Source organism: Arthrobacter sp. SW1, assembly GCF_001766675.1.
In the GTDB taxonomy this organism is placed as follows: domain Bacteria; phylum Actinomycetota; class Actinomycetes; order Actinomycetales; family Micrococcaceae; genus Arthrobacter.
In genome coordinates, this window is record NZ_MJLT01000069.1 from 57,672 (window position 1) to 114,864 (window position 57,193).

Consider the following 57,193-nt stretch of genomic DNA (forward strand, 5'->3'; position numbering starts at 1 on the left):
CATTTATTTGCCATAAGGTCCGCTGTTTTCTTTGAATTCAAGGGCCTTAATCGTCATGCCCAATTCCAGGCAATCCAACCCTGTAGAAAGGAGGTGAACCATGGGCAAGCGCCTCAAAGACCTGCTGGTCTTCAACGCCAAGCCTGCCGCCAAGGACAGGACCCTCTTCAACGGGCAACTCCTCGACCAGCGCCGCGAAGACGTCTTCGTCGTCCTGCACCAGATGGGAGTCATCCGCTGAGTGCCCGTCATGGACCCGCCAAGTTACCACCAGGAGGGACTGATGGCACACATCTTTCCGTTCGCCCCGGAAGCCCACGCGGCTACGCGTGGGCTTCCGCCTTTTAAGGCGTGGAACCCGTAGCGCCGGACCTCGCGCTCAGGCGCCGCCGGTATGCTCGAAGCCATGCAGGAAACCCAGCCGCACCGCCAAGCGAAGCGTGCGCGCTTTGTGATTCCCAGCCGCAGCGATTCCTTCCTGGCGAAGTTCACGGACGTCGCCGGCGGGCCGTTGGGCAGCCACAGTGCACCGGGCGCGGTCTCCCCCGGCTTCTTCACCGTTGAACGTGTGCTGATCATCTTCACGATCATCGCGGCCCTGCTCGGCGTCCTGATCAAGGGCTACTGCCGGGCCAACGGCTGGGAGACCCCAACGCACTTCTATGCCACCTGCTATTCGGACTTCCCCGAGCTCTTCCGCAGCCGCGGGCTCGGCGAAGGCGTGGTCCCCTTCTTCGACCGCGAGGGCCTCTTCGAATACCCCGTGATCATGGGACTGATCGCCGGCGTCACAGCCCTGATGGTTCCTGGGAGCGGGCTGGACCTGGAACGGACCCGCGGCTACTTCGACCTCAACGCCACCTTGGTGGTGGCCGCCTGGATCGTCACCGTCATCGCTACCGCGCGGATCAACCGGCGCCGGCCCTGGGACGCGGCCATGGTGGCGTTGGCCCCGGGCATCGTGCTCTCCGGATTCATCAACTGGGACATGTGGGCCGTGGCCCTGCTCGCCGTGGGCATGTACTTCTTTGCCCGGGAAAAGCCGGCGCTGGCCGGGGTGTTCATCGGCCTGGGAACCGCCACCAAGCTGTACCCGGTGCTGATCCTGGGGGCCGTGCTGGTCCTGGCCCTCCGCAGCGGCAAGCTCCGCGCTTTCTTCGTCACGGCCGGTGCTGCCGCGGCGTCCTGGCTTGTGGTCAACGTGCCGATCGCCCTGATGAACTTTGAAGGCTGGCGCTACTTCTTTGAGTTCACCCAGGACCGGCCGGCCGGCTTCAGCTCGCCGTGGTTCGCCTACAACCTGGTGGCGGAGCGGCTGCGCTGGGTCCAGTTGGGCCCCGAAACCATCAACTCCCTGGCCCTGTACCTGTTTGTGGCGGTCTGCGCGCTGATCGCTCTCCTGGGGATCTCCGCGCCGCGGCGGCCCCGGATGGCCCAGCTGGTGTTCCTGATCGTGGCCGCGTTCATCCTCACCAACAAGGTCTATTCCCCGCAGTTCGTGCTGTGGCTGGTGCCGCTGCTCGCCCTGGCCCGGCCGCGCTGGCGGGACTTCCTGCTGTGGCAGGCGGCCGAGGCCCTGCACTGGGGTGCCGTGTGGATGTTCCTTGGCCAGTACACCAGCGGCGGTTCCGCGCAGAACAACCTGGACATGCCGTACTACGTCCTGGCCGTCTTCCTGCATATGGCCGCAACGGCATATTTGATGGCCCGGGTGGCCATCGACATCTGGGACCCGCGGCAGGATCCGGTCCGCACCGGACGGATCGATGACCCGCACGGCGGCGTTTTCGACGGCGCCCGCGACTGGCTGCGCCTCGATCTTGCCCGGCCGTCGGAGTCCCTGCTGCCCTGGCGTTCCGCCCCCAAGGTGACCGCAACTCTGCCGGACGGCAGCGAAGGCGCGGACGGCCGCGATGGCTGACGTCGCCGTCGTCGGCTCCGGACCGAACGGCCTGGCCGCGGCGGTGGTGATGGCGCGCGCCGGGCTGTCCGTGCGCGTGTACGAGGCGGCGGAGGCGCTGGGCGGCGGCGCCCGGACCGCGGAACTGCTGGAGCCGGGGCACCTCTACGATGTGTGCTCGGCGGTGCATCCGATGGCGCTGGCCTCGCCCTTCTTCCGTGCTTTCGGCCTGGAACAACGCGTGGAACTGCGGCTGCCGGAGGTGCAGTACGGCACACCGCTCGACGGCGGCCGGGCGGCCCTCGCTTACCGCTCGCTGGAGCGGACGGTCGCGGAGCTCGGGGCTGACGGCCCGGCGTTCGGGCGGCTGATGCGGCCCCTCGTGGAGCGGGTTGAAGGCATGCTGGACGTCACCCAGAACCAACTGCTGCGGGTGCCGCGTGATCCCTTGGCCGCGCTGCGCCTGGGCCTCGCCACCCTCTCCCAGGGCGGGCCGTGGTGGAACCGGCGCTTCGCCGGCGAGGAGGCCCCGGCGCTCCTGACCGGGGCCGCGGCCCATGCTGTCGGCGCCCTGCCGTCCTTGGTTCCCGCCGGTGCCGGGCTGATGCTGAGCACCCTGGCGCATGTGGGCGGCTGGCCGGTTCCCGTGGGCGGTTCCGGGGCGATCGTGGACGCCATGGTGCGCGACATCGAGGCACACGGCGGCGTCTTCGAAACCGGGGTGCGGGTGCGTTCACTCGACGAGCTCCGGCCGGCCCGGGCCGTGCTGCTGGATGTGGCGCCGCCGGAACTGCTCGGCATTGCCGGGGACGCCCTCGAGGGGGCTACCGGCGCGCGCTACCGGCGCGCGTTGGAAGCATTCCGCTTCGGGAATGCAGCCTGCAAGGTGGATTTGATCCTCTCCGGCCCGGTGCCGTGGGCCGCTCCGGGACTCGCTGCAGCGGGCACTGTCCATGTGGGCGGAACCCGGGCGGAGATGGCCGCCGCGGAGAACGAGGTTGCCGCTGGGCGGCACCCGGCCAAGCCCTATGTGCTGGTGGCGCAGCCGTCCGTGGTGGACCCGGGCCGTGCGCCCGCCGGCCGGCACATCCTGTGGACGTACTGCCATGTGCCCGCCGGCTCAACGGTGGACGTGTCCGCCGCCGTGACGGACCGGATCGAGGCGTTCGCGCCCGGCTTCCGGGACGTGGTGGTGGATTGGAAGACGACGACGGCGGCCGGCCTGGCCGCTTACAACCCCAACTATGTGGGCGGCGACTTCGGGGCCGGGGCCATGAACGTGCCGGGCCTGTTGCGGCGTCCGGTGGTTTCCACGGTGCCGTGGCGGACGCCGCTGGCCGGGGTGTACCTGTGCTCGTCCTCCACGCCGCCCGGCCCGGGAGTCACCGGCATGGCCGGATTCCACGCGGCACGGCACGCCCTGAAGGACGTGTTCGGGGTGAAGGTGCCGGAGCTGGGGCCGGCTTAGGCCTTTTCGAGGTGGACCAGGAACTCCACCTTGCCCGTGTTCTCCACCTTCACGAAGCCGAGGTCCGGCGCGGAGATGCCGAAATCGGCCAGGACCAGGTCGATGCTGCCGGAGACGGAGACCTTCGCGCCGTCCCGGACCAGCTGCAGCTTGGCGGCGACGTCGCGCTTCTGGCCCGCCAGCTCCAAGGTTCCCTTCGCGTCCACCGCGGCAGGGGCGGAGCTGAGCGCCGGAATGGTGACCGGCGCCGTCAAGGTGAACGACGCCGTCGGGAACGTCTCTGCCTTCATGACGGTGCCGCGGAAGTAGTTATCCCGGTTGCCGCTGTCCGTGGCGATGCTGGCGACGTCCACCGTGATGGAGGCGGCGGTCAGCTGCGTACCGGAGACGGTGGCGGTGCCGCTGACCTGGTCGGTGCGGCCGACGACGGTGACGTTGGCGTTGTTGAGAACCTCGTCGATCCGGTAGCCGGCCTGGGAGCCGGAGGCGACGTTCCAGGTGCCGGCGTCGTTGCTGCTGCCCGTAGACGGGGAAGTCGGGGCGGCGGCGGAGCCGGAGGGCGACGGCGAGCTGACCGAGAGCGGCTCCGGGGCCGGGCCCTGGGACTGCGCGTAGAGCTGCGGCCCGAAGATGGCGGCGAGTGCGGCAAGGATGGCAATAGCGGCGACGGCGACCAGGATCCAGGGTCGTTTCATTCCGGCCATGGGTCTTCCTCTCGATGTACTTGAAGGTTCACGTAAAACACGAGGTCGGGGCCGGGAAAGTTCCCGGCCCCGACCTGCGCTGTGGCGGCCGCCTAGTTGGCTGCCGTGAAGCGTGCCCGGCGGTGTGCCGGGGACTCGATTTCGTCCAGCATGGCGACGGCGTAGTCCTGGGTGGAGATGGCGTTGCCGGCCGGGGTGTCCGTGGCGGTGTTGTACTTGCCCGTGCGTTCACCGGGCTGGATCAGAGGTGCCGGTGCGAGGACGGTCCAGTCGAGGGATTCGGGGGTCTCGCGGACCAGCTCGAGTGCCTTGGCTGCGGTGGTGGCTTCGGCCTTGTATGCCTCGGGGAATTCCGGGGAGTCGAGCAGGCGCACGCCGTCGATGGTCAGGGTGCCGGCGCCGCCGACGATCATGAGCCGGGTGCCTTCGGCGTTGCTGTAGGCGGTGGCCATGGCATCCAGCCACTCCCCGTGGTCCCCGCCGGTGCGGCTGGGGCCGGTGGCCAGCACGACGACGTCGTGTTCCTTGGCGATGTCCGCGAAGGTTTGGGCGTCAGCCTGGTCTGCGGCCTTCGCGGTTGCGCCGGCAACCTCCGCGCCCTTGCGGGAGATGGCTGTGACCTCGTGGCCGCGGCTGAGGGATTCGTTGACGATCTGGCTGCCGACCATGCCGGTTGCGCCGTACACTGCGATTTTCATGTCTCTCCTCGGGGTTGGTAACCTGCTCTACGGAAAAGACGGTATCTATTTGATACTGATAGCTTCAAAGGAACTGAGTTACCCCGTGGATACTATTGAGGGCGCAGGCGATGCCCTGCCCGCCGACGTGCTGAACCCTAATTGCCCCTCCCGCGTGATCTTCCAGCGGATCGGGGACAAGTGGGCTTCACTGGTGGTGCAGGTGCTGGCCGACGGCCCGGTGCGCTTCTCCGATCTGCGCAAGATGGTCAGCGTGGTCACCCCGAAGGTCCTCACCCAGACCCTGCGCTCCCTCGAACGCGACGGCCTGGTCACCCGCACCATCCACGCGCAGGTGCCGCCGCGCGTGGACTATGAACTCACCGAACTGGGCCGCTCCCTGCTGGAGCCCTTGGCGCAGTTGCGGCAGTGGGCGGAAAGCCACGTGCCCGCCATTCTCGCCGCACGCGACGCCTACGACGATGCCCAGGACGAGGCGCTGCTGGGTTAGGGCCGTTTACCAGGCCTCGCGCAGCTTTTCCTAAGCGGCGCTCCGTACCGGCGCCCCCAGCCGTCCGTCCCGCATGGTGACGACGGCGTCGGTGAGCGGCACGAACTCGGTGTCGTGCGTGACCATGAGGGTCGCCGTCGAGAACTCATCGGTGACGCGGCGCAGCAGCCGCACGATCGCCTCGCTGCGCTCCATGTCCAGGGCCGCCGTCGGCTCATCCACGAGCAGCACCTTCGGGCTGCCCATCAGGGCGCGCGCGATGTTCACCCGCTGGCGCTGCCCGCCGGAGAGCTGGTGCGGACGCTTGCCGAGCTCGCCGGCCAGCCCGACGACGTCGAGCAGTTCCGCCGCGCGTTGACGTGCCGCGCGCAGCGGCTTGCCGCGCAGGTGCTCGCCGATGAGCAACTGCTCGACGGCGGTCAGCGACGGAAGCAGGTTCGGCTGCTGGAAGATGATGCCGACCGACTCCCGGCGGACCGTGGCGCGTTCGCGCGGGCCGAGGGCGGTGGTGTCCTGCCCGTCGATCAGGACGAGTCCGGCAGTAGGCGCGATGAGCGTCGCCGCCACCGCCAGGAGCGAGGACTTGCCGGAGCCGGAAGGCCCCACGAGGGAGAGGAATTCGCCGGCGCCTACGCTGAGGTTCACGGAGTCGAGGGCGGTGATGGTGGAACCGCCGTCCGGGTACTCGAGGGTGGCGTTGACGAGGCTGAGCGGGGTGGTCACGGTATATGCCTTTCGAGGAATTTGGGAGCTGACTAGTTGCCGCCGAGGGCGAGCACCGGATCCACCCGGGTGACCCCGCGGACGGCGAGGACGGCCCCGGCCAGGCCGAGCACGACGACCCCCGCCACCGGAAGGATGCTGGTGAGCGGGGTGACCAGGAACGGTGCGGCCTGCGCCGCGAAGAAGCCGCCCACCCCACCGATGGTCCCGCCCACAGCCGCGCCGGCCAGCAGCACGATGCCGGCCTGCACCAGCGCGTCCCGGAGCACGTAGCCGGTGGAGGCGCCGAGGGCCTTGAGGACGGCGATGTCGCGGGTGCGCTGTACCGTCCAGACCGTCAGGAACGCCACGATCACCAGGGCGGAGATGCCGTAGAGGAAGGCCTGCATCAGCAGGAGCGAGCCGTTTTCGCTCTTGTAGGATCCGAGCGCCTGGAAGGATTCCGTAGGAGTCGCGCTGACCGTGCCGGCCGCAGCATTGGCGGCGTCGGCGTCCACGGAGGCTCCGGCGTCGAAGGCCACGGCCAGGACGGTGGCCTCCTCCGCTCCGGCGTGTGCGATCCTGCGCCAGGTATCCAAGGTGGTCCACACGACGCCGGTATGCGAGTACCACTGGTCCGGGACGACGGCGGAGACGGTCAGTGTGGTGCCTGAGACCGCTACCTCGCTGCCCTTCGCCAGATCCAGTTCCTTGGCCAGGGATTCGCCGATCACCACGGTTTCGTCCGTCAGCGGGGCCGGGGCGGGGGCCGTGCGGTCGGCAACCGCGGCGTCCGTGCCGAACACGGCCACATTGGCGGTGCCGCGGGCCGCTCCGTCATCGCCTAGCGACTGGAAACGGGTCTGGTTGATGCCCAACGCGCTCACCCCGGAAACCCCTGGCTCTGCGCGCCACTGGTCGAGCTGCCCTGGGGTGACCTCGGATTCGGTGTAGGACGCCTTCGCTTCGCCGCCCGGAGGTGCGCCGAACACGATCCGGTCCGCCGGCAGTGCGGCGATGGCCGACGTCGACTGGTTCGCCAGGCCGGCGGTGAGCCCGGAGAGCATCACCAGCAGGAGGGTGATCAGGGCGACCACGCTGCCCATGAGGGCAAAGCGGCCCTTGGCGAAACGGAGGTCGCGGAGTGCGAGGAACATCGGAATCCTTTGCTCGTGCCGGCATCCATGGCCGGGCGGTGTGCGTCTGTTTCCACTCTCCCGGCGGCGGGCTGCCAGGGGATCGCGCACCGGGTTGATCTGCCGGAGCCGTGCGGTTGAACGCGGCATCAACCAATTGGTTGATTCAGCCGCGGCGGCGCGGGAATCAGGCTTTTCCGTCGGTGCCGCTGGCTACTCTGGAAGGCATGGCAGAACAGCAGGGGCCCCGTCCCGAGCACGGCGGCACGGAGCTGATCCTGCGCGTCCTGCGCGTGAGCCTGCACGTGGGCTTCGCCGTGCTGCTGCTGGTGGCCGTGGTCCGTTTGCTCATCGCTGCGTCGTCCCCGGTAGGGCTCGGCGCGGGGCTGCTGCTTTCCGTACTGCTCGCCGCGGTGTACCTGGCCGGTACTCTCCTGGAGAAGCGGCACGCGGTGGATCCCTCCCGTTTTGATCCGAGCCGTTTCGCGCTCCACTGGTTGGGCGCCGTGACGTTGCTCTGGCTTCTCTTGTTGCTGGTGAGTTCGGACTTCGCTTGGGTAGCCTTTCCTCTTTTCTTCCTGCAGTTGCACCTGCTCCCCTTGCGCTGGGCCCTGCCGGCCGTCGGCGCCAGCACCGCCCTGCTGGTGGGCTCGCTGTGGTTCCACAGCCGTGGAACTGGCGACGGCGGCCTGCAGCTGGCGATGGTGCTGGGGCCGGTCTTCGGGGCCGCGTTCGCCGTGGTCACCGGCCTTGCCTACCGCGCCTTGTACCTCGAGGCCGAGAGCCAGCGCGTGGCCGCGGAAGAACTTCGCCGCACCCGGGCCGAACTGGCCAGGAGCCAGCATGAGGCCGGGGTGCTGGCCGAGCGTGAACGCCTGGCCCGCGAAATCCACGACACCCTGGCCCAGGGCTTTTCCAGCATCCTCCTCATGGGCAGGTCCGCCGCGAAGGCGCTCGACGCCGGAGACCGGGACACCGTGCGCAGCCGCCTGCAGACGGTCCAGGACACCGCATCGGCCAACCTCGAGGAAGCCCGCAGCTTCGTCCGCGGTCTCCAGCCGCCCGAGTTGGAAGAGTCCGGCCTCGTGGAGGCGCTGCGGCGGCTGTGCGCGAAAACCGAAAGCGAGGCGGCGGCCCGGGGAACGTCACTGCGGTGCCGTTTCGAACTGGAGGGCACCGCCGTCGAACTGCCCAAGGCGTACCAGGCCACGCTGCTGCGGGCGGCACAGTCTTCCCTCGCGAACGTCTGGGCGCACGCCAGGGCGCGCACCGCCGTCGTCACGCTTTCCTTCCTGGATGCCGAGGTGACCATGGACATCTATGACGACGGCGTGGGCTTCGACCCCGCGGCGGTGCTGTCCGTTGCCGCGCGGCCAGACGGCAGCGGAGTGGGAATCATGAGTCTTCGCGAGCGGCTCTCCGCGTTCGGCGGCACCCTGGACATTGAATCCGCGCCGGGCGAAGGCACCGTGGTGGCCGTCCGTCTCCCCTTGTCGGAAGGGAAGGCGCCCGGTGCCTGATATCCGCGTCCTCCTGGTGGATGACCACCCCGTGGTGCGCGCCGGACTCCGTGCCATGCTGGCGGATTTTGACGGCGTCACCGTGGTGTCCGAAGCCGCCGACGGCGGTGCCGCCCTGGCGGAACTGTCCCGGCTGCACGCCCTGGGCGAACCCGTGGACCTGGTGCTGATGGACCTGCAGATGGGCGGCGGGATGGACGGTGTTACGGCCACCGGCAGGATCAAGGCCGGCGAGGCCGGGAGCCCTCCGCCGCCGGTATTGATCCTGACCACCTACGACACCGACGCCGACATCCTTGCAGCCGTGGAAGCCGGGGCTGCGGGCTACATGCTCAAGGACGCGCCGCCGGAACAGATCCGCCAGGCCGTGGTGTCCGCCGCGGCCGGGCAGACGGCCCTGGCTCCCGGGGTCGCGGCGAAGCTCATGGGGCACCTACGCAATCCGGAGACCGCCCTGAGCCCGCGCGAACTGCAGATCCTGGAACTCCTGGCCACGGGCCTCGGCAACCGGGCGATCGCGAGGCAGCTCTTCATTTCCGAGGCCACGGTGAAGACGCATCTGGTCCACATTTACGGGAAGCTCGTCGTGGACAACCGCACGGCCGCCATCTCCGTGGCGCGGCAGAAACGGATCATCCGGGACTCCTGAGCCGCAGTTCTTTCGTGTGTGTTTTTGGGCGGAATCGTGTGCATTTTTGGTGGAAAGCTTGACCTGCGGCTCCCGCGAGATGACGATTAGTGAACGTTTCACTGTGAGTTAGATCATAAAAAGTCATCTTCGAAAGTGAGTCCCATGCCGTTTCCCTTATCCGGCCTGCTCAGGAACCGGAGTACCGCCCTTGCCCTCGCAGCTGTCCTCTCGGCGTCGTCCCTTCCGGGCCTGGTCTTCGCAGGACCCGCAGCCGCCGCCCCGGGCGACCCCTCGGTGGTCAAGCCCGTCACCCCGGAAGTCCCCGTGGACGCCGCAGGCGTTCCCCTCGGAAAGATCACCGGATTCACTCAGCGCAACAACGTGGTTGACCTCGCTGCGGAATCCGGTGCCCTCCGCGTGACCTTCCTGGACGAGGTCAACTTCCGCCTTGAAGCAGACCCTTCCGGACAATTCACGGACCCCGCCAACACTGACCAGGGAGACCCGGCCCGCACTGCCAACATCGTGGTTGGCAAGGACAAGTTCGCCGGCGCGGCCGTCACGGTCGAAGACGGCGAATGGCTCACCATCAGGACCGCCAAGGTCACCCTGGAAATCAACAAGGCCACCACCCAGCTCAAGGTCAGCCGCGCGGACGGCTCCCTGGTCTTCGCCGAATCGGCCCCCATCACGTTCGGCGCCAAGTCCGCCACGCAGCACCTGCAGCCGCAGGACGGCGAACAGTTCATCGGCGGCGGCATGCAGAACGGCCGCTCCGTACACACCGGCGCCCTGATCAACATCGCCCGCAACTTCGACTGGGACGACGACGGCTACCCCAACGCGGTGCCCTACTACATGTCCTCCAAGGGCTACGGCGTCCTGCGCAACACCTTCGCCCGCGGCTCCTACGACTTCGGCGGGCAGCCCAGCACCACGCACGAGGAGAAACGCTTCGACGCCTACTACTTCGTGGGCGACTACAAGCAGTCCCTGGGCGCCTACACCACGCTGACCGGCAAGCCCATGATGCCGCCCGTCTACGCCCTGGAATACGGCGACGCCGACTGCTACAACCGCTCCAACCCGGACTACTCCTCCTCCGGCTACGGCGATCCGGACGGCGCCAAGCAGCGCACCCCGGACGCCATCAAGACCGCCCGCAAGTTCGTGGAGAACGACATGCCCGCCGGCTGGATGCTGGTCAACGACGGCTACGGCTGCGAGTACCAGGAACTCCCGGAAACCGTGGCCAACATCGAGGAGGAAACGGACCTCAAAGTAGGCCTCTGGACCCAGCGTTCCCTGACCAACCAGGAATACGAAGTGGGCCAGGCCGGCATCCGCCTGCGCAAGCTCGACGTCGCCTGGGTGGGCCAGGGATACCGCCAGGCACTGACCGGCTGCGAGGCCGCACACGGCGGGATCGAGAAGTACTCCAATGCCCGCGGCACCTCGCTCATGGTCGAAGGTTGGGCCGGTTCCCAGCGCTGCGGCATGCAGTGGACCGGCGACCACTCCGGAAACCTCGACGCCGTCCGCTGGCAGGTCCCGGCCCTCACCGGCGCCGGCAACTCGGGCCTGGCGTTCACCACCGGAGACGTGGACGGCATCTTCGGCGGCTCCCCCGAGTCCTACGTGCGCGATCTGCAGTGGAAGGCCTTTGCCCCGGCTCTCTATTCGATGTCCGGGTGGGCGCCGAAGGACAAGCGGCCCTGGCTCTACGGCGATGAAGCCACGGCCATCAACCGCAAGTACCTGCAGCTCCGCCAGCAGCTGATGCCCTTTATCTACACCCTGGCCCAGGAATCCGCGGCCACCGGCGTCTCCATGATGCGTTCCATGGCCCTGGAATTCCCGGAGCAGCAGTGGTCCTACGGGGACGAGGCCAACAAGCAGTTCATGCTCGGCAAGGACTTCCTGGTGGCACCCGTCTTCACCCAGGCCGACGTCCGCAACGGGATCTTCCTCCCCGCCGGGCAGCAGTGGGTGGATTACTGGACCGGCAAGCTCTACCAGGGCGGCCAGATCCTCAACGGCTACGAGGCCCCGCTGGACCGCCTCCCCGTCTTCGTCCGGGCCGGCGCCGTGGTTCCGCAGGGAATCGTGGCCCGCAACGCCTCGCTGGTTCCGGAGGATTCACCCATCACCCTGGACGTCTACGCCAAGGGCAAGAACAGCTTCACGCTCTACGAAGATGACAAGGTCACCCGCGAATACAAGGACGGCAAGGCGTCCCGCCAGCGCTTCGACGTGGAGGCCCCGGACTACGGCCCGGGCACCGTTTCCGTGACCATCGGCGCCCGCGAAGGCAACTACTCCGGCAAGGCCGCGGCCCGCCCGTACCAGCTCAAGGTGCACGCGGGTGCCGCTCCGCTGGAGGTCCGGTTGGGCGCGGCACTCCTGCCCAAGCTCAGCGGGAAGGACGCTTTCGACGCCGCCGCCACCGGCTGGTTCTTCGATCCGGCCAACAACGGCACCGTCCACGTCAAAGCCGGGGCCATCGCCTCGGACAAGACGGCCACCGTCCTCCTGAAGCAGGCCGGTCCCCTGGGCGGTGCGAGCCAGGACGCCCTTGCCGCCGAACTCCGCGTCACCACCGGAAAGCAGGTCTTCCAGGACCAGGACACCACCGTCACCGGGGCGTTCGTCAACACCGGCAAGGGTGCAAAGTCCAACGTCAGGATCACCCCCGTCCTGCCCGCGGGCTGGACCGTCAAGAACGCCACCGGAGACACCGCCGCCACTGTGGCGGGCGGCCAGCAGGCCACCGCGACGTTCGTGGTCTCACCCGGCTCCAGCGCGAAGGCGGGCCCGCAGACCGTCCGCTTCTCGGCGTCGTACACGGCTGCGGACGGCTCCGCGCAAACGGCAGCCGGCGCGAACCAGATCTACGTTGCGTACGGCTCGCTGGCCGCGGCGTACAACAACATCTCCGTCACCACGGTGGCCAATAAGGCACTGGGCAATTTCGACGGCGGCGGGGCCACCTTCGCGGCCGAACAGCTCGCCACCGCGCCCATTCCGGCCGGCGGCGTGCGGCCCGGCAGCACGGTGACCGTACACGCCGGGACGCCCAAGCAGGTGGACTTCACCTGGCCGGCCGTGGGGCCGGACGTGCCGAACGCCGTCGCGCTGTCCGGGCAGACCATCGCCCTGGGCGGCAAGGGAACGCACCTGGCGGTCCTCGGCTCGGCAGCCGTCGGCGGCGGCACCAGCCCGGTCCTCACCCTGAACTACGCGGACGGATCCAGCGAGAAGCAGTCCATCTTCTTCCCCAACTGGCTCCAGCCGCGCGAACTGGGCGGCTCCGTGGTGGCCGTATCCGAGATGGGCCGCAACAACGCCAACGGCCCTTCCCCGGAATACACGCAGTACAAGTACCAGGCCTTCGCCAACACCGTCCGCCTGAACCCGGGCAAGGAACTGGCCTCGGTCACGCTGCCCACCGATACCCGCGTGAAGTTCTTCGACTGGAAGGTGGCCACCTGGCCGCTGCCGGCCGCGCCAAGCGGCGACGTGTACGCCTCGGAAACTCCGTGGGTGGACGCGGTCAACGGTTACGGAGTGATCGGCCTCAACGTGGCCAACAAGGACTCGGCCACCTCCCCGGACAAGCCCCTGGCCATCAACTACACCGACCCGGCCACCGGCAAGGAACCCGTCTTCAGCAAGGGCCTGGGCGTGCACGCTTTGTCCCGCATCAGTTACTACCTGGGCGGAAAATGCACCTCGTTCACCGCCCAGGTGGGGCTGGAAAGCGGCTTCGGCGGCAACATCATTTTCAAGGTCAATGCCGACGGCGTGAACAAGTACCAGTCCCGCACCTACACGCCGGGTTTCGCCCCGGAATCCGTGACGGTGGACCTGCGCGGGGCGTCCTACGTGGAACTGGTGGTTGAGCCTTCCGGCTCCATCAACGGCGCCCACGGCGTGTGGGGCGACGCCAGGTTCAGCTGCGCTCCCTGAGGTTCCATGAACTGACTGCTCGCTGAACTGACTGCCCGACGGCGGCCGGCCACCTTCCCCGCGGAGGTGGCCTGCCGCCGTCGGCGCCCCGGGTGTGCCGCCGAGCAAAGCGACACAACAACTACACTCAACAAGCAATGCGAAGGGTCCACGCCAATCCGGCGAAGGTCGGATCAGTGGCCTTGTTCAGAGAAGTGGCCTTGATCAGAGATGGGGGAAAAGATGGTTCGTGACACGAGGGCCGACCAGGCCTATTTCGATGGTGTCGTGGAGTACCTCCGTGGGATTTGCGGAAGCACAGATGAGCGGCTGGCGCGCCCTCTCGAATCGTTCCGCAAGCCCGAGATCCTCGGCCTGGGGGCCGGCAACGCGATGAAGCAGCGCTGGGATCTGTTCGCCAGTCTTTACGCACAGGGCGCTTCAGCATCAGAACTGCGCGCCGAGTTCGAGGTCTTGCTGCTAGCGGCCGAGCGTGCTCGCCGTCTGTCACTAGCTCACGTCCCCGCCGACTATCTTGCTACGCGGTTCGGTTTTGGGAAGGACAAGGACTTCTATCGTGAGTGGCTGCTGCTGGTGGCGCTGGCGCTGGCGTTCGATGTCGACGATGCGATCTTCGACAGGGCGGTGGCTGCGGTCGAGTTCGGCTGGGGCGATCAGCTGCTCGATCGGCTGATCGCGTCGCGTCGCCCCGATCATCCGGTGGGCGAGGCCCTCGCGTTCCCGAAGATCGTTGGCAAGCTCAATGCTGCCTTCGACGCAGGCCCTTCGGGTGCGGCGCCCGCCGTCGCAAAGTATCTCTCTTCCTGGTATTCAGCCTGGAAGGGCAGCTGGGGCTGGGGCGGCCACGAGCAAGTCAAGAAGCGCCAGTATCACGGGTACTGGGCGTTCGAGACTCTCGGAGTGGTGAAGGCGCTGGGTCTCGGCGATGCGTCGTTCCGCGACAACGAGTACTACCCGCGCGACCTTGCCGGGCTCAGGAAGCCGAACGACGAACGAGCAGCAGGAAGGGCGATGATCACGCGGATGGCGGATACGGTGCCGACGCCCACACTCTACATTGGACGTGACGCGGTTCCTGTGGCAGGGGAGATCCTGTCCTGGCCACCGTTGCGCGCTCTCGGCCTGACCGTGGAGCAGAGGGCTCTCGTCAATCGCGACAGTGTGCTGGAGCAGGGGGATCTTTTCTCGGGGAACGCCATTGCACAACCCGAGGAGGAGCTGTTCGAGTGGCGCGTGTGGGACCGCGGAGCTCCGCGTACGGTCATGCGGTCGAACGCGCTGCGCCTTCCGATGCTCGAACTGCTGCGGTCGACGCTCGCTCCCGCCCTCAGGGTGGCGTCTTGCGGCGAGGTTCCGGGCGTCGAGGTCTCTTCCGATGCCGGGGGCACGCGCTTGAGCTGGGCAGGTGAGTCCTGGGCATGGTTCCTAGGAAGATCGTCCTTCGCGCACGCGCTTCCGCTGATGCAGTTGATCACCGCGTCGGACGAGGAACTCGAGTGGTCGGTGCGTTCGGCAGACGGCTCGCCTCTGTTCGCGCCGGCGGAAGCGGTGCGACAGGAACAGCTTTCTTCGGGTGCATTTCCCGCCCTTCTGGATCACGACAGCTGGCGCACTTGGCTCGACTCGCAGCAGGGCTGATGGCGCCGTGGAAGCGTTGAGCGGCTGAAGACGGAACGGCACGCCCGAGATGAGCCTTGTTGAGAATGATTCTCAACAAGGCTAGAGTGGGCACATGCCCCTTCCTTCCCGCAGCGTGGTCTGCCGCGCCTCCGCGCTTCTCTCCCTTCCCGCAGTGGTGGCCCTGGCCGCCTGCGCTCCGCCTGCGGCGGGGTCCCCGGGCTCTGGTCAGGACGGGCAAACGCTGAAAGTCGCGGCGAACTTCTACCCGGTGCAGTTCCTCGCGGAGCGGATCGGCGGCGAGGATGCGGATGTCACCGGCCTGACACCCGTGGGCATCGAACCCCATGACCTCGCCCTGGGCGGCCAGGCGCTGCAGGAGCTGCGGGAATCCAAGGTGCTCCTCTACCTGGGATCGGACTTCCAGCCGGACGTGGAACGGGTCGCGAAAGACCTTCCGGCCGGAACGGCCGCCGTGGATCTGCTCAGCTCCCCGGGCCTGGAGTTGCTGGACCCTCCGGAGGGCGCGGAACACGGTGCGGAGCACGCAGGAGACCACCACGAGCACAAGGATCCGCACGTCTGGCTGGACCCCGTCCGCTTGAAACTCATGGCGGAAGCGACCGCCGAGGCCATGTCAGCGGCCGACGGTACGCACGCCGCCGCTTACGCGGCAAACCTCAAGGAGCTGCTTGCCGAACTCGAGCAACTGGACCGTGACCTGGCGGCGAAGCTGCGGAACTGTGAGCGCAGGACGCTCCTCACTTCGCACGCGGCCTTCGGATACTTCGCGGACAGGTACAGCCTGAAGCAAATACCCATTGCCGGGATCTCCCCCGACGACGAACCGGACGCCAAGACCCTCGCGCAGATCGCCCGGGAAGCCGAAACGGCCGGCGTCGGGTCCGTCTTCCTGGAAGAGAAACTGAACCCGGCGCTGGCGGAAACCGTGGCCGAAAGCATCGGCGCCGAGACGCGGGCGCTGTCCGCGCTGGAGTTCGACCCCGGTGCCGGGAAGGACCTCATCAGCGTCATGCGGGACAACGGGGAGCAGCTCCGCCAAGGCCTGGGCTGCCGGTGATGGACGCTGTCCTCTCCGCCTCCGGGGTCACCGTCCGCTACGCCGGGCACGCCGCCGTCGAGTCCGTCACGATGTCCCTCGCCGCATCCGAACTGACCGCGCTGATGGGGCCCAACGGTGCCGGCAAATCCACCTTGCTCAACGCCCTGGCCGGGCTCCTGCCGCACGAAGGAACCGTGTCCTGCTGCGGACGGATCCGGACCGCACCCTTCCCGGGACTCGCCCTCGTTCCGCAGCGCGCACGCATCCGGACCGGCCTTCCGCTCTCCGCGAGCCAAGTGGTGGCCACCGCCTGCCTCCACCCGCGGAAATGGTGGTCCCGGCCGGACAGGCACCAGCGCGGGCACATCGCCGACGCCATGGGCACCCTGGGTATCGCCCGCCTGGCCAACACGCCCTTCCGGACCCTGTCCGGCGGCCAGGCTCAGCGGGTCCTCCTGGCCCGGGCGCTGGTGCAGCGGCCGGCGGTCCTCCTGCTGGATGAGCCGTATGCAGGGCTCGACGCCGAAGGTACTTCGGTCCTGAACGCCTGCCTTGCGCGGCTGGCGGACTCGGGAACTGCCGTGCTGGCCGCGGTCCATGACCCCGCGGTGGCCCGGGAGGTGTTCCAGCGGGTGATCCTGTTGAACAAGGGCGTCGTGGCGGAAGGGGCGCCCGGCGAGGTGCTGGACGCGGCTGCGTTGGGCGGCGGGGGTGCCGCTCCGGGCGCCGCCGCGCGGACCGCGGCATGACCGTGCCCGTTTGGGAGTGGTTTTCAGAGCCGCTGTCCCTCGACTTCATGCAGCGCGCCATGGTCAGCGCCCTGGCCCTCGGCATCGCCGCACCGCTTGCCGGGGTGTGGGCCACGCACCGCGGGCTGGTGTACCTGACGGACGCCATGAGCCACGCGGTGTTGTCCGGGGTGGCCGCCGCGTCCCTGCTGGGTTTCTCCCTGCTTCTGGGCGGCGTGGTTTCCGCCGTGGTCATGGCGCTGCTGGTCTCCGGCCTCCTGGCCCGCACCCGGCTGTCCCCGGACAGCGCCATCGGGGTTTCCGCCCAGGGATTGTTCGCCCTGGGGGTGATCGGTGTGTCCCTGGGCTCCGATCCCCGCACCCTCTCGCACGTATTGTTTGGAAATCCGCTGACTGTCAGCGCCGGTGACGTCGCCCTGCAAGGGGGGCTCGCCGCCGTCGTGGTCCTCCTGGTGGTGGTTTTCCTGCCCGTGCTGACGGCAACAACCTTCGACCCCTCGCACGCCCGCTCGCTCGGCATCAACGCCACCTTGCTGGACAGCGCCCTGGTCCTGGGCCTCGGGCTGGTAGTCGTCGTCGGCATGACCACCGTGGGCGTGCTGATGGCCGTCACGCTGTGCGTGGCACCCGCCGCGGCGGCCCAACTGCTTGCCCGGACCCTCAACGGAACCTTGATCCTCGCCGTCGTACTGGGCGTCTGCGCCGGCTTCGGCGGACTGCTGTTCAGCTACCACCTGGCGGTTCCCGCCGGACCGGCCGTGGCCGTCGTGGCTGTGGCCACCGTGGCGGCCTGCGGCGCGCTTCAACGCCTGCGTCCATCCCTTTCCTCCAGACCTCAAGGAGTCACCGCATGAAAGATCCCCGCGTCCCCGTCACCGTCCTGACCGGATTCCTCGGCTCGGGCAAGACCACCCTGCTCAACCGGATCCTCAGCGAAGAGCACGGCCAGCGGATCGCCGTCATCGAGAACGAGTACGGCGAGGTCGGCATCGACGACGCCCTGGTGTACGACTCCGAGGAAGAAATCTTCGAAATGAACAACGGCTGCATCTGCTGCACCGTCCGCGGCGACCTGATCCGCATCCTCACTACGCTCATGCGCCGGCGGGACAAGTTCGACCGCATCCTCATCGAAACCACCGGCCTGGCCGATCCCGCCCCGGTGGCCCAGACCTTCTTCGTGGACCCGGACGTCCGGGCCAAGTTGCGCCTGGACGCGATCATCACCATGGTGGACGCACGCCACGTCCTGGATCACCTGAATGAGGAGAAGCCCGACGGCGTGGAGAACGAGGCCGTGGAGCAGGTGGCCTTTGCCGACCGGCTGATCCTGAACAAAACCGACCTGGTGACGGCGGACGGGCTCGCGGCGGTGACGGAACGGCTGCGCGGCATCAACGCCCTGGCGGAGATCCTGCCCGCAGACCACGCGAAGGTTGACCTCGCCGCGATCCTGGACGTCGGCGCCTTCGACCTGGACCGCGTCCTGGAAGCAGACCCGGCCTTCCTGACCGAACTCGACCACCAGCACGACCTCAGCGTCACCTCCGTCGGCATCGAACTGCCCGGGGAAGTGGACGGCGACAGGCTGGATGCCTGGCTGAGCGTCCTCCTCCGCGAGAAGGGCACGGACATCTTCCGTTCCAAAGGCATCCTCAACCTCGCCGGATCGTCCCGCCGCTACGTCTTCCAAGGGGTGCACATGCTGTTCGACGGCAGCGACGGCCGGCCCTGGGAGCAGGACGAAGAACGGATGAACAAGCTGGTCTTCATCGGCCGCCACCTGGACCGGGGCGCGCTGGAAGCCGGCTTCGCCGCATGCCTGGACGGAGCCGCAGCATGAGGGTCGTATGGGAGGCGCCCCTGGCTGACCGGACCGCCGCCCTGGCGGCCAGCACGGCGGCCGGACGGGTCGCCGTCGCGGGAGTGGACGGAACCCTGCAGCTGCGCTCCCTCGCGAACGGTTCCCTGACCGCGCAGCCCGACGCCGACGTCGACAGCTTCACGGACGTCACCTTCTCGCCGGACGGCCGCAGCCTCGCCGCCACAGGCGTACGGGGTTACCTTCTGTACGGGGTGGAAGACGGTGGGCTGCAGCGTTTCGCCGCCGGCTGGTGCACCCGGGCGGCCTATGCCGACGACGGCAGGCTGGCCGTGGCGGCAGGGCGGCGCCTGGTGGTGCACGCACCGGACGGCAGCCTCGCCTGGCAGCCCGACGCCGCCGGAAGCACCATCACGGGCGTCACCTGGCTGGCCCGGCAGCGCGAAGTGGCGGTGAGCGGCTACGGCGGAGTGGAGATCTACGCCCGCCATTCGAAGCGGCCCGTCCACGGCTACCGCTACGGTGGCTCGCACCTGGCCGTCGCCGCCGCCTCCACGGGGCGCTGGATCTGCACGGGAAACCAGGACGCCACCGTGCACGTCTGGAAAACCCAGGGCAAGCTCGAACTGCACATGCCCGGATACCCCCGGAAAGTGACCCAGCTGGGCTTCGATCCCACGGGCCGCTGGCTGGCCAACAACGGCTCGCGGGACCTGACGGTGTGGGATTTCGGCGGCGAAAGCCCTGCCGGATCGAAGCCGCGGCTGCTTTCGGCGCATGAGGGCATTGAACATTTCGCGTGGCGGGACTGCCGCGTGGGCATCGTGGCAAGCGCGGGCACGGAAGGTTCGGTGGCCATCTGGGGCGTCGAGCGGATGCTGCCGGGGATGCCCGGTAAACCCCTTGCTTCCTTTGACCCGGGCGGGGCGGTCCGCGTCCAGTGGCTGGGCTTGGATCGGCTGCTGGTGGCCACGGAGGAGCGGCTGATGTTGGTGGACCTGGAGCTCTAGGGCGCCGCGCTTTGCCGGCTTCATTCGGCAAAGCCGAATGAAAGTAAGGATCTACCTCATGGACACCGAACAAGAGCGTTCCTAGGCTGAAATCAGCGTGAAGGTCACGTGATGAACATGAAAGAAGCGTCATGGCCAAGGTCTTGCTTGTCCTGTATCCGGATCCCGTAAACGGTTACCCCACCAATCCCAAGGACTACGCCCGGGACACCATCCCAGTGCTTCCTCCTTACCCCAACGGACAGACCCTCCCCACCCCTGAGGCGATTGACTTCACCCCGGGCGAGTTGCTCGGATCGGTTTCCGGTGAGCTGGGCCTGCGCAAGTACCTTGAGGCAGCCGGCCACGAACTCGTCGTGATCAGCGACAAGGACGGGGAGGACTCCGACTTCGACCGGGAACTGGTTGATGCGGACGTCATCATCTCGCAGCCGTTCTGGCCCGCCTACCTCACCCCGGAGCGGATTGCGAAGGCGAAGAACCTCAAGATCGCCATCACGGCCGGCATCGGCAGCGACCACGTGGATCTCACTACTGCCAACGAATACGGCATTACGGTCGCCGAGGTCACGTACTCCAACAGCCTCGCCGTTGCCGAACACACCGTCATGCAGGTCCTTGTCCTGGTGCGCGACTTCGTGCGTCAGCACCGGATCGCGGTGGACGGCGGCTGGAACATCGCCGACGCGGTGGAACGCTCCTATGACCTCGAGGGCATGGACGTAGGCATCTTCGCCGCGGGCCGGATCGGCCGCGCCGTGATCGAGCGCCTCGCCCCGTTTGGCGTGCACCTGCACTACACCGACCGCTTCCGCCTCCCCGTCGAATATGAGGAGAAGTACAACCTCACGTTCCACGAGAACATCGAGGACTTGGTCAAGCACATTGACATCCTCACCGTGCACGCGCCGCTGACTGCGGAAACCGAGGGTCTGCTGAACGACGAACTGCTCTCCACGATGCGCCGCGGTTCCTACATCGTGAACCCGGCCCGCGGCGCCATCGCCGACCGCGACGCGATCGTCCGCGCCCTTGAGTCCGGACAGCTGGCCGGCTACGCCGGCGATGTGTGGGCTCCCCAGCCCGCACCGGCAGACCACCCGTGGCGCACCATGCCGAACAACGCCATGACCACCCACACCTCCGGCACGTCACTGCCCTCGCAGGCCAAGTACGCTGCCGGTACCCGGGAGATCCTGGAATGCTTCTTCGAAGGCCGCCAGATCCGTCCTGAGTACATCATCGTGGAAGGCGGAGACTACGCCGGAACGGGTGCCCACTCCTACGCAAAGCACGACGGCGACAAGGCCACGGTCGGCTAAAGGCCCGGCCAGCCAAGGGGCGGTGACGCTGGGATCCTTCCAGGCGGTAAAGGTGGAGAGAACCGGCTTGACGGTCCTCTCCACCTACGCTGGTACGGACGGACCCGGCGGTACAGCCGCGGTGCCGCCGGTTCGCGCTACCGCTCCTTTCCCTGAACAGACGGGATTCCATGCTCCTGACCCAACTCCAGTACTTCGTTGCCTTGGCCCGCGAAGAGCACTTCGGTCGTGCCGCCGCAGCATGCTTCGTCTCTCCCTCAACGCTGTCCGAAGCGATACGCAAGCTGGAAATCGAGGTGGGGGTGCCACTCGTCCGGCGCGGCCACGCCTTTGAGGGGCTGACCGCCGAAGGAGAGATGGCACTGACGTGGGCACGCCGCCTGGTAGCGGACCAGGCCGCCCTGACCGCGGAGCTATCCGCCGCCGCGCGGGGACAACTCAGCGGGACCGCCCGGCTTGGAACGATTCCGGCCGGCATCGCCGTAGCCACCGCGGTGGTGTCCGAGCTCGCTGCGGCTCATCCGCTGGTGCAATCCACCCTGCAGACGGGTTTGAACAGTGAGGATGTTGTGGCGCGGGTGCGCGCGTTCGAGCTCGACGCGGGCATCATCCACCCTTCCGCTGCGGACGGGCCGGACATCGTGACTGTGCCGCTGGGCGACGTCACGAACGTGGTGGTTGCTGCCCCGGGCTTGTTCGACGAAAATTTGGCCGCCGTCAGCGGCCGCATGCTGAGCGAGGTGCCGTTGGGCCTCCTTGCTTCCGACATGCGGGCCCGGCAGATTGCCGACGAAACATGGCGTGCGGCCGGCTTGGAGGTGCGTCCGCGGGTTGAAGCGGATTCCAACGAAGCCCTCTTCAGCCTGGTCGACTCGGGCTTGTGGGCTGCGGTGGTTCCGGAGCCTGCAGTTGCCGCCCGCCTCGATGACCCGTCCATCCAGGTGCTGCCCTTGGTCGAACCGGCGGTATCCACGCCTCTGGCGGTGGTCCTCCCTGCAGGCAATCCCGCTCCGGTGCTGGTCCGGGCCCTCCTGCCCGCCACGCGCGCCGTAACGGACAGCCCCCGGTACGCGCCCCGGGTCCGTTCTTCCCCTGTTCCTCCTACCTCCCGACCCCACACGTCCTGAGCGGTTCCCGAAGCGAAAGGGGCCGCGCCCCTGACACGCTGAAAGGACCGCCGTCGTGCCTGCCGCAGACCCCGCCGTCCAGACCCCGCCCGCACAGCTTCGCAACGGAGATCCATTGACGCGGCGCATCAAAAGAGCCGCGATGCCCACCCAACCACGTATGCCCTTGCCGTTGCTGCTCGCGGCGTCCCTTGGAGGGGCACTCACCATCGCAGTGCTTGCCCTGACCGGCGACGCCGTGGGCACGCCGATCCTCATCGCGGCGTTCGGGTCATCCTGTGTCCTGGTGTTCCTCCTGCCTCATGCCCCTCTGTCGCAACCAGTGAACGTGATCGGTGGCCACTTGGTCTCGGCGTTTTGCGGGGTACTGGCACATGCGTTCCTGCCGACTGCCTGGTGGAGCCTTGGGCTTTCCGTGGGGGCGGCGATGGCTGCGATGGCCGCGCTGCGTATCATCCATCCGCCGGCAGGCGGGACGCCGATCGCGATCCTGCTGGGACACGAGGGCTGGGGATACTTGTTGGCTCCCGTTCTGGCTGGATCCCTTGTCCTCACCGTATGTGCGGTGGCGTACAGGGTTTTACTGCATCGGCGCGGACAACAAGACTAGGTCCCGGCCGCCGCTGCCGTGTCCGTTTCTGTCGGACGGACACGGCATAATGGCGCGGGTGGGGAAAACAAAGACTCTTGTAACTGGACTGACGGCCCTTCTTTTGGCCGGATCGCTTGCCGCGTGCGACGACGGCCGGGCCGGGGCGGAGGGCGCCGCGAAGCAGTTGGCGTCCTCGCTGGCCGGGCTGGACCTCTCTTCGGTGACGCTGCAGGGCAAGGATTCCGCGGCCGCGAATGAGCAGATCAAGGCTGTGTTCGCAGACCTGGGCGAGGTGAAGCCGTCCGTGCAGGCCGGTGAGCTGAAGCTCGACGGCGACAAAGCCTCTGTGCCGCTGAACTACAGCTGGAAGCTGGGCGGTTCCGAATGGAAATACACCTCCCAGGCAGAGCTGACGAAGTCCGGCGACAAGTGGACCGTCCAGTGGACCCCTGCGCTGCTTGCTCCTGAGCTCAAGGACGGCGAGGTGCTGGACATGTCCATCCTCGGCGCCAAACGCGGCGGCATCCTCGGCGCCGGCGACACTGCGATTGTGTTGGACCGCAAGGTGATGCGCGTCGGCATCGACAAAACCAAGGTGGACGCCGCCAAGGTGGATTCTTCGGCCCGGGCCTTGGCGAAGCTGGCCGGCTTGGACGTGGAGGCCTACGCGAAGCAGGCGGCCGCCTCTGGTCCGCAGGCCTTTGTTGAGGGCATTGTGCTGCGCGGCTTCACCGCCGAGATCACCGAGGCCAAGCTGAAGGCGATCCCGGGGGCGGTGGCCCTGCCGGACACCATGCCCCTGGCGCCCACCCGGACCTTCGCCCGCCCCATTCTCGGTTCCGTGGGCCAGGCCAGCGCAGAGCAGATCGAAAAGTCCAAGGGGGCCCTCAAGGCAGGGGACGTGGTGGGCAGCGGCGGCCTGCAGGAAAAGTACGACTCCATGCTGCGCGGCAAGGACGGACTGGTAATCGATGCGGTTCCCGCGCCGGCTGAAGGCCAAACCACGCCGCCCGAAGGCACTGCGCCGGCTGAGGGAACCACCGGGGAACCCCGTACGCTGTTCGAGGTCCCGGCCAAGGACGGCACGGCGCTGAAGACCACGCTGGACGTCAAGCTCCAGCAGCTCGCCGAGAGCACCCTGGAGGACATCAAGCCGGCCTCGGCCATCGTGGCGATCCGCCCCTCCACGGGCGCCGTGCTCGCCGCCGCGTCCGGCCCCGGCAGCAACGGCTACAACACCGCCATGCTGGGCCAGTACGCGCCGGGATCCACCTTCAAGATGGTCGATTCCCTGGCGATGTTCCGCAACGGCATGACCCCCGATTCCAAGGTCGAATGCACGCCCACCCTTACCGTGGACGGCCGCACCTTCAAGAACGCCGAAGGCTACCCGGCCTCGTCGCTTGGTTCAGTGACCCTCCGGGACGCCTTCGCCCACTCCTGCAACACGGCCTTCATCGCCGCCCGGGACAAGGTCAGCCAGGCGCAGCTCGAATCCGCCGCCACCTCCCTGGGCCTGGCCGTGGAAGCGCCCAAGCTCGGCGCCGATGCCTTCCTTGGATCCGTGCCCGGCACCGCTGAAGGCACCGAACACGCAGCCTCGATGATCGGCCAGGGCAAGGTGCTCGTCTCGCCGCTCGCCGCCGCCGTGATGGCCGCCTCCGTGGGCCATGGCGCTCCCGTGTCACCGCAGCTGGTCCTTAATCCCGACGCCGGTGCAGCCCCCGGCGGTGACGCTCCCGCGGACGGCGCCTCGCCGTCGTCGGGCACTGCTTCCGCTGCTGCCTCACCGACCGGACCCGCGATCGCCAAGCCCGTCACGAAAGCCGAAGCCGCGGCCCTCAGCGACATGATGCGCGCCGTGGTCACCTCGGGCCACGCCGGATTCCTGGCCGAGGTGCCCGGTGCGCCGGTGGGCGCCAAGACCGGCACCGCAGAATTCGGCAACGACAACCCTCCCAAGACCCACGCCTGGATCGTCGCCGTGCACGGCGACCTGGCCGTGGCCGTGTTCGTCGAAGACGGCGGCCTGGGTGCCACCACCAGCGGACCGCTGCTGAAGGAATTCCTGACCGCCGCGGGCTAGTTCGGGCCGTCCTATTCGTGGAACGGTGCGCCGGTGCGCTGGTGATCGGCGTGGATCCCGGATGCTTGATGGATGTCGCGTACCTATGTCTTGACTGATAGGCAGTGGCCCGTATTCGGCCGTTGCTGCAGTCCTCTGCGGGACTTGCTCGGGCGGGCGACCACTCATTAGGATGAGCTGGCTTTGACCAAGGCTTGCTGACACGAGTGATAGCAGCTGATCATCGGATCCCGGTTACGCCATTGGTACGTCTTTCGGCCGCGACTTTAGCTTCCCCAGGACCCTTTGATGGGCGTTCCGAATGCGACGTCGCGGTATTCGCAGAACAGGCTTCGATTGAGCTGATCGGGGTAGCTGTTTGTTACCCATACTTTGCCGCTGAGCTTGAACATTACGACTGGCGATCCGAAACCGTGATAGGTCGTCGGGGCATGTGGCGCCTCAACAACGATTGTCGATGTGCCCGGCTGGATTTCATAAGTGTTCTCAAGAGTGACAAATCCCGCAGTAGTTTCTGCGCCGTCCGCACGCACGCTGGTGATCTTGATTGAGTCGATGACTCTGAAGGACACCGGGGCATTCACTCGGTTAGTCAGGCTTAATCTCATCCGATACTCATCCATAGCGTGCCCTTCATAAACCAGATCGACACTGTCGATGGAGAGTGAAACTCCTGCATCCGCAGGGCACGTCGGGCTCGGCGACGGTGCAATGGTAGTGATCGCCGGCGCTGGCGCGGGTGCCGGGATTGTGGCAGGCGGGTCCTGCTTTGTTGGTAAAGGGGCTGGCTCTTGCACGACAGGTGCTGCGTCACGCCCAGTAGGCATGACGGCAGGGCTTGGTTGCGTTGGCGTCGATGACGTCTGACTCCTTGGAGCGGGCAGCCCGACCTCAGAGTGTGCGGAGACTTCCGTTTGTGTCTCGTTATTGGTGCTATTCTTCGTTTCAGCCGCCGGTTGCAGTTTTCCAATAAGCACACCGGCCAGTACAGTCAAGGTGAGGACCATCAATACTGCGGTCACAATGATTCCGAAAAGCAAAACTCTAGAACCAAGCTTATTCGTCACCGCCTCAGTGTAGTGGACTGCCATCTTGTCCTAGGCGTCTTTGCTGGAAAATCTGGGTGGACTATTGCGGCGCCGCTGCCTGAAGCCGCAGCTTAATGGCCATCACTAACTTCTTGGCTTTCTCGGCACCTTCTTGCCTAGACGTAGAATTGATACCCAAACCCGGGCCCTACCCGCAAATCCCCCGGAGGTTGGCGCTACCGGGGGATTTCCCTTTACGCGGCGGTTCGTGAGGTCAGGGTCGCCGTCAGGGATCTCTGACGACTGCATCGGGTCTAGGACGATTTGGGGGAAACATCCCAACCGTCGATCTCATCCTTCAGCGACTTGTATTCCTCACATCGAATTCCCACGGAGGAGCTCATCACCTGCTGAACTTCGAAAGCCTTTCGGTTCGACTCCGCACCGAACTTATCCGTGACTTTGTCTCGAACATCCTTGGAGCTCTTACCGCTCGCGAACCCGTCACACGTCACATCAACCGCAGTGCGGATGTCTTCGTCTGACCAAGAATCGTAGAAGCCGTTTAGATCTCGTAAGAGGGCAATGATTCCTTGATACTCAAGCTTCTGGATCGCCTCCTTCTTCGGGCTCACATATGTTGCCACGTTCTGTGGCGTACTAGGTGCCGAACATCCGGTCAGTGCCAGAAACGTAACCGCCAGGCATGCCGCCCCCATTGACGTCTTCATTTACCAATCCCTTCGAAAACGGCCCACATTGCGGGCACAAAAGCTGATTTTCCCATGACAGCCGATTACCGCCGGGGAATGACCACACCTTCCACCGGTAAGCCTTCACAAGCAGTAATGAAGGTCATGGCGCACCCGCTTGGGGTCCCGCTGATACCGCTTGCTGAAACAGCCAAGGTTTGCAGGATTTCGGTCTCCACGTTCCGCAGAAAACGTGAAAGAACTCAAGAATCTGGCGCGGCTAAGGTGGGTAGGGGATGGCATATCCCCGTGACAGTTCTTATGGAGTTAGGTCTAGATGCCTACCGACAGCGCCTGGATGAGAAGCTGCAACAGGCCAAAACGACTGGGCCGCGACTGGTGGGGCTGGTACGAAGTGTTCAGGATGAACGCCAAGACCACCAGCTTCCGCTCTGATCGCGGCTGGACTGACCGCATATGCAGTACGAGGTCGTTGTAGGAATCCTGGTCTTCATTGCCTACTTCATCTTCATCCTGAGCTTCATTTCGCAGCTGCCCGGCATGATGCGCACACCGTTCCCGACGCCGGCGTAACGGGCAGGCCGGCAGCTATTCGTGAAACGGTTCGCCGGTGAGCTGGTGATCGGCGTGGTTCAGGGTCTCCCGGATGAGCCGGACCAGGTGCCCGTCGTGCAGTGAGTAGATGACGTGCCGGCCTTCCTTGCGTGTGTCCACCAGGCCGCTGAGCCGCAGCTTCGCCAGGTGCTGGCTGACGACGGTGCGCGGGACGTCGGCCAGTTCCGTGAGTTCCGTGACGGACTTGGGCCCGGTGGTCAGCTGCCACAGCAGGTGGAGGCGGGTCGGTTCGGCGAGCATCCGCAGCGTGGCGGCAGCGGTGTCCAACAGGCCGGCGTCCGGGGTGACTTCATGGACGAGCGAGGGCGTGGTGGTCTGTCCGCTTGCTTGGCGTGCACTACTCAACAGGGCCCGCTCCTTCTGCTTCAGAGATTCCTGGTTGCGGGTTCCGCTCGCTGTGGCGCGGGGTTCTTTGGCCACGAGAGGAACGCACCCGTACCGCCTATCATCGCAACAATTGTCAGCATGAGGGCAGCCGGGCCCAGGCCCGCCGCGGCGCCGAGCCAGCCGGCCAGCGGATACGTCAGGATGTAGCAGGCGTGCGAGAGCGAGAACTGCGCCGTGAAGACGTACGGCCGGGTCTCCTCGGTGGAGGCTTCGCGCAGCAGCCGGGCCGACGGCGTCAGGATGGTCGCGTTGCCCGCGCCCAGCAGGAACCAAAGGAGCAGCAGGACGGGCCAGGTGGAGGCCGCGTCCGGACCGGTCAGGAAAGTCATGGCCGAGACCGCCGCCAGGACAGTCGGAATGGCGGCGGCGCCGGCGAGCATCACCGGCCGGTCCCCGAAGCGCTCCAACACCCGGGGAGCGCTGAGGGCCACCGCCATGGAGCCGATTCCGAAGCATGCCAGCGCCAGGGCGAGGTCCGTCTCCGGCCGGTGCAGCACCTCCCGCACATACACCACGGTGTTGACCAGCACCAGGGCGGTGGGCGCGGCGACCACCAGGTTCAGGGCCAGGAGCGAGCGGAGCTTGGGCGTTCGCCAGAAGATCCGCGCGCCGAGGGTGGTGCGGTGCCACAACGACGCCGGAGCCTCCTTCGGCGCGTTGCCCGGCGGCGCGCTGTTCGCCGGTGAGCTTTTTGGCACGGCGCCGCCCGCCGCCGTCGGGAGCGCTTTGGCCGGGAGCGCTGTTCCGGCGACCATCAGCGCGGAAAGCAGGAAGCCCGCCACGGTCCCCAGGAACAGCGTGTTGTAGCTGAGCACGGTCAGGAGGAGGGCTGCGATGGCGGGGCTGGCGAGGGCTTCGAGGTCGTAGGCGAGGCGGGACAGGGAGAGGGCGCGGGTGTAGTCGTTTTCCCTCGGCAGTACGGCCGGGATCAGCGACTGGAAGGCCGGGGTGAAGGTGGCCGAGGCCGACTGCAGCAGGAAGATCACCACGTAGATCTGCCAGGCCTCGGTGATGAACGGCAGGCAGAGGGCCATCGCGGCGCGGAGGAGGTCGGCGCCGATCAGGACGGGCTTCTTGGGCAGGGCCGCGGTGACGGCGTTGATGACCGGGGCGAAGCCGACATAGGCGGCCATTTTGATGGTGAGGGCCGTGCCGAGGATGGCGCCGGCGTCTTTTCCGGCGAGGTCAAAGGCGAGGAGGCCCAGCGCCACGGTGAGCAGGCCGGTGCCGAGGAGGGCCACGATCTGCGCGGTAAACAGGCGCCGGTAGGTGGTGTTCCGCAGGACCGCGAGCATCAGGACCTCCTCGTTAAGTGCATATGTGCATTGTAGTGCACATATTGGCGAATCGCCTGCCGGGGCGGCGGGAGTGGGAGCATGGACTGATGGCCAAGCCCTTCACCCTGACCCAGCTGCGGTACTTCGCGGTGGTGGCCGAACTGGAGAACATGACGGCCGCCGCCGGAGTCCTGAACGTCACGCAGCCCGCCCTCTCAACCGCCATGGCGCAGTTGGAGGCCAGCCTCGCCACCCAGCTTTTTGTGCGGCAGCGGACCCGTGGAATCCGCCTGACGCCAAGCGGGAAGCAGTTCGCGCAGGACATCAAGTCGTTCCTGGAGCAGGCGGACTTGCTGTACGAATCCGCACGCGGCATGGCCACCGCGCTTTCCGGCGAACTCAAGGTGGGGGTCTTCGCCCCGCTTGCGCCGTTCCGGCTGCCGGCCATCCTGCAAACCTTTGAGGCCAGGTATCCCGCGGTGGATGTCTCCATTGTGGAGGCCGACCTCGCGCGGCTGCAGGAGCTTCTGCTGGACGGGCAGTGCGATGTCGCCCTGATGTACGGCCTCGGCCTGGGAAAAGGATTCAGCTACAAAGTCCTCGAGCGGATTCCTCCGCACGTCCTGCTCCATGAAGGGCATCCGCTGGCCGTCAGCGGCAGGCGGGAGGTCTCCCTGCGCGAGCTTGAAGGGGAACCGTCGGTGGTCCTGGACCTGCCGCACAGCCGCGAGTACTACGAGCAGCTCTATGCCATGGCGGGCATCGTGCCTAATGTCCGGCACCGCTTCTCCGGCTATGAAACGGTGCGGTCGTTCGTGGCCAAGGGCCACGGCTACGCAGTGCTCAACCAGCGTCTGCGCAGTGACACCACGTATTCGGGAGGGCATGTTGTTCCGCTGGGCCTGACGGATCCGTTCCCGCCGATCGAGGTGATGGTTGTCCGCCCCGAGGGAGTCCAGGCAACGCGCCGGGTCCTGGCTTTCGAGGAAACGTGCCAGCTGGTGTACGACGAAGGGCCGTAGCCGGTCGCATAAAGGAAAACTATCGGACGGCTAAAAACAATCAATTAGACAGATGTGACCGGCGTCACTGATCGTGGAACCACCCCCTTCAAAGGAGACATCCCATGGTCCTGAAGTACGTCGAGAGTGTCAGTGGAACCCCGGCCGAAAGCTCCGCCCTGAAGTCCGGCACCACGCCGCCCAAAACCACCGCCATGCAGAAACGGGTGCTGGCCGGCGGCAGCGTTGGCCAGTTCATCGAGTTCTACGATTTCACCCTCTACGGCCTCACCGCCGTCGTCTTCTCCCAGCTCTTCTTCCCGGGAAGCAACCCGCTCACCGCCATGCTGGCCACCTTCGCCACCTTCGGCGTCGCCTTCGTGGTCCGCCCCTTGGGCGGGCTGTTCTTCGGTGCGCTGGGGGACCGGATCGGCCGACGGCGGGTCCTCACCATCACGCTCATGGCGATCGGCGGCGCAACCGCCCTGATGGGCCTGCTGCCCACCTACGCCCAGATCGGCGCCTGGGCTCCGGCACTGCTGGTCCTGTGCCGGCTCATCCAGGGCTTCTCCGCCGGCGGCGAGTCCGTGGGGGCGCCCTCCTTCGTGTTCGAGCACGCCCCGGTCAACCGGAGGGGCTTCTGGCTCAACATCACCATCGCGGCCACGGCCCTGCCCTCGGTGGTGGCGGGCACCATGATCCTGATCCTTAGCCAGTCCATGCCCAACGAAGCCTTCATGGCCTGGGGTTGGCGCCTGCCGTTCCTGCTGGCGCTTCCGCTGGCCATGGTCGGTGTGTGGATCCGCAGCCGTACCGAGGAGAGTGAAGCCTTCAAGGATGCCCAGGCCGGCCGTACCAAGGAATTCAGCCCCGTCCGTGAGGCCTTCCGGGAGAACAAGCTCCGCATGGTCCAGGTCATTTTCGTCATGGGCCTGACGGCCATGGGCTTCTACTTCCTGTCCGCGTACTTTGTCTCCTATGTACAGACCACGGGCCACCTGAGCCGCGAACAGTCCCTCCTGGTGAACGCCGCGGCCCTGGCCCTCTACGCGGTCCTGCTGCCGATCGGCGGCCGGCTGGGTGACCGCTTCGGCCGCAAGCCGATGCTCATCGCGGGCTCCGCGGTCCTGGCGGTGCTGTCCGTGCCGAGCTTCATGCTCGTGACCAGCGGCAACATCGGCCTTGCACTGCTGGGCCAGTCGCTTTTCGTCGTGGCGCTCTGCGTCTATGGCGGCGGCTGCTACACCTTCTTCGTCGAAGTCTTCACCACGAAGACCCGCTTCACCTCCGCCGCCGTCAGTTACAACGCTGCCTACGCACTCTTTGGCGGCACCGCACCGTTCGTCGGCACCGCCCTGGTCGGGGTCAGCGGCGTCCCGCACATGCCGGGCGTGTACATGGCGGCCGCGGCCGCCGTCGTACTTCTCCTGGTCACCCTCACCAAAGTGCCCGAGACCCGCGGCCGCCTGGGCTAAGACCGTTTTCCGCTCCAGCAAAGGACTCCACCATGACTACGCATGCCTTCCTCAAGGATTTCCACCACGTGGCCATCATCGGCGCCACTCCCAACAACGGCGTCGAGCGGCAGGCCGCAACCGCCGAGGACGGCTTGACCCGGGCCTGGTTTGCGGATTTTGTGCGCGACGCCGGCTGGCAGCTTCGGGTTGACGGCATCGGCAACATGTTCGGGCTGCTGGAGTGGACTCCGGGCGCGCCGTACATCCTGATCGGCTCGCATCTGGACAGCCAGCCGCTCGCCGGACGGTTCGACGGCGCCTACGGCGTGATCGCGGCGCTCCACGCGGCGAAGAGGCTGGACTCGGAGGTAGCCGCGTCCGGTGCCGCGCCGCGCTACAACCTGGCGGTGGTCAACTGGTTCAACGAGGAAGGCAGCCGCTTCGCCCCGAGCATCATGGGCAGCTCGGTGTTCGCGGGCCTCTTTGACCGTGAGCAGATGCTCGAGGTCCGGGACCTGGCGGGCACCAGCGTCCGCGAGGCCCTGGAAGGCATCGGCTACCTCGGCACGGACGAGGGGCCGGAGGCGGCCGGCTACGCCGAAATCCACATCGAGCAGGGCCGCATCCTGGAACGTGAAGGCGTGCCGATCGGCCTGGTGGATTCCAGCTGGTACACCCAGAAGCTGGACATCGAGGTCCTCGGCGAGCAGTCCCACACCGGCGCGACGGCCATGGCCGACCGGCACGACGCACTCGTTGCCGCCTCCAAGATCATCCTTATGGTGCATGACGTCACCAAGGACTTCGCCGAGGAGGCGCTGGTGTCCTCGGTAGGCCAGCTGACGCTGGAGCCCAACTCGCCGATCGTCGTGGCCCGCCGGGTCCACCTGGTGGCCGACCTGCGTTCCGGCGACCCTGACATCGTGCGGGCGGCGCGTGCCACATTGCTGCGGGACATCGACGCGCTCGCCAAGGAGCACGACATCAAGGTCAACGTCCGGGACTTCGACATCCGGCCGATCCGGCGCTTCCCCGAGGCCGGCCTGGAGCTGTCCGAGAAGGTCGCGGCCAACCTTGGCCTCACCGCACGCCGGATCCAGACCATGGCCGGGCATGATTCCGTTGCCCTGAACACGATGGTTCCCTCGGTGATGCTCTTCATCCCCAGCGTGGACGGCGTTTCGCACTGCGAGCGGGAATTCTCCACCGACGGCGACATGGTCACCGGGGTGGACATGCTTACCGGAGTGGCGCGCGAACTCGTGGCGGGGGCCCTCGCATGAGCGCGGCGCATTCCGAGCTGCACTACCTCGATGCCACGACCGCCCTGCGGATGTTCCGCAGCCGCGAGCTCTCCCCCGTGGAACTCATGGAGGCCGTCATCGCCAGGACAGAGCAGGTCAACGGCAGTATCAACGCCCTGACGGAAACCCTGTTCGAGGCGGCCCTCCGCGCGGCCCGCCAGGCAGCCACGGCCTACGCCCGGGGCCGCGGGCTGACCCCGCTGCTCGGCCTGCCGGTGGCCGCCAAGGAGAAACACGGCCTTGCAGGCCACACGCTGTCCCAGGGCCTGATCGCGCAAAAAGACACGCTCGCCACGGAAGACCACCCCGTGATCGCGCGCATCCGGGCCGCCGGCGGGATCATCCACACGCGCACCACCACGCCGGAATACAGTTGCGCCACCATCACCCACAGCCCGCTCTGGGGCGTCACCCGGAACCCCTGGAACACCCGGTACTCTCCCGGCGGGTCCTCCGGTGGTGCCGGAGCCGCCCTGGCCGCCGGGCTGGCTCCGCTCGCCACGGCCTCGGACATCGCAGGCTCAACCCGGCTGCCGGCGTCGTTCACTGGAACTGTGGGTTTCAAGGCGCCGTACGGCAGGATCCCCGGGCTGGCGCCGCTGTCCGCGGACCATTACCGCGGCGACGGCCCCATGGCCCGGACCGTCGCGGACACCGCCCTGCTGGCCGGCGTCATGGCCGGACGGCACCCGGGCGACCACACCTCCCTGGCGGACGGGGCTCCCGTGGCCGTTCCGGCGTCCGGGGCCGAGGCAGCGCGGGGCATGCGCATCGCGCTCTGTATCCGCCTGGGCAACTACCCCGTGGCGTCCGACGTCGAGGCCAACACCCGCGCGGTGGCCGCGGCACTGCGGGAGGCCGGCGCCGTCGTGGAGGAAATCGAATTGCCGTGGACCACCGAGTTCATCAGCCGGACCATGTTCACGCACTTCGGCTACCTGCTGGGGCCGGCCATGGAAGATGAAACTGCCGGAACCGAGGACCAGCTGGCCCCTTACACCCGGCGCTTCATGGCCGACGCCCGAGCTGCCGCGGCAGCGAACCGTTTCGTGGATGGCATCCGGGCTGAAACGCAGATCCAGGCCCAGCTCGCCGCCGCGATGGCGGGCTTCGACGCCCTGCTGTGCCCGGCGTCGGCGGTTCCCGCGCTGGAAGCGGAGGGTGCGTACCTGGATGGAATCGACGCCGGAGGGGTCCACCTGGAGCATTACTGGCAAGGGCACATGACGGGTCCGTTCAACATCACCAACCGCTGCCCCGTGCTCGCCGTGCCGAGCGGGATGGCGGAGTGCGGCATCCCGACAGGTGTGCAGATTGTGGGGCACCCCTTCGACGACGCCGCCGTCTTCCGGGTGGGCGCCGCCGTCGAGGCACTGCTTCCCTGGGAACAGCGGCGGCCGGCGCTGCAGGGCTGATTCCAGCTCGCAGGCACCCGCCTCTGGACATCTCTTCCGGACTGTGCACACTTAAATTCATCACGTGTTGAATTCGCGGCCGGCCACGACCCGGCCGTTCACGGCCACTGGGGAGGTCCCGTGCACCAGCCGGATACACAGACAGAAACCACAACATGCGTCATCGCGGGCGGCGGTCCCGCGGGGATCATGCTCGGCCTCCTTTTGGCGCGGGCCGGCGTCGAGGTCACCGTCCTCGAAAAACACGCCGACTTCCTCCGCGACTTCCGCGGCGACACCGTCCACGCCTCCACCATCCGGCTCCTGGACGAACTCGGCCTCGGCGACGGCTTCCGCGCCTTGCCGCAGAACAAGCTGGGGAACTTCCGGCTGCCCACGCCACGCGGCGAAGTGACCCTTGCCGATTTCGACCGCCTCAACCCGCCCTACGACTACGTGGCCATGGTCCCCCAGTGGGACCTCCTGAATTTCCTGACGGCGGCCGCCGAAGAAGAGCCCTGCTTCACCCTCCGGATGAACACCGAAGCCACCGGCCTGCTGCACGGCGCCAACGACGGCGGCCGGGTCACCGGCGTCTCCTACCGCACCCGTGACCCCGAAACGGGAGCCGAAACCGGCACCGGAGCCATCCTGGCCGATCTCACCGTGGCCTGCGACGGCCGCGGCTCGGTGCTGCGCCACGCCGCCGGGCTGGTGCCACAGGAGTTCCCCGTGCCGTTCGATACGTGGTGGTTCCGGCTCTCGCGCAGCGAGGACGAGCAGGCGCAGATCTCCACCTTGGTGCCGCGATTCGCCGGGAGCGAGGTCCTCCTCAGCCTGACCCGCCGGGAGTTCTACCAAATCGCCTACTTCGCCGAAAAGGGCAAGGATCCGCAGCTGCGGGCCGAGGGCGTGGAGAGTTTCAGGCAGCGCGTGGCCCGGCTTCGCCCGGACTTGGCGGACCGGGTGGGCGAAATCCGCTCCATGGACGATCTGCACCTGCTGGACGTGAAGCTGAACCGCATCAGCCGCTGGCACAAACCGGGCCTGTTGCTGATCGGCGACGCCGCGCACGCCATGTCCCCGGCCGGCGGCGTGGGCATCAACCTGGCCATCCAGGACGCCGTGGCTGCAGCGGCCCGCCTCGCCGGACCGCTGCTGCGCGGAACGCTCAGCGAGCAGGACCTCGCGGCCGTCCAGCGCCGTCGTTGGTTCCCCACGGTGGTCCTGCAGGCCATCCAGCGCGGACTCCACAAGGTCATCTTCGGCCCGGCCGTGTCCGGCGAGGCGAGCGGGCCGCCGTCGCCCCTTGTCTTCCTGGTGCGGCACGTCCCGGCGCTGCGCAAGCTGCCGGCGCTGCTGATCGCCTTCGGTCCGCGGCCGGAGCACGCTCCGGAGTTCGCCCGACGGCGGCAGTCGGCCGTGCGGTGAGGCGCCGCCGCAGGCTTGTTGACTGACAATTCTTGACCTGCCTAACGTCTGCCTTGAGCTTGTTGCTCGGGGAATTCGTACTAGGGGGGCAGATTCCGCCATGCAGCCATCCACCAGAGACGCCGTACCGGAGCAGTCTGTTTCCTCCCCGCCCGTGAATGGCGGCGCCTGGTTCCGGGCCTTCCTGCTCAGGCTGCATTTCTATGCCGGAATCCTGGCGGCGCCCTTCCTCCTGATCGCTGCCGTGACTGGCGGCTTGTACGCCCTGACCCCGCAGCTGGAGAAGGTGCTGTACGCGCGGGAACTCCACGTTGATCCGGTGCCGGAGCCTTTGCCGTTGTCCGCCCAGGTGCGCTCCGCCGTCGAGCACATGGAGGGGGCGGCTCCGGTGTCCGTGCGGCCGGCGCCCGGGCCGGAGGACACCGCGAGGGTGCTGTTCGCGGACCCGTCGCTGGGTGAGTCTCAGTTCCGGACGATCTTCCTGGACCCCGGGAACGCTGAGATCCGCGGCGACTTGCCCAGCTACGGCGGGAGCGGTTCCCTGCCCCTGCGGACCTGGATCTCCAACCTTCACCGCTCGCTCAACCTCGGTGAGCCGGGCCGTATGTACAGCGAACTGGCGGCGTCCTGGCTGTGGCTTGTCGCCCTGGGCGGGCTGCTGCTCTGGCTGGACCGACGACGGCGGGAGCGCACCCGGGAGGGCACGCGCCAGGACCCGGTACGCCGGGCCACTTCCGGCAGGTCCCGGATTCTCCGGCTCCATGGCACCACCGGCGCCGTGCTGCTGGTGGCCTTCCTGTTCCTCTCCTCCAGCGGCCTGAGCTGGTCCGCCCGCGCAGGGGAGAACATCACGGCCCTCCGCGGCGCCCTCGGCTGGACCACGCCCACGGTTTCAACCGTCCTCCCCGGACACGATGCCGCGGACCATGGTGGCCACGGCGAACACTCCGGCCACGGTGGTGATGCCTCCGGGAATGCCGCGGTCCGCCCGGAAAGCTTCGACGAGGTGCTGCGCATCGCGCGGGCCGATGTCATCACCGCGCGCATGATCGACATCGCCGTCCCCACGGGTCCGCACAAGGCATGGACGGTGACCGAGGCCGGAAGGGAATGGTCGGCAACGGCGAGCGTGGTGGCCGTGGATCCCGCTGCGGGAACGGTGACCAGCCGCGCCGACTTCGATGATTTCGGGCCTGCCGCGAAGCTCACCCGCTGGGCGATCGCGGGCCATATGGGCCTGTTGTTTGGCCTGCCGAACCAGATATTCCTGTTCCTCGTGGCCACGGGCCTCTGCGCCATGATCGTGTGGGGCTACGTGATGTGGTGGAAGCGGCGGCCCACCAGGGGCAGCGCCTGGGCCTTCGGCCCCGCGCCGCGCGGTGGTTTCCTGAACGGTCCGCGGGCCGGCGTCCTTGCCGTGATTGCCCTGATGGTGGCGGTAGGGATCTTCCTGCCCCTACTGGGCTGGAGCCTGCTCGCGTTCGTCGCGCTGGACTGCGTGCTGGGGCTCATCAAACGACGGCGGCCGTCGCCTGTGAGGTGACCGGCCGTCGTCGGGGGCTTGCCCGCCGCGTGGGAAGATGGGGCGGTGGCCCATATTGACGTCTCCGGCATCGACTACTTCCTCTCCGACGGCACCCAGCTGCTCAACGGCGTGACCTTCAAGGTCCCGGACGGCAGCAAGACGGCGCTGATCGGGCCCAACGGAACGGGCAAGACCACCCTGTTCAAGATCATCGCCGGGGACATCACGCCGGACGAAGGCACCGTGGGACGTTCCGGCAGCATGGGCATCATGCGCCAGTTCGTGGGCCAGGTACGGGACGACTCCACCGTGCGTGACCTGCTGGTGTCCGCCGCGCCGCCCGCGCTCGCCGCCGCCGCGAAGGCCGTGGAGGACGCCGAGCTCGCCATGATGGAGCACGACGACGAACCCACCCAGATGCGCTACGCCCAGGCGATCGTGGACTGGGGAGATGCGGGCGGCTACGACGTCGAGACCGTCTGGGACGAGGTCTGCATGGCCGCGTTGGGGATTTCCTTCGACAAGGCCCAGCACCGCCGCGCCTCAAGCTTGTCCGGCGGCGAGCAGAAGCGCCTGGTCCTCGAAGCGCTCTTCGCCGGCCCGGATGACCTGCTGCTCCTCGACGAACCGGACAACTACCTGGATGTCCCCGGCAAGCGCTGGCTGGAAGGCAAGCTCAACGAGTCGAAGAAGACCGTGTTCTTCATCAGCCACGACCGTGAACTCCTCAACAACGCGGCGGGCAGGATCGTCACCCTGGAGCCGGGCATCAACGGCGCCGGCGCGTGGATCCATGGCGGCGGCTTCGGCACGTACGTGGAGGCCCGTGCGGACCGGAATGCCCGCTTCGAAGAACTGCGCAAGCGCTGGGACGAAGAGCACGTGAAGCTCAAGGAACTGGTCAACATGTACAAGACCAAGGCCGCGTTCCGCTCCGACATGGCCAACAAGTACCAGGCCGCCCAGACCCGCCTGGCCAAGTTCCTGGAAGCCGGCCCGCCCGAGGCCCTGCCGCTGGAGCAGAACGTGCAGATGCGCCTGCGCGGCGGCCGCACCGGCAAGCGTGCCGTGGTGGCGGAGAAGCTGGAACTCACCGGACTGATGAAGCCGTTCTCCACCGAGATCTGGTTCGGCGACCGCGTGGGCGTACTCGGTTCCAACGGTTCCGGGAAGAGCCATTTCCTGCGGCTGCTCGCCGCGGGCGGCACCGATCCAGAGCGCGAGCACCTGCCGGTGTCAGACGTCGAGATCGCCGAAGTGCCGCACGAAGGCACCGTGAAGCTCGGCGCCCGCATCCGGCCCGGTTTCTTCGCCCAGACGCACTCCAGGCCGGACCTGATGGGCCGCACCCTGCTGGACATCCTGCACCGCGGCGATGAGCACCGCTCCGGCCTGGGCCGCGAAGCCGCGTCCGGCGCCCTGGACTCCTACGGACTGGTGGGCTCCGCCGAGCAGAAGTATGAGTCCCTGTCCGGTGGCCAGCAGGCCCGTTTCCAGATCCTGCTGCTGCAGCTTTCCGGCGCCACGCTCCTGCTCCTGGACGAGCCCACGGACAACCTGGACCTGCACTCGGGAGAGGCCCTGGAACGCGCGATCGACGCCTTCGAAGGCACCGTCCTTGCCGTGACCCACGACCGCTGGTTCGCCAAGTCCTTCGACCGCTTCCTGGTATTCGGCTCGGACGGCAAGGTCTACGAATCCGCTGAGCCCGTGTGGGACGAAAGCCGGGTGGAGCGGGCGCGGTAGCGCCCTACACCCCGTACACCCGCAGTCGTTCTTCGGCGTAGCGGCCGCGCACTTCTGTGGCCCAGGCGGCGCCGGAGGGCGCGTGCACGGTGCCGTTAGGCGGCTCCCATGCGGGCGGTTCCGCGGCGCCGGAGAGCACCCAGGCGGCCTGCCGGGCCGCGCCCAGCGCCACGTGCTCCGTCGGTTTCGGAACGGAGACCTCGACGCCGAACAGTTCCGCGGCTGCCTCCCGCACCGCCCGGGAGCGGGCGGCACCACCGGTGAGCACCGCGCGTCGTACCGGCACCCCGGACGCGCGCAGGCGGTCCAGGGCCTCGGCCAGCGAACACAGCACGCCGAGCACCGCGGCCCGGGCCATGTTCTCGGCACCCAGATTGGCGAGGCGCATGCCACGCAGCGTGCCGGTGGCGCCGGGCAGGTCAGGGGTGCGTTCGCCGTCGAGATAGGGCAGCAGCACCAGCCCGCCCGCGTCCGGTGCGGCGTCCAAGGCCAGCCGGTCGAGCTCTTCCAGGGATCGGCCCAGCAGGCGCGCGGTGCCGTCCAGCACCCGCGCGGCGTTGAGCGTGCACAGCAGGGGCAGGCCCTTGCCGGTGGCGTCGGCGAATCCCGCGATCGCCCCGGAAGGATCAGGCCGGGACGAGGCGGCTGAGGCGAATACCGTGCCGCTGGTCCCGATGCTCACGGCCACGTCGCCCGGCCGCAGCCCCAAACCCAGTGCAGCCGCGGCGTTGTCCCCGCAGCCCGGCCCGAGCAGCGCCCCGCCGGACGTCTCGCCCGCGGCCTCCGCAGCTCCCAGTACCCGCGGCAGCTCGGGCACCCGGCCGAAGGCGTGCTCCAGGACATCGTGCCGGTAGCGGCCCTCCGGGACGGAGTAGTAGCCGGTACCGGAAGCGTCCGAGCGGTCCGTGACCGCCTCCACCGGCCGGCCCGCGAGCTGCCACGTCAGCCAGTCGTGCGGCAGCAGCACGCGTTCCACGCGATCTGCCAGCGACGGGCGCTCCTCGCGGAGCCACGCGAGTTTGGTGATGGTGAAGGAAGGGACCGGCACGACGCCGATCTCCCCCGCCCAGAATTCCTCGCCGAACGCTTCGCGCAGCCGGGCGGCCTGCGGGGCCGAGCGGGTGTCGTTCCACAGCAGTGCGTCCATCACCGGCTCGCCGTCGCGGTCCAAGGCGACCATGCCGTGCTGCTGCGCAGCAACCGAGACGGCCGCAGCCCCGGCAAGCAGGCCGCCGTCGTACGTTTCGCCGTCGTGGGTTCCATCGGAACCGGCGGCAGCGAGCAGGGCCTCCCGCCACGCAGAGGGGTCGACAGCGGTGCCATCCGGATGCGGGGCGCTCCCCTGCGCGAGGACCTTGCCGGTTTCGGCGTCCACGCGCAGGATCTTGGTGCTTTGCGTCGAGGAGTCGACGCCGATCACCTCGGTCACGGGCGTGCGGTTACCGGACCAACCACGGCCTTGAGTGATTCGGGCTCGCGGCGGGCCAGGGTGAGGGCCTCTTCGGTGTCCTCCAGGGCGAAGCGGTGGGTGATGACCGCGTCCGTACGGACCTGCCCTGAAGCGAGCAGCTCGAGCGCCGTGGGGTAGGTGTTGGCGTAGCGGAAGATGCCCGTGATGCTGAGCTCGCGGCCCTGGACGAGGGGCACGCTGAGCTGCACGGTATCCGCGCCCATGCCCACCAGGACGGCGCGGCCGGCGGGGGCCAGGGCGTTGATGCCGGCGGTCAGGGCGGCCTGGGCACCGGAGCATTCGATCAGTACGTCGAACTCCCCGGCCAGCGCTTCGTCCGCGCGGTGGGCGGCGAAGCCGAGCTCCCGGGCCGTGGCCAGGCGGAAGGCGTTCATGTCGGTCAGGGCCACGTGGGAGGCGCCGAAGGCCCGGGCCACCTGCGCGGCGAAGAGGCCCACGGGGCCGGCACCGGTCACCAGCACCCGGTCCCCCGGGCCGATTCCGGCCTTGCGCGCGGCCCACACGCCCACGGAAACCGGCTCGGCCATGGCGGCCTGCTCCAGCTCCAACCCGGCAGGGACAGGGTGGGCGAAGTCGGCGTCGATGGCCACGAACGCGGCGATCGATCCGTCCACCGGCGGGGTGGCGAAGAACTGCACGTCCGGGCACAGGTTGTAGCGCCCGTGCCGGCACTCATGGCAGCGTCGGCACGGCACTCCGGGCTCCAGGGCCACGGCCTGGCCCATGCGGGCTGGGTCCACGCCCTCGCCCGCCGCCACCACGGTGCCGGCCGACTCGTGGCCCACCACCATGGGCGCGTTGACCACGAAGTCGCCGATCCGGCCGTGCTCGTAGTAGTGCACATCCGAGCCGCAGATGCCGGTGGCCTCGACGCGCACCAGCACCTGCCCGGGCCCGGCGACCGGGACGGGGCGCTCCTCGATGCGCAGCTCGCCGGCGGCGTGCAGCACGGCTGAGGGGTTTTCCATGGGATTTCCTTTCAAGAACGGGGTTATTCGCCGGTGACGGCGCCCAGGGTCATGCCGGTCACCAGCCAGCGGCGGACGGCGATGCCGGCCAGGATCATCGGGAGTACCACGATGGTTCCGATGGCGGTCAGCTGGCCCCAGTCGACGCCGGTCTGCGTCACCAGCTGCGTGGCAGCGATCGGCAGGGTCTGCGAGTTGGGGCCGGAGATGATGGTGGCGAAGGCGTAGTCGTTCCACGCGAACACCAGGCACAGCACCGCCGTCGTCACCAGCCCGGCCTTGGACAGCGGCAGCGCCACGTGCCAGAACGCCTGCCACGGGGTGCAGCCGGCCACCCGGGCCGATTCCTCCAGCGAGGGCGGCACGCCGTCGAAGAACGCGCTCATGATCCACACGGCGAACGGCAGGTTGAAGCTGAGGTACGCCAGGATCAGGCCGGGCAGCGTGTCCACCAGTCCGGCCAGGCGGAACATCAGGAACAGCGGCAGCACCACGGCGGCGATCGGGGCCATGCGGGTGGAGATGAACCAGAAGGAGAGGGAGGCCTTGCCCTTCATCTTGGTCCGGGACAGGCCGTAGCCGCCCAGTGTTCCCAGCACCGTGGCGATCACGGAGGAGCCGACGGCGGCCACCACCGAGTGCAGCAGGTACGGGCTGAGGTTGTTGGCGCCGGTGAAGAGGCGCACGTAGTTCTCCAGGGTGGGCAGGAAGAAGAACACCGGATCCGGCGAGGTCACCTGCGCGGTGGACTTGAAGGAGCCCATCAGCATCCAGATCAGCGGAACGACGGTCCAGAGCACGACGGCGGCGAGGGCGGCCGTGCCCAGCACGCGGAGGGCGAGTGGAGACTTCATGACTGGGCTGCCTTTCCATTGAGGAGGCGGACGAAGAGGCGGGCGACGGCGATGGTGACGGCCAGCATCATGAGGCCGATCACCGCGGCGTAGCCGAGGTCGAAGAAGCGGAAGCCGGTTTCGAAGAGCCGCAGCGGCACGATCTTGGTGGCATCCGCCGGCCCGCCGTTGGTGGTGACGGTGATGATGTCGAAGTAGCGCACGGCGTCCATGGAGCGGATGAGCAGGGCCACCAGCAGGATCCCGGAGATGGAGGGCAGGATGACGTGGCGCAGGGTGGCCCAGCTGCCCGCGCCGTCCAGCGCCGCGGCTTCAAGCACGGACGGGTTCACGCTGGTGAGGCCGGCCAGGGCGATCAGCACGATCAGCGGTGTCCACTCCCACACGTCCATCAGCGTCACGGCGAGGAACGCCGTCGTCGGATTTCCCAGGACGTCCCCGCCGAAACCGAAGCCCCGCAGGAACCAGGCGTACAGCCCGAAGGTGGGGTCAACCAGGTAGCGGCCCAGCAGGCCCACGATGGACGGCGCCACGAACATCGGCAGCAGCACCAGCACCATGAGCGGGCCGCGGCCGCGGGTGACGCGGGAGATCAGCAGTGCGATGGCCAGGCCCAGCGCCATTTCGACGCCGAGCGTTCCCAGGAAGTAGCCGATGGTCAGGCCCCAGCTCTTCCACAGCTCGGGGTCGCCGAGTGCCCGGGCCCAGTTGTCCAGGCCCACCCATTCGAAGCGGACCCCGCCCAGCAGCCGCACGCGGCTGAAGCTCATGGCGATCAGCGCCACCAGCGGGACGATCGAGAGCAGGCCGAGCAACCCCACGCTCGGGGCCATGAGCCAGCCGGTGAAGCCGATGCGTTCCTTGCGCCTGGGGTTCCCGCCCGAAGCGCGTACGACGGCGGCGCGCTTGGCGGGTGCGTCGGTGCGGGTGGCGCTCATGCGGCCCACCCCCTGGCGACAATGCGGTCGATGCGGTCGGCGGCACGGTTCATGGCGTCCTTGGCGGTCTGCTGGCCCGCGAGCATGCGGGAAAGTTCGGTGAAGAGGGCGGTATCGCACTCGTTCCACATGGGGATCTTGGGGCGCAGGCCGATCCGTTCGGCCTCCCAGGCGGCGCCCACTGCCGTGGCGGTGAGCATGTTCGGCAGCGCGGAGGGGCGGTGCATGGCGGCCTTCGCCTCGGGCAGTTCGTAGAGGGAGTTCCGCGTGGGGGTTCCGCCGCCCACCTTGGACTTCAGGTTGGAGAGCTGGGTTCCCGGCGAGGTGGCCCAGTTGACGAAGAGCCAGGCAGCACCGCGGCGGGCGCCGGAGGAGTTGGCGCTGATGCCGATGCCCGTGCCGCCGTAGATGTTGGCCGAACGGTGCGGGCCGCGCGGCAGCGGCGCGTACTCCACCTTGCCGGGGAGCACGGATTCGTTCGAGGCGGCGTATTCGTGCCAGTTTGGGGCCATGGCGATCTGGCCGGCGCGCAGCGCCGTGCCCACGCCGTCCCAGTCCCAGCCGAGCGATCCGGGGTGTGCGATCGACACGAGCGAGCGGTAGAACTCAGCGGCCTCGACGGCGGCGGGCTCGCGCAGGAGGCAACGGCCCGGCGTCGTGCTTCCCTTGAGTCCCAGCTCCTGGCCGTTCTCGAAGTAGTCGCCGCCGTAGGACCACAGCACATTGGAGAAATCGCACATGAGCGAGTCGTGCTGCTTGGCCTGGTGGCCGGTTCCGTAGGGGACGTCGTCCACGCCGTTGAACCATTCGGCGATCTTCCGGTACTCCTCCCAGGTGCGCTCCGGGCCCGGGGTGGGATCGAAGCCGAGCTCGGCCTCCATGCGGCTGCGGTACTTGGCGAAGAGGTCGGCGCGGTACTGCCACACCATGGTTGGTGCGTCGTAGGGCAGCGCGTACACCTGGCCGCCGTCGCCGAAGGAACCCGCGGCGGCCAGCTGGGTGGGGACGAAGTCGCCCAGCCCGCCCTCCAGCGGTGGGTACGTACGGTCGTCGATGAACTCGCGCAGGTCTGCCAGGCCGTCGTGGTACGGGGCGAGGACCTGGTACGGATCGGCGTAGATGACGTCGTACTGGGCCTGGCCGCCGGCCATGTCCAGGGCCACGCGCTGCACCAGGGCCTGCAGTTCCAGGCTCACGATGTTCACCTTCACGCCCGTCAGCTGCGTGAATGGGGCCAGGTCCGCGGCGATCGCGGCGGTGGGGGCGGTGTTTTCGGAGATGACGTTGATTTCAGCGCCGGCGAAGCGGCGCCAGGGGTCGCCGCCGGTGGCGGCGGGAACGGGGGTGCGCGGGGCGGCGCAGGAACTCAGGAGCGTGCCCGCAGTGACGCCGGCCAAGGCGAAGAACCGCCTTCGCGGCAAGGGGCGGCCGAGGTGAGTATGCATCATTGCCTCTCGTGGTGGATGCCGGCGGCAGTGCCGGCCGGGCCGCGCAATTCTTTGCCGGGGCCCGCAGTTCAAGGGGAGTGGTATCCACCGTATGGCTGCCGGAACAACGGCGACTAGCGCCTTGGAGGGACAATTCCGATACTATTTTTCCGATTCGTGGCATCGGTCACAGGGAGGATTCCGTGAGCAGCACCATTTCGCCGGTCCGGAAGGACGCGGCCGACCTGGAGGTCATCCCGCAGGATCCGCGGTACTCCACGCGCTGGCACCGGCACGATTACCCCAGCCCGCTGGCCCGCTGGAACTTCCATCCCGAATACGAACTGCACCTGATCACCAGCACCTCCGGCCGCTACATCGTGGGCGATTCGGTGGGCCGTTTCGGCCCAGGGCAGCTGGTGCTCGTGGGCCCCGAAGTTCCGCATGATTGGATCAGCGACTTCGCTGCGGGGCGCTCCGGCGGCCGTGCGGGCGGCGGCCTCGCCGGACATCCCGACGGCGGCGATCCGGGCGGCGGCGAGGTGGCCGTCGGACGCGATGTGGTGCTGCAGTTCCATGACCGCTGGATCCGCGCCTGCCAGGGCCTGCTGCCTGAGCTGCGCTCGCTGGATACGCTGCTGGCCGCTTCGGTGCGCGGGATCGAATTCCTCGGGGACACCGCCGTCGAAGGCGCCAGGCTGCTTACCTCCCTGGGTGCGGCGGAGGGCGCCGGGCGGGTGGCGCGGACTTTCGAGCTGCTGCACCTGCTGGCCGACGCGCCCGCGGCCGAATGCCGCAGCCTGTCCGCGCCATGGAACCCCGCAACCCGCGACGCGCGGGCGCAGGATGTGGTGGGCGCGGCGCTGGACTACATCTTCGCGAACCTGCTGGGCGACGTCCGCCTCTCGGTGGCCGCGCGCACCGCGGGGATGTCCGACTCCGCGTTCTCCCGCTATTTCAAGACCGCCAGCGGCCAGACCTTCAGCGACATGGTCCGCAGGCTCCGCCTGGCGCACGCCTGCACGCTGCTGGACACTTCGGAGCTGAGCGTGGCCGACGTCGCGCAGGCCTCCGGCTACCGCAACCTCTCCAACTTCAACCGGCAATTCCGCGAGGAGTACGGCTGCACGCCGCTTGCGTACCGGAAGAGCGCGGCAGGATGACGCGATCATGTGTACGATCGTACGCATGACTGATTACTTCGCCGGAGATCCGCGCAGCAACCGCGAACGCATGCTCGCCGGTGACCTGTACATCGACGACGATCCCCACAGCGAAAAGGAAGCCCAGCGGGCCATGTCCCTGCAGGCAAAGTTCGCCGCCGCGTACCCGGAAGACCCGCTGGGATCGCAGGCCATCCTGAAGGAATTCCTGGGCAGTGTGGGCGAAGACGTCCACATCAAGGCGCCGATATATGTCGATTACGGAACATATATTTCCGTGGGTGCCCGGACGTTCATCAACTACAACCTCACGGCCTTGGACGTCGCCGCCATCACCATCGGCGAGGACTGCCAGATCGGCCCGAATGTCCAGCTGCTCACGCCCACGCATCCCATCGAACCGCAGCCCCGCCGCGACCGCCTCGAGGGGGCACAGCCCATCACCATCAGGGACAACGTGTGGCTGGGCGGCGGTGCGATCGTGCTCCCGGGCGTCACCATCGGCGAGAACTCGGTGATCGGCGCCGGCGCAGTGGTCACCAAGGATGTGCCTGCCAACTGCGTGGCGGTGGGCAATCCGGCCCGCGTCATCAAGGAAATCTGAGCCGGTGGCCACCCGCCGCTTCGATCCCGAGCGCCGGGACAGGATCATCGGCGCCGCCCTGGACGTGATCGCGGCCGAGGGTGTCGCCGGAGCCTCGCACCGGAAGATCGCCGCCCACGCCGGGGTCCCCCTCGGCTCCATGAGCTATCACTTCAACGGCATGGACGAGCTGCTCGCCGAGGCCTTCACCCGCTTCGGCACCTCCATCTCGGACCGTTTCGACGAACGCTTGGGCCGGGCCGAAGGGATCGACGCCGCCCGGCAGGCCGTGGTGGACTTGATCCACGAGGACCTCCTGGACTCGCAACGCGAACTTGTCCTCACCCACGAGCTCTACACGCTGGCGGCACGGAAGCCGGCCTTCCGCCGGATCACCCGCGACTGGATGGCACGCAGCCGGCGCGCGCTCGGTTTGCATTTCGACGCCGAAACCTGCCGCATGCTGGACGCCCTGATCGAAGGCCTCTCCATCCACGCCGCCCTTGACGCCGAACCCGGCCCCGGGCTTCCCGACTCCGCCCCGCACAGCCGCGAACGCACCGCCGAAGCGGTGGCCCGCATTACCGCCGTACCTCCCCGAACCGCATCCTCGCCAACCACGGAAGCCCCGAAGCCATGACCCTCACCACCAGCACCAACGTCCGGGCCGCCGCCGCGGCCACCTTCCTGGTCTTCGGCATGAACGGCCTGGTCTTCGCCAGCTGGGCCGCGCGCATCCCGGCGGTCGCCGAGCTCCTGCAGCTCGGCTCGGGACAGATCGGTTCGCTGCTGCTCTGCATCGCCGTCGGCTCCCTGGTCGCCCTGCCCTCCAGCGGCTGGGCGATCGCCAGGATCGGCACCGCCAACGCCGTCCGCTACGCGGGCCTGCTGCTCGGCGCTGCGGGAGTTGGCGTGGCGCTGTCGCTCATGGCCGCCGCCGTGGTGCCCACGGCCATCTGCCTCTTCTTCCTGGGCATGGGCGTCGGCTTCTGGGACGTGGCGCAGAATATCGAGGGCGCCGACGTCGAACACCGCCTCGGCCGCACCATCATGCCGCAGTTCCACGCCGCGTTCAGCGGCGGCGCCTTCCTGGGCGCGCTCATCGGCGCCGGACTCTCCCAGCTGGGCGTCGGCCTGCCCGAGCACCTTCTGGTGATTGCCGCCGTCGCCGTGGCCCTGGCACTGACCGCGCCGCGATACTTCATCCCGCATGTCGCCGCGCACACCGAGCCCGACAGCGGTGCTGCCGCCGCCAAGGGTTCCTCCGCCTGGCGGGACGGCCGCACCTTGCTGATCGGCGTCGTCGTGCTCGGCGCCACCCTCACGGAAGGCGCGGGCAACGACTGGATCGCGAAGGCCGCCGTCGACGGCCTGCATGCCAGCAAATCCACCGGCGCCCTGCTGTTCGCGCTGTTCGTGGCAGCCATGACGCTCATGCGCTTCTTCGGTGCCCGTGCGATCGACCGCTTCGGCCGCGTGGCCGTGCTGCGCGCCAGCATGGGTGCCGCCGCAGTGGGCCTGGCGTTGTTTGTCTTCGCGGGGAACATCGTGCTGGCCGGAATCGGGGCGGGCCTGTGGGGCATCGGCGCGGCCCTGGCTTTCCCGATGGGCATGTCCGCTGCCGCCGACGATCCGAAGCACGCGGCGGCCCGGGTGTCCGTTGTGTCCACGATCGGCTACGTGGCGTTCCTCGCCGGCCCGCCGCTGCTGGGTTTCCTGGGCGACCACACCGGCATCCGGGTTGCGCTGCTGGCTATCGGTGCGCCGATCCTGCTGGCCCTGCTCCTTGCCGGCGCCGCGAAACCCTTGCCTTCCAAGTAAGGATCTTCCGGGCGTCAGTATTCTCCAGGAGGCATGCTTCCTGGACCGGCAGCCACAGCAGCAGTACCACCGCGGTGGCCAGGCATGCTCCGCCGACCACATCGCTGAGCCAATGCGCCGCAAGGTAGGTGCGGCTGAGCATCATCGCCACCGCGCCCAATGCCGCGAGAAGCCAGGTCCAAGCCCGGCCAATCAGCAGCGCCGAGGCCACCACGAACGCAGCCGTGCTCGAAGCATGCCCCGAGGGGTATGAATACGTTTCGGTGAAAACCCCGGCGTCCAAGGGCCTCGGTCGCTGGATAACGACCTTGAGGACCTGGACCAGGAGGGTCACCACCACGCCTGCCACCACGCTGAAGAGCGCCATCTTCGGACGACGCCGGACCAGCAGCACCGCGCCCAGCAGGGCATGGAACACGAACATGCCCGTGTAGCCCGCCCAGTTCAGCACCAGGTTCACGGCATCCCAGAAGGGGTTGCGGGCGCCGAGCATGGCGTCATGCCACGCGGTGTCCGAGGGCTGGAACGGTGGGTTTTGAGGACCCTGCAGCAGGAAGCCGGCGAAGACCGCGGCGATGGCGAGCAGGACGATGGCGGCGGCGATGGTCACGCCCGGACTGAGTCTGCGCGGCTGAAGGCTCCCCATCCGTCCATCCTAGGAGGAGCAAGGATCCTAGGAGGAGCAAGGCCGCTGCCATCCCATAGAGTCGGTCCATGAGCACGCGCAATCCTTCGAAAGTCGCGCTCGTGACGGGCGTCGGGAGGCGCCGCTCGATCGCGGCACGCCTCGCAACAGGCCTGGCACAGGACGGCTGGAACCTCGTCCTCAACTACTGGCAGCCCTACGATGAGCGCCTCGGCATGGTGCGGGACGCCGGCGATCCTGAGGCGATCGCCGCGGAATGCCGGGAAGCCGGCGCCACGGTCCGGCTTGTTCCGGGCGACCTGGGCGATCCGGCGGTGCCAGCCGAGCTGATCCGCGAGGCGCAGGCCCTGGGCCCCGTCACCGGGCTCGTCCTCTCGCATGCGGAATCCGTGGACAGTTCGATCCTGACGACGAGCCTTGAAAGCTGGGACCGCCACTTCGCCGTGAACACACGTGCCAGCTGGCTCCTCATCAAGGCGTTCGCCGGGCAGCTGCCCGAGCCATCCGCGCCCGGCGAGGTGGGTGGACGGATCGTCGCGTTGACGAGCGACCACACCGTGCACAATCTTCCCTACGGGGCCAGCAAGGGTGCGCTCGACCGCCTCGTCACGGCGGCCGCCGTCGAACTGGCAGGCCGCGGAGTCCGGGCCAACGTGGTGAACCCGGGTCCGATCGACAACGGGTGGATGGACGACGCAACCCGCAGCTGGTTGACCGAAGCGACCCCCGCCGGACGCCTTGGCACGGCCGAGGACACGGCGAACCTGGTGCGGTTCCTCTTTTCCGAAGCGGGGTCCTGGATCAACGGCCAGCTCCTGCATAGCAACGGCGGCTTCAAGGCCGGCTGAGGGCGGCGGGATGTCGCCCGGAGTGCGGCAGGCTCTGCCGCGTCCAGCCAAGCCGGGTACCGTGTCCCCATGGCCACCATTCCGCGCGGAGCATTCCTCAGCCACGCCACCCGGCTGAGCCGTGCCGCCCTGACCCCTGCCGCCCTGACTACCGCCGCCGTCCGCCGCGGTCCGGGCCGGGTCGCCGACTTCGACCGAGCGCTGCTCCGCCGGATTTCGCGCTGGCCGCACGGCAACCACGATGCCTTCTTCCGAAACCTCTCCGCCTCGGCCACCAAGGGCAAGCTGTGGTTCGCGGTGGCCGGCGCGATGGCAACAGTGCCCGGAAAGCCCCGCCGCGCCGCCGTCCATGGCCTCCTCGCGCTGGGTGTCGCCTCCGCTGTCACCAACCTCGGCTTCAAGACCCTCCTTCCGCGGGCCCGGCCCTTGCCTGAGCACCTGCCCGTCTTCCGTTTCGTCCACCCGCAGCCGCTCAGTTCCTCCATGCCGTCCGGGCATTCTGCCTCCGCCGTTGCCTTCACCCTGGGCGCCGCGTTCGTGCACCCCGCCCTCGGCGCACTGCTGGCTCCGGTGGCGGCCGGCGTCGCCTATTCGCGCGTCCATACCGGCGCGCACTGGCCCTCGGACGTGGTGTTCGGCTCGGCGATCGGTGCCGGCGCGGCACTCCTGACCCGCCGCTGGTGGCCGGAACGCGAGGCGCAGCCGGAGCCGCGCCGTAGTCCGGAAACCCTGGCGAAGATCGACGACGGCGCCGGGCTGGCGATCGTGGTCAACGTCAAGGGAGGCTCCTACTCGCCTGAGACCGGAGACCTCCTGCGCGAAGCATTCCCCCAAGCGCATATTTTCGAGGTCGACGGCGAAGACCTCGCCGCCGTCGTCGAGGACGCCGCCACGCGGCCGGGAACCAAAGCCCTGGGCGTGTGGGGCGGCGACGGAACCGTAGGCACCGCGGCCGCGTCCGCCGTCGTGCATGGACTCCCGCTGCTGGTGCTGCCCGGCGGAACGCTCAACCACTTCGCCCGCGACGCCGGCATCAGCACCCTCGAGGACGCCACCGCGGCCGCGGAGGCGGGCAGCGGAATGCGGGTGGACCTGGCCCGGGTGACGGTGGGGCGCGGGCAGGAAGGAACGGACGAGGTCCGCGATATCGCCATGCTCAACACGGCCAGCATCGGCGTGTATCCCAATCTGGTGCGCCGCCGCGAACGCCTGCAGGGTGCGCTCGGCAAGCCGCTCGCCGGGCTGATCGCGGGGCTGCGGACCTTCGCGGCGGCCTCGCCCACCACCTTGATGATCGACGGCGTCCGGCACCGGATCTGGATCCTGTACCTGGGCCGCGGGCGCTATTACCCGCGGGACCTCGCGCCGCTGGCCCGCCCCGTGATGGACGACGGCGTGCTGGATGTCCGCATAGTCACCGCGGACGAACCCTTCGCCCGGCTCCGCCTGCTGTGGGCGGTCCTCACCGGAACCGCGGGAAGCTCCAAGGTGACGCATCTGCGCGAGGCCACCCGGCTCAGCGTCGAGGCGGTCGGCCCACCGCTCGTCCTGGCGGTCGACGGCGAACCCCTCGCCGGGGTGCGCACCGCCGGCTTCCTTGTGCGGCCGGGCCGCCTCCGCGTGTACTCGCCGTCGGCACCCCAGATGGAAAACGCTCCGGATCATCCATGAGGACTACCCTGACCGGACCCTGAATCATCCCTGGGACAGGCGAATCGCGGGCCGGGTGTGGCTAGCGTAGTAGGTACCGTCAAACACCCAGCGTCAGCGAAGGGGAAGGAACGCTTCCATGATCGAGGCAACAGGGCTGCGAAAGGTCTACGGCGAGAAAACCGCCGTCGACGGCGTCAGCTTCACCGTCCAGCCCGGAAAGGTCACGGGCTTCCTGGGCCCCAACGGCGCCGGGAAATCCACCACCATGCGCATGATCATGGGCTTGGACCGGCCCACCGCCGGCCATGTCACGGTCAACGGCCTGCCGTACGCCAAGCACAAGGCCCCGTTGCACCAGGTGGGCGCCCTGCTCGACGCGAAGGCCGTGCACACCAGCCGCAGTGCCTACAACCACCTGCGCGCCATGGCCGCCACGCACGGCATCCCGAAGAAGCGCATTGACGAGGTCATCGACATGACCGGACTCAGCGCCGTCGCGAAGAAGAAGGCCGGCGGATTTTCGCTCGGCATGGGGCAGCGCCTGGGCATCGCCAACGCGCTCCTCGGCGATCCGCAGACCCTCATCCTGGACGAACCCGTCAACGGCCTCGATCCCGAAGGCGTGCAGTGGGTCCGTAACCTGGCCCGGTATCTCGCCCGCGAAGGTAAGACCGTGTTCATCTCCAGCCACCTGATGTCGGAGATGGCGCAGACGGCGGACCACCTGATCGTCATCGGCCGCGGCCGGATCATCGCGGACACCACCGTGGACGCCCTGATCGAAAGCCAGACCCGCAAGCGCACCCTGGTCCGCACCCCGGACACCTCCCGGCTGGGCGTACTCCTGGCCGGCGAAGGCGTGCGCGTGGACCAGAACGAGCCCGAAACCCTGGAAGTCTCCGGCATCGACCCCCGCCGGATCGCCGAACTGGCCCTGGAACACCGCGTGCTGATCTACGAACTCACGCCGCTGACCTCCTCGCTTGAGGAAGCCTACTTCCAGCTGACCCGGGACGAGGTGGAGTACCACTCGCACCTGGAGTCCGGCACCGGCGCACCTGGAAACCGCGGCGGCCCCGCTGCGCCGGGCGCCCCCGGCAACCCCGCACTCTCCGCCCCCGCGGCCACCATGGAAGGAACCCGGCGATGAGGACCGCAACCGTATCCCGCAAGGCCGCGGCCTCCTCCGCCGCCGGCCACGGCGTCAATTTCCTGCGCGTTCTGGACTCGGAATTCATCAAGTTCCGCACGCTCATGAGCACCAAGATCCTGTTGGCTTGCACGGCCCTGGTCATGGTCGGTTTCGCGGCACTTTCAGCGTGGGGCACGGGACAGTTTGCCGACGCCGCCGCACAGGATCCGGAGGCTGCCGCAGCCATGGCGGCGCAGGGCGGCGACCTTGCGATCACCGTACCGACCTCCGGTATTGCGTTTGCCCAGTTGATCCTGGGTTCACTCGGCGTGCTGCTGATGAGCTCTGAATTCACCACCGGCATGGCCCGTTCCACCTTCGCAGCGGTTCCCCGGCGCACCCAGCCGTTCCTCGCCAAGTTGGCGGTGGTGGCCGTAGCGTCCTTCATCCTGACTGCTGTTTCCACCTACATTGCGGGCTTGGTTTCACTTCCCATCCTGGACAGCTTTGATTTGAAGCTGGACCTTGGCAGCCAGCAGTCCATCAAGCTGCTGATCGTCAACAGCATCTATGTTGCGGCTGTGGCAGCCATCGGCATGTCCCTTGGCAGCCTGCTCCGCAATTCCGCGGGCGGCATCATGAGCCTGGTGGGCCTGTTCTTCGTCGCCCCGATCGCCTTCCAGCTGATCCCCGGCGAGTTCTTCGAGGAGGCCCGCAAATACCTGCCGGGCAACACGATCAACCCGCTCACCGCCGTCGAACATGTTCCGGACACCCTGGAGGCCTGGCAGGCCGCCTTGGTGCTGGGCGCCTGGGTTGTTGTCCCGGTTGTCCTGGCCATGTTCGTCCTGAAGAAGCGGGACGTTTGATCCGCGCTGTATTTGCACCGTCGCCCTCCGAGGTCGCCGGAACGCTGCGGGGTCGCTGGAACTTTCCGGCGACCCCGCAGCTCTCCCGCGAACCCGGGCTGGACTTTGGCAGGACCGTTGCCGGGCTCGCCGGGCTAGGCTCAAGCCATGAGTGAGGAAGCCCCGGTAAAGGACGCCCCCGCCGCCGAGGCTTCCTTCGCCGAGATCACGGCCCGCCGGCGCGGCCGCATCCGCCGCTACTTCTTCGAGCACCCGCGCGCCATGGATGCCGTGGTGGTGCTGTGCTACCTGCTCCTGGCCCTGGCTACCTTCATCAATGCACTGGTGGAGGGAAAGTGGCTTGCTGCAGCCCTGTTGCTGGCCACGGCGGGGGTGCTGTTCCTGCGCCGCCACTATCCGCTCATGGTGACAGCCGCCGTCGCGGTCCTGGAAGTATCGGTCACCCTCCTGAGTCCGTGGGGCACCAACGGTTCGGCCGGTTTGTGGTTCGCCCTGTATGCCGTTGCCGTAGTGAAGCCACGCACGCAGGCCTTGGTGGTTGCCGGAGCGGCGACCCTGCCACTCGCCTTGCTTTACCTTTTCATGTGGACCACGCCGCAAAGCGCGCGCGACCTCCAGGAACTGCCGGAGAACTACCAGCTCATCAGCAACATCGCCACCGCGGCCACAATCATGGCGGCCAGCCTGATCGCCACCGGCATCGGCATCTCCGTGCGGCAGCGCCGCGAGCACGAGGCCGAAATCCGCGCCTGGGCGGCCCGCACCGCACAGCTGGGGTCCGTGACGGAACGGAACCGGATCGCACGGGAGATGCACGACGTCGTCGCGCACTCGCTCACGGTGATGGTCAGCCTGTCGGACGGCGCCGCCGTCGTGGTCCGGAAGGATCCCGAACGCGCCGCCGAGGTGCTCGGCGAACTGTCCCGCACCGGGCGCACCGCGCTCGCGGACATGCGCCGCGTCCTCGGGGTGCTGCGCGACGATTCCGGCCGCCCCGCGCCGCTGGTCCCCGCCGATTCCGGGGACCTCGCCACCTTGCTGGAAGGCTTCCGCACGGCCGGGTTGCCGCTGCACTTTTCGCACACCGGCCCGGCCCTGCCGGATGACCCGGCGTTCCGGCTCACGGTGTTCCGGATCGTGCAGGAATCGCTGACCAACGTGCTGCGGTACGGCCGCTCGCCCGGCCTGGTGGAGGTGCGCGTGCTGCGGGACGGCGACCGGGTCACCATTGACGTGCTCGACGACGGCCGCGAACCGCGCGATTCCCGCGAGGTTTCCGTTGGGGGAAGCGGAGCTGTGGGAACCGGGCAGGGCATCAACGGAATGCGGGAACGGGCGCGGATCTACGCGGGAACCGTGGACGCAGGGCCCGGGCCGAACGGTGGCTGGCGGGTGCGTGCTGAATTGAACTGGAACGGCGATAAGGGGAAGCCATGACCGGAGACGGAACGATCAAAGTGCTGCTGGTGGACGACCAGCCGCTGCTTCGCATGGGCTTCCGGCTCATCCTGGAGGGCGAGGACGACGTCGAGGTGGTGGGCGAGGCCTCCGACGGCAACGACGCCCTGGCCCAGGCCGAGGCGCTGCAGCCGGACGTGATCCTCATGGACGTCCGGATGCCGGGCATGGACGGGATCGAGGCCACCCGCCGCCTGAGTGCCGCCGATTGCGCCGCCCGGGTCATCATCCTCACCACCTTCGACTTGGACGAGTACGCCTTCGCCGGGCTGCAGGCGGGGGCTTCGGCGTTCCTGCTCAAGGACGTGGCGCCGGAGGAACTGGTGCACGCCGTCCGGCTGGTGGCCAGCGGGGACGCCGTGGTGGCGCCGCGGGTCACGCAGCGGCTGCTGGAAACCTACGTCCGCGGAGCCGGCCAGCACGCGGCCCCTGCGCCTCGGGACCCGCTGCTGGACGAACTCACCCCGCGCGAAACCGAGATGCTCCAGGCCATCGCGGAGGGCCTGTCCAATGCGGAGATCGCGCACAGGTTCTTCCTCTCCGAAGCCACCGTGAAAACCCACGTGCGCCGCATCCTCACCAAGCTGCACCTGCGGGACCGGGTACAGGTGGTGGTGTACGCCTACGAAAGCGGCCTGGTGGTGCCGAGCAACAACCCGGATTACTGAGGGGGCTTTTTGGGTCGGCCCGCGGCCTTGGGGCGGCTCACAGGGCCGCTTCCGGATTGGTCCTGCAGATCACGCGACGTCCGGGCCGCGAAACCCGCATTATCTGCAGGGCGAATGTCTGGGTGCCCGCGGGCAGCGATGATTGGTCCATGGGAATGTGGGCGGGCGAAGGCTCCGGCTTCGAGGTAACACCTCACGAGCTCTGTGCGGCGTTCCGCGAAATCTGGGAGAGCCGGAACGCAGGAAGCGCCGTCGTTGAGACGGACATCGTTGACCATGCTTTCGGCGAATCGCCGGTACACATGATCACGGTGTCGAGCCAGCCGCTCCTCAAGGTCTATTTTCCCAGCGCGGACACGGCATTCATTGAATACGCTTCCGATGGCCTTGCCGCACACAGTGAAGAAATTCTGATCACTTACAGGAACCGCGGGGAAATGGTTTCCGTACTTGAAGAACTCGCGCAACGTTGCCGCTGCGCTGTGACGACGCCGCCGGGCAGAACACGCTTCCTACTGATGCAACCCCGGATTCGTTTTGATTGCGGCGCTTCGTCACTTGTCCTCCTTGAGGACAACCACCGCGCCTAGCCTGTCCCTCACAGCCCCGCCACAGGAACCCCATGTACACGGCACAGGGCGGCGGGCTTCCATGGATCCATGACCACTTCAAGCAACGGCCCCGAAAACGGCCCCCACCCTGACCACGACCGCGGCCTAGAGTTCGACCTCTCCACCCTCCTGAGCCGCCGCCGCACCCTCGGTGTGCTCTTCGGCGGCGCAGCCACCGCGGCGCTCGCCGCCTGCACCCCGGCGGGAAGCGGCGGCACTCCAAGCGCCAGCACCTCAAGCAGCGCTGCCAGTACGACGGCGGCCGCGTCGCCGTCGTCGTCCGCCTCACCGTCGGCTTCCGCGTCCTCAGGCGTGACCCGGGCGTTTGCCGAGTGCGGCGTCGAGATCCCGCAGGAAACCGCCGGCCCGTACCCCGGCGACGGCTCGAACGGGCCCAACGTGCTGGAGGCCTCGGGCGTGGTACGGAAGGACATCACCTCCAGCTTCGGGACGTCGAGCACCAAGGCCGAGGGCGTTCCGCTCACCGTCACGCTCACCCTGCTGGACAACTCGAACGGCTGCGTGCCGCTGGCCGGTGCCGCCGTGTACGCCTGGCACTGCGACCGCGAGGGCCGCTACTCGCTTTACGATTCCGGTCTGGAGAACGAGAACTTCCTGCGCGGCGTCCAGGAGGCGGACGCCAACGGCCAGCTCACGTTCACCACGATCTTCCCCGGCGCGTACAACGGGCGCTGGCCGCACATCCACTTCGAGGTCTTCGAATCCCTCAGCAACGCCACCAGTGCAGGGCAGCTCCTGGCGGTCTCGCAGATCGCCCTGACGGACGCCGCCTGCCGGGATGTGTACGCCACCGCCGGCTACGAAACGAGCGCCCGGAACTTCCCCAACACCACGCTGCAATCGGACAACGTGTTCGGCGACGACGGCGGCGTTTACCAGCTGGCGGCGATGAGCGGCTCGGCGTCGGCGGGCTACACGGCCGCGCTCAATGTGACCATCTAGACTCGGAGCCATGCCTTTACATGCCACCGCACTAGAGCACATCCAGGACCTCGGCGAGTACGTTACCGCGTCGCCGTCGAGCTTCCACGCCGTCCACGAAGCCGCCCGCCGCCTCGACGCCGCAGGCTTCACCGGACTGGACGAAGCGGAGGCCTGGGGCAGCGCCCATGGCGCGTTCTACGTGATCCGCGACGGCGCGCTCATCGCCTGGGTGGTCCCGGAAGGCGCCGGCCCGGCCACGCCCTTCAACATCCTGGGCACGCACACGGATTCGCCGTCGTTCAAGCTCAAGCCCAAGCCCACCACGGGCAAGTTCGGCTGGCTGCAGGCCGGCGTCGAGGTGTACGGCGGGCCGCTGCTGAACTCCTGGCTGGACCGCGAGCTCCGCCTGGCCGGCCGGCTCGTCATGCTCGACGGCACCGAGCACCTCACCGCCACCGGTCCCCTGCTGCGCTTCCCGCAGCTGGCCATCCACCTGGACCGCGCCGTCAACGAGGGCCTGGCCCTGGGCAAGCAGCAGCACATGAATCCGGTGTTCGGCCTGGGCGACCCTGCCGCAGAGGACCTGCTCGGCGTGCTTGCCGCGGCGGTCTCCCCTGTCGGCGCGCACGACGACGGCTCAACGCCCGACGACGG

51 protein-coding genes (1 of these 51 running past the window's edge) are annotated in these 57,193 nt (G+C 68.0%); 37 read left to right on the plus strand and 14 right to left on the minus strand.

Translation table 11 applies throughout. From position 1 onward, the window contains the following. The first annotated feature begins 100 nt into the window (after positions 1–100). The 3 genes from BIU82_RS20000 (at position 101) to BIU82_RS18845 (ending at position 3,368) form a co-directional block, all read left to right on the plus strand. Entirely contained in the window at positions 101–241 is a 141-nt protein-coding gene (locus BIU82_RS20000) for a hypothetical protein (RefSeq protein ID WP_171906589.1), read from the plus strand. A gap of 165 nt (positions 242–406) precedes the next feature. Beyond that, on the plus strand, positions 407–1,921 hold the full coding sequence (locus tag BIU82_RS18840) for a glycosyltransferase 87 family protein (protein ID WP_070351063.1): 1,515 nt from the start codon (positions 407–409) through the stop codon (positions 1,919–1,921). Next, complete coding sequence (locus BIU82_RS18845; protein ID WP_070350999.1) at positions 1,914–3,368, plus strand: NAD(P)/FAD-dependent oxidoreductase; 1,455 nt, start codon at positions 1,914–1,916, stop codon at positions 3,366–3,368. The genes BIU82_RS18840 and BIU82_RS18845 overlap by 8 nt, the downstream gene beginning before the upstream one ends. Here the strand turns inward: BIU82_RS18845 and BIU82_RS18850 are convergent. Beyond that, entirely contained in the window at positions 3,365–4,072 is a 708-nt protein-coding gene (locus BIU82_RS18850; protein WP_083292422.1) for a YceI family protein, read from the minus strand. The genes BIU82_RS18845 and BIU82_RS18850 overlap by 4 nt on opposite strands. 92 nt (positions 4,073–4,164) lie before the next feature. Beyond that, positions 4,165–4,770 (minus strand): NAD(P)H-binding protein, encoded by a 606-nt coding sequence (locus BIU82_RS18855; protein ID WP_070351000.1) that lies wholly within the window; start codon positions 4,768–4,770, stop codon positions 4,165–4,167. Positions 4,771–4,855: 85 nt separating this feature from the next. Here BIU82_RS18855 and BIU82_RS18860 point away from each other — a divergent pair, with 85 nt between their 5' ends. After that, complete coding sequence (locus BIU82_RS18860) at positions 4,856–5,260, plus strand: helix-turn-helix domain-containing protein (protein WP_070351001.1); 405 nt, start codon at positions 4,856–4,858, stop codon at positions 5,258–5,260. Positions 5,261–5,290: 30 nt separating this feature from the next. Here the strand turns inward: BIU82_RS18860 and BIU82_RS18865 are convergent, their stop codons facing one another. Together BIU82_RS18865 and BIU82_RS18870 are read right to left on the minus strand one after the other, a co-directional pair. Continuing rightward, positions 5,291–5,983, minus strand: a complete 693-nt coding sequence (locus BIU82_RS18865; RefSeq protein WP_070351002.1) for an ABC transporter ATP-binding protein — start codon at positions 5,981–5,983, stop codon at positions 5,291–5,293. 32 nt (positions 5,984–6,015) lie between these two features. After that, entirely contained in the window at positions 6,016–7,119 is a 1,104-nt protein-coding gene (locus tag BIU82_RS18870; RefSeq protein ID WP_070351003.1) for an ABC transporter permease, read from the minus strand. A 206-nt stretch (positions 7,120–7,325) separates the two neighbouring features. Between BIU82_RS18870 and BIU82_RS18875 the strand changes: the two genes are divergently transcribed. From BIU82_RS18875 to BIU82_RS18935, 13 genes are all read left to right on the plus strand, one after another. Continuing rightward, positions 7,326–8,618 carry a sensor histidine kinase gene (locus tag BIU82_RS18875; protein ID WP_070351004.1) on the plus strand — a complete coding sequence of 431 codons (1,293 nt, stop codon included), beginning with the start codon at positions 7,326–7,328 and terminating at the stop codon, positions 8,616–8,618. After that, on the plus strand, positions 8,611–9,267 hold the full coding sequence (locus BIU82_RS18880) for a response regulator transcription factor (RefSeq protein ID WP_070351005.1): 657 nt from the start codon (positions 8,611–8,613) through the stop codon (positions 9,265–9,267). Before BIU82_RS18875 ends, BIU82_RS18880 begins: the two co-directional genes overlap by 8 nt. A 144-nt stretch (positions 9,268–9,411) precedes the next feature. Then, complete coding sequence (locus BIU82_RS18885) at positions 9,412–13,218, plus strand: NPCBM/NEW2 domain-containing protein (protein WP_070351006.1); 3,807 nt, start codon at positions 9,412–9,414, stop codon at positions 13,216–13,218. A gap of 210 nt (positions 13,219–13,428) precedes the next feature. Next, entirely contained in the window at positions 13,429–14,856 is a 1,428-nt protein-coding gene (locus BIU82_RS18890; RefSeq protein WP_070351007.1) for a PoNe immunity protein domain-containing protein, read from the plus strand. 94 nt (positions 14,857–14,950) lie between these two features. Next, complete coding sequence (locus BIU82_RS18895; RefSeq protein WP_070351008.1) at positions 14,951–15,916, plus strand: metal ABC transporter substrate-binding protein; 966 nt, start codon at positions 14,951–14,953, stop codon at positions 15,914–15,916. After that, positions 15,916–16,647, plus strand: coding sequence for a metal ABC transporter ATP-binding protein (locus tag BIU82_RS18900; protein ID WP_070351009.1), 732 nt, complete (start codon positions 15,916–15,918; stop codon positions 16,645–16,647). The genes BIU82_RS18895 and BIU82_RS18900 overlap by 1 nt, the downstream gene beginning before the upstream one ends. Further along, on the plus strand, positions 16,644–17,501 hold the full coding sequence (locus BIU82_RS18905; RefSeq protein ID WP_070351010.1) for a metal ABC transporter permease: 858 nt from the start codon (positions 16,644–16,646) through the stop codon (positions 17,499–17,501). Before BIU82_RS18900 ends, BIU82_RS18905 begins: the two co-directional genes overlap by 4 nt. Then, a complete protein-coding gene (locus BIU82_RS18910; protein WP_070351011.1) occupies positions 17,498–18,490 on the plus strand; it encodes a GTP-binding protein in 993 nt (330 codons plus the stop codon). Before BIU82_RS18905 ends, BIU82_RS18910 begins: the two co-directional genes overlap by 4 nt. Beyond that, entirely contained in the window at positions 18,487–19,479 is a 993-nt protein-coding gene (locus tag BIU82_RS18915) for a WD40 repeat domain-containing protein (protein ID WP_070351012.1), read from the plus strand. The genes BIU82_RS18910 and BIU82_RS18915 overlap by 4 nt, the downstream gene beginning before the upstream one ends. A gap of 131 nt (positions 19,480–19,610) precedes the next feature. Further along, a complete protein-coding gene (locus tag BIU82_RS18920) occupies positions 19,611–20,801 on the plus strand; it encodes an NAD-dependent formate dehydrogenase (RefSeq protein ID WP_070351013.1) in 1,191 nt (396 codons plus the stop codon). A gap of 170 nt (positions 20,802–20,971) precedes the next feature. Beyond that, positions 20,972–21,928 (plus strand): LysR family transcriptional regulator, encoded by a 957-nt coding sequence (locus BIU82_RS18925; RefSeq protein WP_070351014.1) that lies wholly within the window; start codon positions 20,972–20,974, stop codon positions 21,926–21,928. 55 nt (positions 21,929–21,983) lie between these two features. Beyond that, complete coding sequence (locus tag BIU82_RS18930) at positions 21,984–22,538, plus strand: HPP family protein (protein ID WP_216099047.1); 555 nt, start codon at positions 21,984–21,986, stop codon at positions 22,536–22,538. A 49-nt stretch (positions 22,539–22,587) separates the two neighbouring features. After that, positions 22,588–24,606: a penicillin-binding transpeptidase domain-containing protein gene (locus BIU82_RS18935; RefSeq protein WP_171906590.1), complete on the plus strand. Its 2,019-nt coding sequence runs from the start codon at positions 22,588–22,590 to the stop codon at positions 24,604–24,606. Positions 24,607–24,872: 266 nt separating this feature from the next. Here the strand turns inward: BIU82_RS18935 and BIU82_RS19775 are convergent, their stop codons facing one another. The 4 genes from BIU82_RS19775 to BIU82_RS18950 all read right to left on the minus strand — a co-directional run bounded on the left by BIU82_RS19775 (position 24,873) and on the right by BIU82_RS18950 (position 28,644). Continuing rightward, positions 24,873–25,673 (minus strand): hypothetical protein, encoded by an 801-nt coding sequence (locus BIU82_RS19775; protein ID WP_139146693.1) that lies wholly within the window; start codon positions 25,671–25,673, stop codon positions 24,873–24,875. A 275-nt stretch (positions 25,674–25,948) separates the two neighbouring features. Beyond that, a complete protein-coding gene (locus tag BIU82_RS18940) occupies positions 25,949–26,365 on the minus strand; it encodes a hypothetical protein (protein ID WP_139146694.1) in 417 nt (138 codons plus the stop codon). A 570-nt stretch (positions 26,366–26,935) separates the two neighbouring features. Then, the gene (locus BIU82_RS18945) at positions 26,936–27,307 is read right to left on the minus strand and encodes a metalloregulator ArsR/SmtB family transcription factor (protein WP_070351017.1); all 372 of its coding nucleotides are present in this window, start codon (positions 27,305–27,307) and stop codon (positions 26,936–26,938) included. Positions 27,308–27,327: 20 nt separating this feature from the next. Continuing rightward, positions 27,328–28,644, minus strand: coding sequence for an MFS transporter (locus BIU82_RS18950; protein ID WP_070351018.1), 1,317 nt, complete (start codon positions 28,642–28,644; stop codon positions 27,328–27,330). An 89-nt stretch (positions 28,645–28,733) separates the two neighbouring features. Between BIU82_RS18950 and BIU82_RS18955 the strand changes: the two genes are divergently transcribed. From BIU82_RS18955 to BIU82_RS18985, 7 genes are all read left to right on the plus strand, one after another. Continuing rightward, the gene (locus tag BIU82_RS18955; protein WP_070351019.1) at positions 28,734–29,648 is read left to right on the plus strand and encodes a LysR substrate-binding domain-containing protein; all 915 of its coding nucleotides are present in this window, start codon (positions 28,734–28,736) and stop codon (positions 29,646–29,648) included. Between the two features lie 104 nt (positions 29,649–29,752). Further along, complete coding sequence (locus BIU82_RS18960; protein WP_083292423.1) at positions 29,753–31,102, plus strand: MFS transporter; 1,350 nt, start codon at positions 29,753–29,755, stop codon at positions 31,100–31,102. A 32-nt stretch (positions 31,103–31,134) separates the two neighbouring features. Beyond that, positions 31,135–32,367, plus strand: coding sequence for a M20 family metallo-hydrolase (locus tag BIU82_RS18965; protein ID WP_070351020.1), 1,233 nt, complete (start codon positions 31,135–31,137; stop codon positions 32,365–32,367). Further along, positions 32,364–33,803: an amidase gene (locus BIU82_RS18970; protein WP_070351021.1), complete on the plus strand. Its 1,440-nt coding sequence runs from the start codon at positions 32,364–32,366 to the stop codon at positions 33,801–33,803. Before BIU82_RS18965 ends, BIU82_RS18970 begins: the two co-directional genes overlap by 4 nt. 120 nt (positions 33,804–33,923) lie before the next feature. Then, a complete protein-coding gene (locus tag BIU82_RS18975; RefSeq protein ID WP_074466473.1) occupies positions 33,924–35,213 on the plus strand; it encodes an FAD-dependent oxidoreductase in 1,290 nt (429 codons plus the stop codon). 100 nt (positions 35,214–35,313) lie between these two features. Continuing rightward, a complete protein-coding gene (locus BIU82_RS18980; protein WP_070351023.1) occupies positions 35,314–36,756 on the plus strand; it encodes a PepSY domain-containing protein in 1,443 nt (480 codons plus the stop codon). A gap of 45 nt (positions 36,757–36,801) precedes the next feature. Then, positions 36,802–38,484, plus strand: coding sequence for an ATP-binding cassette domain-containing protein (locus BIU82_RS18985; RefSeq protein WP_070351024.1), 1,683 nt, complete (start codon positions 36,802–36,804; stop codon positions 38,482–38,484). A gap of 4 nt (positions 38,485–38,488) precedes the next feature. Here BIU82_RS18985 and BIU82_RS18990 read toward each other — a convergent pair whose 3' ends face one another. From BIU82_RS18990 to BIU82_RS19010, 5 genes are read right to left on the minus strand one after another with little or no spacing between them, the layout of a single operon-like run. Further along, positions 38,489–39,913 carry an FGGY family carbohydrate kinase gene (locus BIU82_RS18990; RefSeq protein WP_070351025.1) on the minus strand — a complete coding sequence of 475 codons (1,425 nt, stop codon included), beginning with the start codon at positions 39,911–39,913 and terminating at the stop codon, positions 38,489–38,491. After that, complete coding sequence (locus BIU82_RS18995; RefSeq protein ID WP_070351026.1) at positions 39,910–40,923, minus strand: NAD(P)-dependent alcohol dehydrogenase; 1,014 nt, start codon at positions 40,921–40,923, stop codon at positions 39,910–39,912. Before BIU82_RS18995 ends, BIU82_RS18990 begins: the two co-directional genes overlap by 4 nt. Positions 40,924–40,946: 23 nt before the next feature. After that, on the minus strand, positions 40,947–41,777 hold the full coding sequence (locus tag BIU82_RS19000; RefSeq protein WP_070351027.1) for a carbohydrate ABC transporter permease: 831 nt from the start codon (positions 41,775–41,777) through the stop codon (positions 40,947–40,949). After that, positions 41,774–42,715, minus strand: coding sequence for a sugar ABC transporter permease (locus BIU82_RS19005; RefSeq protein ID WP_171906591.1), 942 nt, complete (start codon positions 42,713–42,715; stop codon positions 41,774–41,776). Before BIU82_RS19005 ends, BIU82_RS19000 begins: the two co-directional genes overlap by 4 nt. Then, complete coding sequence (locus tag BIU82_RS19010; protein WP_216099048.1) at positions 42,712–44,112, minus strand: sugar ABC transporter substrate-binding protein; 1,401 nt, start codon at positions 44,110–44,112, stop codon at positions 42,712–42,714. Before BIU82_RS19010 ends, BIU82_RS19005 begins: the two co-directional genes overlap by 4 nt. Positions 44,113–44,345: 233 nt before the next feature. On the opposite strand from BIU82_RS19010, the gene BIU82_RS19015 reads away from it, so the two are divergent. Genes BIU82_RS19015 through BIU82_RS19030 form a run of 4 tightly spaced genes read left to right on the plus strand, consistent with a single transcriptional unit; the run spans position 44,346 to position 47,709 of the window. After that, positions 44,346–45,305: an AraC family transcriptional regulator gene (locus tag BIU82_RS19015; RefSeq protein ID WP_070351030.1), complete on the plus strand. Its 960-nt coding sequence runs from the start codon at positions 44,346–44,348 to the stop codon at positions 45,303–45,305. 25 nt (positions 45,306–45,330) lie between these two features. Then, positions 45,331–45,909, plus strand: coding sequence for a sugar O-acetyltransferase (locus BIU82_RS19020; RefSeq protein ID WP_070351031.1), 579 nt, complete (start codon positions 45,331–45,333; stop codon positions 45,907–45,909). Between the two features lie 4 nt (positions 45,910–45,913). Continuing rightward, positions 45,914–46,528: a TetR family transcriptional regulator gene (locus tag BIU82_RS19025; protein WP_070351032.1), complete on the plus strand. Its 615-nt coding sequence runs from the start codon at positions 45,914–45,916 to the stop codon at positions 46,526–46,528. Then, positions 46,525–47,709 carry an MFS transporter gene (locus BIU82_RS19030; protein ID WP_070351033.1) on the plus strand — a complete coding sequence of 395 codons (1,185 nt, stop codon included), beginning with the start codon at positions 46,525–46,527 and terminating at the stop codon, positions 47,707–47,709. Before BIU82_RS19025 ends, BIU82_RS19030 begins: the two co-directional genes overlap by 4 nt. Here BIU82_RS19030 and BIU82_RS19035 read toward each other — a convergent pair. Continuing rightward, positions 47,642–48,355 carry a phosphatase PAP2 family protein gene (locus tag BIU82_RS19035; RefSeq protein WP_083292424.1) on the minus strand — a complete coding sequence of 238 codons (714 nt, stop codon included), beginning with the start codon at positions 48,353–48,355 and terminating at the stop codon, positions 47,642–47,644. The two genes, BIU82_RS19030 and BIU82_RS19035, sit on opposite strands and share 68 nt — an antisense overlap. A 68-nt stretch (positions 48,356–48,423) precedes the next feature. On the opposite strand from BIU82_RS19035, the gene BIU82_RS19040 reads away from it, so the two are divergent. The 9 genes from BIU82_RS19040 to BIU82_RS19080 all read left to right on the plus strand — a co-directional run. Beyond that, positions 48,424–49,203, plus strand: coding sequence for an SDR family oxidoreductase (locus BIU82_RS19040; RefSeq protein WP_070351035.1), 780 nt, complete (start codon positions 48,424–48,426; stop codon positions 49,201–49,203). A gap of 69 nt (positions 49,204–49,272) precedes the next feature. Next, positions 49,273–50,874, plus strand: a complete 1,602-nt coding sequence (locus BIU82_RS19045) for a bifunctional phosphatase PAP2/diacylglycerol kinase family protein (RefSeq protein WP_083292425.1) — start codon at positions 49,273–49,275, stop codon at positions 50,872–50,874. A 118-nt stretch (positions 50,875–50,992) separates the two neighbouring features. Then, the gene (locus BIU82_RS19050; RefSeq protein WP_083292426.1) at positions 50,993–52,006 is read left to right on the plus strand and encodes an ABC transporter ATP-binding protein; all 1,014 of its coding nucleotides are present in this window, start codon (positions 50,993–50,995) and stop codon (positions 52,004–52,006) included. Then, complete coding sequence (locus BIU82_RS19055; protein WP_070351036.1) at positions 52,003–52,857, plus strand: ABC transporter permease subunit; 855 nt, start codon at positions 52,003–52,005, stop codon at positions 52,855–52,857. Before BIU82_RS19050 ends, BIU82_RS19055 begins: the two co-directional genes overlap by 4 nt. Before the next feature lie 147 nt (positions 52,858–53,004). Continuing rightward, on the plus strand, positions 53,005–54,294 hold the full coding sequence (locus BIU82_RS19060) for a histidine kinase (RefSeq protein WP_070351037.1): 1,290 nt from the start codon (positions 53,005–53,007) through the stop codon (positions 54,292–54,294). Next, entirely contained in the window at positions 54,291–54,983 is a 693-nt protein-coding gene (locus tag BIU82_RS19065) for a response regulator transcription factor (RefSeq protein WP_070351038.1), read from the plus strand. Before BIU82_RS19060 ends, BIU82_RS19065 begins: the two co-directional genes overlap by 4 nt. A gap of 56 nt (positions 54,984–55,039) precedes the next feature. Continuing rightward, complete coding sequence (locus BIU82_RS19070; RefSeq protein ID WP_171906592.1) at positions 55,040–55,573, plus strand: hypothetical protein; 534 nt, start codon at positions 55,040–55,042, stop codon at positions 55,571–55,573. Positions 55,574–55,642: 69 nt separating this feature from the next. Beyond that, positions 55,643–56,557 carry an intradiol ring-cleavage dioxygenase gene (locus BIU82_RS19075; RefSeq protein WP_070351040.1) on the plus strand — a complete coding sequence of 305 codons (915 nt, stop codon included), beginning with the start codon at positions 55,643–55,645 and terminating at the stop codon, positions 56,555–56,557. Positions 56,558–56,567: 10 nt separating this feature from the next. Beyond that, on the plus strand, positions 56,568–57,193 hold the beginning of the coding sequence (locus BIU82_RS19080) for a M18 family aminopeptidase (RefSeq protein WP_070351041.1). 745 nt of this gene lie beyond the right edge of the window; 626 of the gene's 1,371 nt are visible here — the first part of the coding sequence; it begins with the start codon at positions 56,568–56,570; its stop codon lies off the right edge, out of view.

Coding starts and splice junctions, on each gene's coding strand:
- BIU82_RS20000 (WP_171906589.1), top strand. CDS start 101: ATGGGCAAGCGCCTCAAAGACCTGCTGGTCTTCAACGCCAAGCCTGCC.
- BIU82_RS18840 (WP_070351063.1), top strand. CDS start 407: ATGCAGGAAACCCAGCCGCACCGCCAAGCGAAGCGTGCGCGCTTTGTG.
- BIU82_RS18845 (WP_070350999.1), top strand. CDS start 1,914: ATGGCTGACGTCGCCGTCGTCGGCTCCGGACCGAACGGCCTGGCCGCG.
- BIU82_RS18850 (WP_083292422.1), bottom strand. CDS start 4,072: ATGGCCGGAATGAAACGACCCTGGATCCTGGTCGCCGTCGCCGCTATT.
- BIU82_RS18855 (WP_070351000.1), bottom strand. CDS start 4,770: ATGAAAATCGCAGTGTACGGCGCAACCGGCATGGTCGGCAGCCAGATC.
- BIU82_RS18870 (WP_070351003.1), bottom strand. CDS start 7,119: ATGTTCCTCGCACTCCGCGACCTCCGTTTCGCCAAGGGCCGCTTTGCC.
- BIU82_RS18875 (WP_070351004.1), top strand. CDS start 7,326: ATGGCAGAACAGCAGGGGCCCCGTCCCGAGCACGGCGGCACGGAGCTG.
- BIU82_RS18885 (WP_070351006.1), top strand. CDS start 9,412: ATGCCGTTTCCCTTATCCGGCCTGCTCAGGAACCGGAGTACCGCCCTT.
- BIU82_RS18890 (WP_070351007.1), top strand. CDS start 13,429: ATGGGGGAAAAGATGGTTCGTGACACGAGGGCCGACCAGGCCTATTTC.
- BIU82_RS18895 (WP_070351008.1), top strand. CDS start 14,951: ATGCCCCTTCCTTCCCGCAGCGTGGTCTGCCGCGCCTCCGCGCTTCTC.
- BIU82_RS18900 (WP_070351009.1), top strand. CDS start 15,916: ATGGACGCTGTCCTCTCCGCCTCCGGGGTCACCGTCCGCTACGCCGGG.
- BIU82_RS18905 (WP_070351010.1), top strand. CDS start 16,644: ATGACCGTGCCCGTTTGGGAGTGGTTTTCAGAGCCGCTGTCCCTCGAC.
- BIU82_RS18910 (WP_070351011.1), top strand. CDS start 17,498: ATGAAAGATCCCCGCGTCCCCGTCACCGTCCTGACCGGATTCCTCGGC.
- BIU82_RS18915 (WP_070351012.1), top strand. CDS start 18,487: ATGAGGGTCGTATGGGAGGCGCCCCTGGCTGACCGGACCGCCGCCCTG.
- BIU82_RS18920 (WP_070351013.1), top strand. CDS start 19,611: ATGGCCAAGGTCTTGCTTGTCCTGTATCCGGATCCCGTAAACGGTTAC.
- BIU82_RS18925 (WP_070351014.1), top strand. CDS start 20,972: ATGCTCCTGACCCAACTCCAGTACTTCGTTGCCTTGGCCCGCGAAGAG.
- BIU82_RS18935 (WP_171906590.1), top strand. CDS start 22,588: ATGGCGCGGGTGGGGAAAACAAAGACTCTTGTAACTGGACTGACGGCC.
- BIU82_RS18940 (WP_139146694.1), bottom strand. CDS start 26,365: ATGAAGACGTCAATGGGGGCGGCATGCCTGGCGGTTACGTTTCTGGCA.
- BIU82_RS18950 (WP_070351018.1), bottom strand. CDS start 28,644: ATGCTCGCGGTCCTGCGGAACACCACCTACCGGCGCCTGTTTACCGCG.
- BIU82_RS18955 (WP_070351019.1), top strand. CDS start 28,734: ATGGCCAAGCCCTTCACCCTGACCCAGCTGCGGTACTTCGCGGTGGTG.
- BIU82_RS18960 (WP_083292423.1), top strand. CDS start 29,753: ATGGTCCTGAAGTACGTCGAGAGTGTCAGTGGAACCCCGGCCGAAAGC.
- BIU82_RS18965 (WP_070351020.1), top strand. CDS start 31,135: ATGACTACGCATGCCTTCCTCAAGGATTTCCACCACGTGGCCATCATC.
- BIU82_RS18970 (WP_070351021.1), top strand. CDS start 32,364: ATGAGCGCGGCGCATTCCGAGCTGCACTACCTCGATGCCACGACCGCC.
- BIU82_RS18980 (WP_070351023.1), top strand. CDS start 35,314: ATGCAGCCATCCACCAGAGACGCCGTACCGGAGCAGTCTGTTTCCTCC.
- BIU82_RS18995 (WP_070351026.1), bottom strand. CDS start 40,923: ATGGAAAACCCCTCAGCCGTGCTGCACGCCGCCGGCGAGCTGCGCATC.
- BIU82_RS19000 (WP_070351027.1), bottom strand. CDS start 41,777: ATGAAGTCTCCACTCGCCCTCCGCGTGCTGGGCACGGCCGCCCTCGCC.
- BIU82_RS19005 (WP_171906591.1), bottom strand. CDS start 42,715: ATGAGCGCCACCCGCACCGACGCACCCGCCAAGCGCGCCGCCGTCGTA.
- BIU82_RS19020 (WP_070351031.1), top strand. CDS start 45,331: ATGACTGATTACTTCGCCGGAGATCCGCGCAGCAACCGCGAACGCATG.
- BIU82_RS19030 (WP_070351033.1), top strand. CDS start 46,525: ATGACCCTCACCACCAGCACCAACGTCCGGGCCGCCGCCGCGGCCACC.
- BIU82_RS19035 (WP_083292424.1), bottom strand. CDS start 48,355: ATGGGGAGCCTTCAGCCGCGCAGACTCAGTCCGGGCGTGACCATCGCC.
- BIU82_RS19040 (WP_070351035.1), top strand. CDS start 48,424: ATGAGCACGCGCAATCCTTCGAAAGTCGCGCTCGTGACGGGCGTCGGG.
- BIU82_RS19045 (WP_083292425.1), top strand. CDS start 49,273: ATGGCCACCATTCCGCGCGGAGCATTCCTCAGCCACGCCACCCGGCTG.
- BIU82_RS19050 (WP_083292426.1), top strand. CDS start 50,993: ATGATCGAGGCAACAGGGCTGCGAAAGGTCTACGGCGAGAAAACCGCC.
- BIU82_RS19055 (WP_070351036.1), top strand. CDS start 52,003: ATGAGGACCGCAACCGTATCCCGCAAGGCCGCGGCCTCCTCCGCCGCC.
- BIU82_RS19060 (WP_070351037.1), top strand. CDS start 53,005: ATGAGTGAGGAAGCCCCGGTAAAGGACGCCCCCGCCGCCGAGGCTTCC.
- BIU82_RS19065 (WP_070351038.1), top strand. CDS start 54,291: ATGACCGGAGACGGAACGATCAAAGTGCTGCTGGTGGACGACCAGCCG.
- BIU82_RS19075 (WP_070351040.1), top strand. CDS start 55,643: ATGACCACTTCAAGCAACGGCCCCGAAAACGGCCCCCACCCTGACCAC.